Annotated in this window: 45 protein-coding genes (1 of these 45 only partly in view); 35 read left to right on the forward strand and 10 right to left on the reverse strand. The window is 34.8% G+C overall.

Going from position 1 to position 57671, the window contains the following annotated elements; all coding sequences use genetic code 11:
• Nucleotides 1–252: 252 nt before the first annotated feature.
• The gene (locus tag BQ7358_RS05255) at nucleotides 253–1236 is read right to left on the reverse strand and encodes a DDE-type integrase/transposase/recombinase (protein WP_072520188.1); all 984 of its coding nucleotides are present in this window, start codon (nucleotides 1234–1236) and stop codon (nucleotides 253–255) included.
• A gap of 207 nt (nucleotides 1237–1443) precedes the next feature.
• Here BQ7358_RS05255 and BQ7358_RS05260 point away from each other — a divergent pair, with 207 nt between their 5' ends.
• Together BQ7358_RS05260 and BQ7358_RS05265 are read left to right on the forward strand one after the other, a co-directional pair.
• On the forward strand, nucleotides 1444–2901 hold the full coding sequence (locus BQ7358_RS05260; RefSeq protein ID WP_072520290.1) for a DEAD/DEAH box helicase: 1458 nt from the start codon (nucleotides 1444–1446) through the stop codon (nucleotides 2899–2901).
• Nucleotides 2902–2999: 98 nt separating this feature from the next.
• Entirely contained in the window at nucleotides 3000–4262 is a 1263-nt protein-coding gene (locus BQ7358_RS05265) for a competence/damage-inducible protein A (protein WP_072520291.1), read from the forward strand.
• A 300-nt stretch (nucleotides 4263–4562) separates the two neighbouring features.
• On the opposite strand, the gene BQ7358_RS05270 is transcribed toward BQ7358_RS05265, so the two are convergent.
• Nucleotides 4563–5546, reverse strand: coding sequence for a DDE-type integrase/transposase/recombinase (locus tag BQ7358_RS05270; RefSeq protein ID WP_072520185.1), 984 nt, complete (start codon nucleotides 5544–5546; stop codon nucleotides 4563–4565).
• 422 nt (nucleotides 5547–5968) lie between these two features.
• Here BQ7358_RS05270 and thrS point away from each other — a divergent pair, with 422 nt between their 5' ends.
• The 23 genes from thrS to BQ7358_RS05380 all read left to right on the forward strand — a co-directional run bounded on the left by thrS (nucleotide 5969) and on the right by BQ7358_RS05380 (nucleotide 36412).
• Nucleotides 5969–7912: a threonine--tRNA ligase gene (thrS, locus tag BQ7358_RS05275; protein WP_072520292.1), complete on the forward strand. Its 1944-nt coding sequence runs from the start codon at nucleotides 5969–5971 to the stop codon at nucleotides 7910–7912.
• A gap of 73 nt (nucleotides 7913–7985) precedes the next feature.
• Entirely contained in the window at nucleotides 7986–8570 is a 585-nt protein-coding gene (locus BQ7358_RS05280) for a peptidylprolyl isomerase (RefSeq protein WP_062174039.1), read from the forward strand.
• Between the two features lie 450 nt (nucleotides 8571–9020).
• The gene (locus BQ7358_RS05285; RefSeq protein ID WP_034910996.1) at nucleotides 9021–9305 is read left to right on the forward strand and encodes a CD1845 family protein; all 285 of its coding nucleotides are present in this window, start codon (nucleotides 9021–9023) and stop codon (nucleotides 9303–9305) included.
• An 89-nt stretch (nucleotides 9306–9394) separates the two neighbouring features.
• Nucleotides 9395–10423, forward strand: a complete 1029-nt coding sequence (locus tag BQ7358_RS05290; protein ID WP_072520271.1) for a DUF6017 domain-containing protein — start codon at nucleotides 9395–9397, stop codon at nucleotides 10421–10423.
• A 2-nt stretch (nucleotides 10424–10425) separates the two neighbouring features.
• A complete protein-coding gene (locus BQ7358_RS05295; RefSeq protein WP_006268784.1) occupies nucleotides 10426–10911 on the forward strand; it encodes a PcfB family protein in 486 nt (161 codons plus the stop codon).
• On the forward strand, nucleotides 10908–11639 hold the full coding sequence (locus BQ7358_RS05300; RefSeq protein WP_072520293.1) for a phage antirepressor KilAC domain-containing protein: 732 nt from the start codon (nucleotides 10908–10910) through the stop codon (nucleotides 11637–11639). Before BQ7358_RS05295 ends, BQ7358_RS05300 begins: the two co-directional genes overlap by 4 nt.
• A 136-nt stretch (nucleotides 11640–11775) precedes the next feature.
• Complete coding sequence (locus BQ7358_RS05305; protein ID WP_456071313.1) at nucleotides 11776–13410, forward strand: VirD4-like conjugal transfer protein, CD1115 family; 1635 nt, start codon at nucleotides 11776–11778, stop codon at nucleotides 13408–13410.
• 63 nt (nucleotides 13411–13473) lie between these two features.
• Nucleotides 13474–13911 (forward strand): hypothetical protein, encoded by a 438-nt coding sequence (locus tag BQ7358_RS05310; RefSeq protein ID WP_006268878.1) that lies wholly within the window; start codon nucleotides 13474–13476, stop codon nucleotides 13909–13911.
• Nucleotides 13912–14082: 171 nt separating this feature from the next.
• Nucleotides 14083–14394 (forward strand): single-stranded DNA-binding protein, encoded by a 312-nt coding sequence (locus BQ7358_RS05315; RefSeq protein WP_072520295.1) that lies wholly within the window; start codon nucleotides 14083–14085, stop codon nucleotides 14392–14394.
• 1 nt (nucleotide 14395) lies between these two features.
• Complete coding sequence (locus tag BQ7358_RS05320) at nucleotides 14396–14611, forward strand: Maff2 family mobile element protein (protein WP_006268811.1); 216 nt, start codon at nucleotides 14396–14398, stop codon at nucleotides 14609–14611.
• Between the two features lie 10 nt (nucleotides 14612–14621).
• Nucleotides 14622–15485 carry a VirB6/TrbL-like conjugal transfer protein, CD1112 family gene (locus BQ7358_RS05325; RefSeq protein ID WP_004634419.1) on the forward strand — a complete coding sequence of 288 codons (864 nt, stop codon included), beginning with the start codon at nucleotides 14622–14624 and terminating at the stop codon, nucleotides 15483–15485.
• 10 nt (nucleotides 15486–15495) lie between these two features.
• Nucleotides 15496–15768: a hypothetical protein gene (locus BQ7358_RS05330; protein ID WP_021003069.1), complete on the forward strand. Its 273-nt coding sequence runs from the start codon at nucleotides 15496–15498 to the stop codon at nucleotides 15766–15768.
• Nucleotides 15769–15771: 3 nt separating this feature from the next.
• Nucleotides 15772–16161, forward strand: coding sequence for a PrgI family protein (locus BQ7358_RS05335; protein ID WP_072520296.1), 390 nt, complete (start codon nucleotides 15772–15774; stop codon nucleotides 16159–16161).
• Nucleotides 16073–18499: a VirB4-like conjugal transfer ATPase, CD1110 family gene (locus BQ7358_RS05340; protein ID WP_072520297.1), complete on the forward strand. Its 2427-nt coding sequence runs from the start codon at nucleotides 16073–16075 to the stop codon at nucleotides 18497–18499. Before BQ7358_RS05335 ends, BQ7358_RS05340 begins: the two co-directional genes overlap by 89 nt.
• Nucleotides 18500–18503: 4 nt before the next feature.
• Nucleotides 18504–20675, forward strand: a complete 2172-nt coding sequence (locus tag BQ7358_RS05345; protein WP_072520298.1) for a C40 family peptidase — start codon at nucleotides 18504–18506, stop codon at nucleotides 20673–20675.
• 17 nt (nucleotides 20676–20692) lie between these two features.
• On the forward strand, nucleotides 20693–20929 hold the full coding sequence (locus BQ7358_RS05350; RefSeq protein ID WP_072520299.1) for a conjugal transfer protein: 237 nt from the start codon (nucleotides 20693–20695) through the stop codon (nucleotides 20927–20929).
• Entirely contained in the window at nucleotides 20907–21752 is an 846-nt protein-coding gene (locus BQ7358_RS05355) for a CD1107 family mobile element protein (protein ID WP_072520300.1), read from the forward strand. Before BQ7358_RS05350 ends, BQ7358_RS05355 begins: the two co-directional genes overlap by 23 nt.
• A 96-nt stretch (nucleotides 21753–21848) precedes the next feature.
• Nucleotides 21849–23561, forward strand: coding sequence for a DNA topoisomerase 3 (locus BQ7358_RS05360; RefSeq protein WP_072520301.1), 1713 nt, complete (start codon nucleotides 21849–21851; stop codon nucleotides 23559–23561).
• Nucleotides 23562–24399: 838 nt separating this feature from the next.
• Nucleotides 24400–24810 (forward strand): hypothetical protein, encoded by a 411-nt coding sequence (locus BQ7358_RS09190; protein WP_268762350.1) that lies wholly within the window; start codon nucleotides 24400–24402, stop codon nucleotides 24808–24810.
• A complete protein-coding gene (locus tag BQ7358_RS09040; protein ID WP_456071314.1) occupies nucleotides 24720–30314 on the forward strand; it encodes an Eco57I restriction-modification methylase domain-containing protein in 5595 nt (1864 codons plus the stop codon). Before BQ7358_RS09190 ends, BQ7358_RS09040 begins: the two co-directional genes overlap by 91 nt.
• Before the next feature lie 732 nt (nucleotides 30315–31046).
• Entirely contained in the window at nucleotides 31047–32942 is a 1896-nt protein-coding gene (gene ltrA, locus BQ7358_RS05370) for a group II intron reverse transcriptase/maturase (RefSeq protein ID WP_072520302.1), read from the forward strand.
• 77 nt (nucleotides 32943–33019) lie between these two features.
• On the forward strand, nucleotides 33020–35551 hold the full coding sequence (locus BQ7358_RS09235; protein ID WP_234971579.1) for a helicase-related protein: 2532 nt from the start codon (nucleotides 33020–33022) through the stop codon (nucleotides 35549–35551).
• A 42-nt stretch (nucleotides 35552–35593) separates the two neighbouring features.
• Nucleotides 35594–36412 carry a single-stranded DNA-binding protein gene (locus BQ7358_RS05380; protein WP_072520303.1) on the forward strand — a complete coding sequence of 273 codons (819 nt, stop codon included), beginning with the start codon at nucleotides 35594–35596 and terminating at the stop codon, nucleotides 36410–36412.
• Between the two features lie 68 nt (nucleotides 36413–36480).
• On the opposite strand, the gene BQ7358_RS05385 is transcribed toward BQ7358_RS05380, so the two are convergent.
• From BQ7358_RS05385 to BQ7358_RS05420, 8 genes are all read right to left on the reverse strand, one after another.
• A complete protein-coding gene (locus BQ7358_RS05385) occupies nucleotides 36481–37812 on the reverse strand; it encodes a relaxase/mobilization nuclease domain-containing protein (RefSeq protein WP_072520304.1) in 1332 nt (443 codons plus the stop codon).
• Nucleotides 37813–37817: 5 nt separating this feature from the next.
• Nucleotides 37818–38168 carry a plasmid mobilization protein gene (locus tag BQ7358_RS05390; RefSeq protein WP_072520305.1) on the reverse strand — a complete coding sequence of 117 codons (351 nt, stop codon included), beginning with the start codon at nucleotides 38166–38168 and terminating at the stop codon, nucleotides 37818–37820.
• Nucleotides 38169–38348: 180 nt separating this feature from the next.
• Nucleotides 38349–39983, reverse strand: coding sequence for an ABC transporter substrate-binding protein (locus BQ7358_RS05395; RefSeq protein ID WP_072520306.1), 1635 nt, complete (start codon nucleotides 39981–39983; stop codon nucleotides 38349–38351).
• Nucleotides 39984–40052: 69 nt separating this feature from the next.
• The gene (locus tag BQ7358_RS05400) at nucleotides 40053–40832 is read right to left on the reverse strand and encodes an ABC transporter ATP-binding protein (protein WP_021676602.1); all 780 of its coding nucleotides are present in this window, start codon (nucleotides 40830–40832) and stop codon (nucleotides 40053–40055) included.
• 1 nt (nucleotide 40833) lies between these two features.
• A complete protein-coding gene (locus BQ7358_RS05405) occupies nucleotides 40834–41622 on the reverse strand; it encodes an ABC transporter ATP-binding protein (RefSeq protein ID WP_072520307.1) in 789 nt (262 codons plus the stop codon).
• Between the two features lie 2 nt (nucleotides 41623–41624).
• On the reverse strand, nucleotides 41625–42443 hold the full coding sequence (locus tag BQ7358_RS05410; RefSeq protein ID WP_072520308.1) for an ABC transporter permease: 819 nt from the start codon (nucleotides 42441–42443) through the stop codon (nucleotides 41625–41627).
• Nucleotides 42436–43365, reverse strand: a complete 930-nt coding sequence (locus BQ7358_RS05415; RefSeq protein ID WP_021676599.1) for an ABC transporter permease — start codon at nucleotides 43363–43365, stop codon at nucleotides 42436–42438. Before BQ7358_RS05415 ends, BQ7358_RS05410 begins: the two co-directional genes overlap by 8 nt.
• 224 nt (nucleotides 43366–43589) lie before the next feature.
• Nucleotides 43590–44564 carry a helix-turn-helix transcriptional regulator gene (locus BQ7358_RS05420; protein ID WP_021676598.1) on the reverse strand — a complete coding sequence of 325 codons (975 nt, stop codon included), beginning with the start codon at nucleotides 44562–44564 and terminating at the stop codon, nucleotides 43590–43592.
• A 235-nt stretch (nucleotides 44565–44799) separates the two neighbouring features.
• Between BQ7358_RS05420 and BQ7358_RS05425 the strand changes: the two genes are divergently transcribed.
• The 10 genes from BQ7358_RS05425 to BQ7358_RS05470 form a co-directional block, all read left to right on the forward strand.
• The gene (locus tag BQ7358_RS05425; RefSeq protein ID WP_021676597.1) at nucleotides 44800–46533 is read left to right on the forward strand and encodes an ABC transporter ATP-binding protein; all 1734 of its coding nucleotides are present in this window, start codon (nucleotides 44800–44802) and stop codon (nucleotides 46531–46533) included.
• A gap of 9 nt (nucleotides 46534–46542) precedes the next feature.
• Nucleotides 46543–48261, forward strand: a complete 1719-nt coding sequence (locus BQ7358_RS05430; RefSeq protein ID WP_072520309.1) for an ABC transporter ATP-binding protein — start codon at nucleotides 46543–46545, stop codon at nucleotides 48259–48261.
• Nucleotides 48262–48277: 16 nt separating this feature from the next.
• Nucleotides 48278–49627: an MATE family efflux transporter gene (locus BQ7358_RS05435; RefSeq protein ID WP_072520310.1), complete on the forward strand. Its 1350-nt coding sequence runs from the start codon at nucleotides 48278–48280 to the stop codon at nucleotides 49625–49627.
• A 239-nt stretch (nucleotides 49628–49866) separates the two neighbouring features.
• Nucleotides 49867–50277: a sigma-70 RNA polymerase sigma factor region 4 domain-containing protein gene (locus BQ7358_RS05440; RefSeq protein WP_072520311.1), complete on the forward strand. Its 411-nt coding sequence runs from the start codon at nucleotides 49867–49869 to the stop codon at nucleotides 50275–50277.
• 392 nt (nucleotides 50278–50669) lie between these two features.
• Nucleotides 50670–50972 (forward strand): DUF6870 family protein, encoded by a 303-nt coding sequence (locus BQ7358_RS05445; RefSeq protein ID WP_004633820.1) that lies wholly within the window; start codon nucleotides 50670–50672, stop codon nucleotides 50970–50972.
• Nucleotides 50973–51113: 141 nt separating this feature from the next.
• Complete coding sequence (locus BQ7358_RS05450; protein WP_072520312.1) at nucleotides 51114–52784, forward strand: recombinase family protein; 1671 nt, start codon at nucleotides 51114–51116, stop codon at nucleotides 52782–52784.
• Nucleotides 52785–54467, forward strand: coding sequence for a recombinase family protein (locus tag BQ7358_RS05455; protein WP_072520313.1), 1683 nt, complete (start codon nucleotides 52785–52787; stop codon nucleotides 54465–54467).
• 1 nt (nucleotide 54468) lies between these two features.
• On the forward strand, nucleotides 54469–56013 hold the full coding sequence (locus BQ7358_RS05460; protein WP_072520314.1) for a recombinase family protein: 1545 nt from the start codon (nucleotides 54469–54471) through the stop codon (nucleotides 56011–56013).
• 13 nt (nucleotides 56014–56026) lie between these two features.
• The gene (locus tag BQ7358_RS05465; RefSeq protein WP_456071315.1) at nucleotides 56027–56821 is read left to right on the forward strand and encodes an ORF6N domain-containing protein; all 795 of its coding nucleotides are present in this window, start codon (nucleotides 56027–56029) and stop codon (nucleotides 56819–56821) included.
• Nucleotides 56781–57671, forward strand: the 5' portion of a protein-coding gene (locus BQ7358_RS05470) for a recombinase family protein (protein ID WP_234971567.1). 30 nt of this gene lie beyond the right edge of the window; only the first 891 of its 921 coding nucleotides appear in the window; its start codon is at nucleotides 56781–56783; its stop codon lies beyond the right edge, outside the window. The genes BQ7358_RS05465 and BQ7358_RS05470 overlap by 41 nt, the downstream gene beginning before the upstream one ends.

Below are 57671 nucleotides of genomic sequence, written 5' to 3' on the forward strand. Positions count from 1 at the left end.
TGTACATTTGTAAATGATGTGAGACAAAAAAAGTAAAAAATAAATACCGGATATAATAGAATTACATAGAAGCTAGCTTCTATGTAAACCGTATGAAGCCCCCGACGTAAATTACATTATTTGATTAGATTTGCCAGCTTTAATTCCTTAGAGAACATTTCAGATTTCTAAAACTTATTTGTCAAGGATTTGAAAAAGGCGTAGCCCTTGTCCTTGACAAATAAGTTGTGAAATCTATTATCTAACAAGGAATTAAAGCCGGCATATTTTTATAGACTCTTTCCGTAGCTCTTTTCTTTTTTCAACAGGAGAAAGCCAATTTAAAGTCTGCATAGGAAGACGGTTAGAGCGATATAGATACTTTTTCATCTGAGATATAAGATCATCATACGAAAAGAAAGATAAATGCCTGTAAAAACGTTCATTATCATTTCTATGACTACGTTCAACCTTACCGTTATGTCTAGGAGTTCTAGGTCTAATAAGTTGATGTTTAATGCCAAGATTATTACACAATACATCAAAAGGGTGTATTCGTTTAGTATCTTTAAAATGCGTAAATTCAAAACCATTATCAGTTTGAATTATCTTGGGTTTATACCCAAAATAATCAATAGCCATTTTAACAAATTGAACAGTAGAATATGATGATTGTTCTTTAAAAGGGAAAATAAATCTTTCCCTAGTAGCTTCATCAATAATAGTATATTGATAAAATTTATCAGGAATTTCTCCTACATAACAACGTTTAGGAACATATTTCACATCAAGTTGCCATTTTTTACCAATTTCAGTAGGTGTGTCATAAGGTTTAGGTTTATAAGGAATTACTTTTTTCTTAGTATCTTTATAAAAGCCTAATTTTCTAAGCACTCTAAATAAAGAACAAGGATGTCTTTTATAACCTTTGTTGAATTTAAGTTTAGCATATAATTCAATCATAGAAATATTAGGATTACGTTTAATAAGATTTTTAATCCAAGACAATTCTTCAACTGTATGGGCGTTAGGGTGAATGGAATGAGGTCTATGAGACTTATCTATAAGAGACTCTTTAGTACCGTCATATTTTTTATTCCAACGCAAAAGAGAGGCTTTTGATATTTTATAGCGCCTACAAACAAAACGAATAGAGTTACCATTTCTATAAGTTTTAACTGCAGCTATTCTTGTTTGTAAAGTATGAGGTATATATCGTTGTGTTTTTTCTATATTTTCTGTTATAATAGTTTTCATAAGACTAAATTCCTTTTTTTGATTTGTAGGTAACTTCATTATACAGGATTTACTCTTCTTTTTTTTATTATATGTCTCACATCTATTGTAACACTACATTTTATTAAGTTTATAATACTTTAATAATGTACTTACAGTTTTAAATATGTTATAATAGCTAGGTTATATAAAAATAGGATTATGTAAAGAATGATAAAGGAGAATTAAATGACAACATTTGAAGAATTGGGAGTCAGTAAAGCAACAGTTAACTCATTAACAAATATGAATTTTACAACTCCTACAGGTATTCAAAAAGAAACCATTCCTTATGTTTTTTCAGGAATTGATGTACTTGCCCAAGCACAAACCGGTTCAGGTAAAACAGGAGCTTTCGGAATACCTATAGTGGATATTGTGAGAAAAACGGACGAATTGCAATCTTTAATATTGGCACCAACAAGAGAACTTGCTCAACAGGTGGGAGAGCAACTTAGATTTATGTCAAAAGACAAAGGGTTGAAAGTTAGTATAATTTTTGGTGGAACCAGTATTGAAAGACAAATACAAGAACTTAAACGACGACCGCAAATAGTTGTAGGAACGCCCGGTAGAATAATAGATCATATTAACAGAAGAACATTAAAATTAGAAAAGCTTAATCATTTAGTTTTAGATGAAGCAGATGAAATGCTTAATATGGGATTTATTGATGATGTGAGATATATTTTGTCAAAGATAACAACAAAACATCAAACGTTGTTATTTTCAGCAACAATGCCTAAAACAATAATGGAATTGTCCAAAGATTTTATGACAGAGTATAAGTTAATAAAAACTATGAGTGATGAAGACTTAAATCCTGATATTACAGAATTTGCAACAATTGCAAGAGAAAACGAAAAACTGGATGCATTGATAGGTTTTTTAGATGTTCAAAATCCAAACTTAGCAATTGTTTTTGGAAGAACAAAACGTCGCGTTGATGAATTATCAAGTGCTTTAATAACAAAAGGTTATTTAGCGGAAGGGTTACATGGTGATATTACTCAATCTAAACGTTTAGAAATATTACGTAAATTTAAAAATAATTCATTGCAGATTTTAGTAGCTACTGATGTTGCTGCACGTGGGATAGATATTAGTGATGTAACGCATGTGTATAATTTTGATATTCCACAAGATGTAGAAAGTTATACTCATAGAATTGGGAGAACCGGAAGAGCCGGAAAATCCGGAGTTGCCATAACGTTTTTAAATCCGATAGAAATGCCTTATTTGAGAGATATTGAAAACGATCGTGGGCAGCGAATGAAAATGCTACGTCCTTATACAAACGATGAAGTAAAACATGCCAGATATAATAAAATGTTTGCAGAAGTAGTTTCAGAAATTGATAAAAATCATGTTGAGTTTAACAGTCTTGCCAATAAATTATTAGCACAGAGTAATGCGGAAAAAATAATAACTATTTTATTAAGTAAAATAATCAACGATAAAAAAGAAGTGGATATTGAGTTATCATTTGAAAAACCGTTACCACGAAAACAGGATAAGAAGAAAAAATATTCTTCAAGAAATAATAATAGAAGATCACGTTCAGACAGAAATAGAAAACCAAAAACTGAAAAGAATTATGATAAAAAATTCTTTGATAAAAAAGGTAGAAGAATGCAAAATAAATAATAAAAATAAAGATTGTACATGGTGCAGTCTTTATTTTTATTAGTCTTTGGTGTAAAATAAAAATAATAGTAAAATAGCAAGATATGAAAGGAGAAATTATGAGAGTAGAATTAGTTTCTGTAGGGACTGAAATATTACTTGGAGATATAGTAAATACCAATACGGCATATTTATCGAAAGAATTGGCAACGCTCGGAATAGATGTTTATCGTCAAACAACAGTAGGGGATAATCGTGATCGTTTATTACAAACATTAAGCACAGCCTTTTGTGAAAATGATACTGTAATTATAACGGGTGGTTTAGGTCCTACCGATGATGACATTACAAAGGAATGTGCCGCCGAGTATTTTAATCGTGATTTTTATTTTCATGAATATTCGTGGGCAAAAATATTAGAGCGACTTACACGCTCCGGTCGAAATTTAATTACCGATAATAATAAGAAACAAGCTATGATACCAAACGGTGCAATAGTATTAGAAAATTTTTGCGGAACAGCCCCGGGAATTATTATAGAAGAAGGAAATAAACGAATTATTTTAATGCCGGGACCTCCACGTGAAATGAAAGATATGTTTAAAAAAAGCGTTCGACCATATTTAGAACGTTTCAGCTCTAAAAAATTTATTTCTAAATATATTAGATTTTACGGAATAGGTGAGTCGTTATTGGAAACGAAGATAAAACACTTAATGGATAATCAAACTAATCCAACACTAGCTTTATATGCAAAAACAGGAGAAGTTTTATTGCGTGTAACCGCAAGTGATGATACCGTTGAACTATGCGATAAATTAATCAATGATAAAATTTTAGAAATTGAAAAAATAGTTGGTGAATATATATATCTAATTGGTGATGATAATATTTCTGAGACACAAACAGAATTACATAATGTTGTTGCTAATTTATTAATAGAAAATAAATTGACTATCTCTGTAGCAGAATCATTAACAGGCGGTCAACTTTCATCTATGCTGGTAGAAAAAGGAGGAATTTCCGTTTCTTTACTGGAAGGAATAGTTTGCTACTCTAACAAATCTAAAATTCATGCTTTAGGAGTTAGGGAAGAAACATTAAATCAATTTGGGGCAGTTAGTGAACAAACCGCTAAAGAAATGGTAATAGGGGTTTCAAGAAGATTAAATAGTGATGTTGCTGTTGCTACTACGGGAATAGCGGGACCTAAGAGTGATGATACAAATAAACCTGTCGGATTGGTTTATATTGCTGTATATTATAAGGGTGAAGTAAAAGTCTTTGAAAAGATATTTACCGGTAGTAGAGAATTGATAAGAACAAGGTCAAGTATTGAGGCATTAAATGAAGTGAGAAAAATTATTTTGGAACATATTTAGTTTTAAGATAAAAATTATAGGAAAATTAACAAATTATTTTTAAAAGACTGTACATTTGTAAATGATGTGAGACAAAAAAAGTAAAAAATAAATACCGGATATAATAGAATTACATAGAAGCTAGCTTCTATGTAAACCGTATGAAGCCCCCGACGTAAATTACATTATTTGATTAGATTTGCCAGCTTTAATTCCTTAGAGAACATTTCAGATTTCTAAAACTTATTTGTCAAGGATTTGAAAAAGGCGTAGCCCTTGTCCTTGACAAATAAGTTGTGAAATCTATTATCTAACAAGGAATTAAAGCCGGCATATTTTTATAGACTCTTTCCGTAACTCTTTTCTTTTTTCAACAGGAGAAAGCCAATTTAAAGTCTGCATAGGAAGACGGTTAGAGCGATATAGATACTTTTTCATCTGAGATATAAGATCATCATACGAAAAGAAAGATAAACGCCTGTAAAAACGTTCATTATCATTTCTATGACTACGTTCAACCTTACCGTTATGTCTAGGAGTTCTAGGTCTAATAAGTTGATGTTTAATGCCAAGATTATTACACAATACATCAAAAGGGTGTATTCGTTTAGTATCTTTAAAATGTGTAAATTCAAAACCATTATCAGTTTGAATTATCTTGGGTTTATACCCAAAATAATCAATAGCCATTTTAACAAATTGAACAGTAGAGTATGATGATTGTTCTTTAAAAGGGAAAATAAATCTTTCCCTAGTAGCTTCATCAATGATAGTATATTGATAAAATTTATCAGGAATTTCTCCTACATAACAACGTTTAGGAACATATTTCACATCAAGTTGCCATTTTTTACCAATTTCAGTAGGTGTATTATAGGGTTTAGGTTTATAAGGAATTACTTTTTTCTTAGTATCTTTATAAAAACCTAATTTTCTAAGCACTCTAAATAAAGAACAAGGATGTCTTTTATAACCTTTGTTGAATTTAAGTTTAGCATATAATTCAATCATAGAAATATTAGGATTACGTTTAATAAGATTTTTAATCCAAGACAATTCTTCAACTGTATGGGCGTTAGGGTGAATGGAATGAGGTCTATGAGACTTATCTATAAGAGACTCTTTAGTACCGTCATATTTTTTATTCCAACGCAAAAGAGAGGCTTTTGATATTTTATAGCGCCTACAAACAAAACGAATAGAGTTACCATTTCTATAAGTTTTAACTGCAGCTATTCTTGTTTGTAAAGTATGAGGTATATATCGTTGTGTTTTTTCTATATTTTCTGTTATAATAGTTTTCATAAGAGTAAATTCCTTTTTTTGATTTGGTGTAACTTCATTATACAGGATTTACTCTTCTTTTTTTTATTATATGTCTCACATCTATTGTAACACTACAAAATTAACAAATTATTTTTAAAAGACCACTTGAAAATAAAATTTTGTTGTGTTAGAATAAACTTATTAAATAAAAATATGCTTAGGACACGATATATAGAGAGCTTATTTCAGAGAGAGTATGGAGCTGTAAATACTCATGAGTTCTATATGTTACTACCTAAAGTAATGGTATAAGTGCTGTGAGCTTTAATCACAATTAATGAGGAAGTATATTGCTTCAAAATTGGGTGGTACCACGAAATTAGTTCGTCCCTTCTTAGTCTTGGACTAGGAAGGGATTTTTATTTTATACTAAGCAAAGAAAGTTATAAGGAGATACAACAATGGTTAAGTTAATTTTTCCGGATGGAAGCGAAAGAGAGTATGATAATAAAACACCGTTAGAAATAGCGGAAAGTATTAGTATAAGTTTAAAGAAAAAAGTTATCTCAGCAAAATTAGATGATGAATATATAGAAGTAAATGAACCTATTACGCATAGTGGACATATTAAGTTAATCGTTGCAGATGACGAAGATAAAGATAGTTTGTATGTACTTCGCCATTCAAGTGCTCATGTCCTTGCGCAAGCGTTGAGAAGATTATATGGTAAGGATGTACACTTTGGTGTTGGACCGGCTATTGATGGAGGTTTCTATTATGACTTTGATATTGATTATAAAGTAACGGAGGAAGATTTTAAAAATATTGAAAAAGAAGCTAAGAAAATTATTAGTGAAAACTTAGCAATTGAGGGACGTAAAGTAAGTCGTGATGAAGCGTTGAAAATTTTCAAAGAAGATCCGTATAAAGTTGAATTAATTAACGATTTACCTGAAGATGAAGTAATTACTGTATATACTCAAGGTGATTTTATTGATCTTTGCCGTGGAGGACATGTTAGTTCAACAGCCAAAATAAAAGAATTTAAATTGTTATCAGTAGCAGGGGCATATTGGAGAGGTAACAGTGATAACAAAATGTTACAACGTATCTATGGAACTGCGTACTTTACAAAAAAATATTTAGAACAACATTTAGTAAGACTACAAGAAGCACGTGAACGTGATCACAGAAAATTAGGAAAAGAATTAGGAATTTTTACAACAAGTCAAAAAGTTGGAGCAGGGTTGCCGCTATGGTTGCCAAACGGAGCAACTATACGCCGTACAATCGAACGTTACATTGTAGATAAAGAAGTGGAACTTGGTTATGATCACGTATATACTCCGATTATGGGTTCAAAAGAGTTATACATTACCAGTGGACACTGGGAGCATTATCAAGAGGATATGTTTCCACCGATGGAAATGGATCATGAAACAATGGTACTTCGCCCGATGAATTGCCCGCATCACATGATGGTGTATAAAAATGAAAAACATTCATACCGTGAATTGCCGATTCGTATTGCTGAATTGGGAATGATGCACCGTTATGAAGCCAGCGGTGCGGTAAGCGGGTTACAACGAGTTCGTGGTATGACTTTAAATGATGCTCATATTTTTGTTCGTCCGGATCAACTTAAAGATGAGTTTAAATTAACAGTGGGATTAATCGAAGAAGCATATAAAGATTTAGGTATTAAAAACTTTAGCTACCGTCTATCATATAGAGATCCTGAAAATACGGAGAAATATTTCAATGATGATGAAATGTGGAATAATGCTCAACAAATGTTAAAAGAAACTGCTGACGAACTTGGTTTAGAATATGTTGAAGCAGAAGGAGAAGCTGCATTTTACGGGCCAAAATTAGACGTTCAAGTAGAAACTGCAATTGGGAAACAAGAAACATTATCTACCATTCAGTTAGATTTCTTGTTGCCGGAACGTTTCGAATTGGAATATATCGGAGAAGATGGAAAAGCACATCGCCCGGTAGTGATCCATCGTGGAATTGTGTCAACTATGGAACGTATGGTTGCGTTCTTATTAGAAGAATACAAGGGAGATTTACCAACATGGTTGGCACCTAATCAGGTACGTATTATACCGGTAAATAATGATTACCATTATGACTATGCAAAAGAAATCATGTTAGAGCTTAAAAAATCAGGTGTTAAAGTTGCTATTGATGATAGAAACGAAAAACTGGGTTATAAAATTCGTGAAGCGGCAAGTAAAAAAATTCCGTATACTTTAGTTATAGGAGATAAAGAAGTAGAAAGTAAAGCGGTTAATGTAAGGATTTTCGGCTCTCAAAATCAAAAAGAAGAAAGTCTTGCAGACTTTAAAGAGAATATCTTAAAAGAAATTACTGAAAGATTAATTGAAAAAAACGCATAATATCAGAATAGATAATATAAAAAAGATGGAGGGAGAATATATTTCTCCTTTCACACTTATAAGGAGGAAATATATGTTACCACAATTAACAAAAGAAATACTAAACGGAGAAATTCAAGTAACAATAAAAACAACGCATGGAGATATGACATTTAAACTTTTTGAAAAAGATATACCTAAAACAGTAGAAAACTTTATAACTCATGCTAAAAATGGTTATTATAACGGAATTATTTTTCATCGTATTATTAAAGATTTTATGATTCAAGGTGGAGATCCTACCGGAACAGGAATGGGAGGAGAATCTATTTGGGGAGATAGTTTTGAAGACGAATTTTCTATGGACTATTTCCATTTCTATGGGGCGTTAAGCATGGCAAATGCCGGACCAAATACGAACGGAAGTCAATTTTTTATTGTTCAAAATAATCATTTGGATGCTAGAACACTAGATGCACTAGAAAAAGGTGGTTGGCCGGAAGAAGCTGTTAAAGGTTATGCCGAACTAGGTGGTACGCCTCACCTAGATCATCGACATACAGTATTCGGACATCTAATTGCAGGAGCAAAAACATTAGAAAAGATTGCTGCTGTAAAAACTGGAGCACAAGATAAACCAGTTGAAGAAGTTGTAATTCTTGATATAGAAGTTAAATAATAAAATATAAAAATCTATATAAATAAGCGGCATTACAAAATATTGAATTTTTTATAAATAAATTTTGTAATGTCGCTTTAATTAATGGCTTTAGCCAGTTGAGGAGGCGAAGTCTCCGAAACAATAAAACACCCGCTATGCGGGTGCGAGAAAAGAGTTAAACAATTGAAAAATCATCCTTTCTTGATAAAATAAGAGTAGTTTAAGCACTAAAATAAAGAAAGGATGATTTTAATTATGGCAAATAAACATAATAGTTTATCGCATACAAAGTGGGCTTGAGATATAATAGGGATACAGAGGAAAAAGCTTGATAAATAGGAGCTTTCAGCACTGTATCCCTATTTTTAAAATCAAACAAAATATCGAAAAGGAGGCTTTTATGATATGTAAAAGAATATTTCAAGCCATTATGTCAGTTATTCCATTAGCAAAGGCGGTGGAGAATAAATGAGATGGATATTAAAAATAATTTTATTTCCGATCAGCCTGCTGTTAAGTATTCTTACTGCATTTTTAACATTCTTACTAAGCATAGGAACAGCGTTACTGTATCTGCTAATGCTGATGTGTGTATTTGCGGCAATAGGCTCGTTCTTTATGTTGCACAACACAAGAGCAGCAATAGAAGCACTCATACTCGGATTTCTGCTAAGTCCTTACGGAATACCGATGATTGGAGCTGTAATTATAGCTTTTATACAAGGAATCAATGAAGCCATAAAATCAATATAAAAAATTTTATAAAAATGGTTACCAAGGGCGATAGATAAAAACTATCGTCTTTTTTAGTGGAAAAATATCATGGAAAGGAGAGCTTTTAGATGAGTATGTATTTATTTGATGAACAACCTATCGTTGCAAATAAGACATTGGCAAGGGAAATAGGTTTAAACGAAGCTCTTATCTTACAACAAATAAACTATTGGATAGAAATAAATAAGAAATCCGGCAATAACTTCTATGACGGAAGATATTGGACATATAACTCAATAAGAGCATGGCAGGAAAAAGATTTTGACTATATGAGTTTCGATACTGTAAAAAGAACCTTTGCGAAGTTGGAAAAGGCAGGTTTTCTACTCGTAGGGAACTACAATAAAGATCCAAGAGATAAAACAAAATGGTACACCATAAATACCGAAAAGCTGGAGGAACTTTATGCTGAAATTGAGAACAAAAAGAAAAAAGAAGAATTACAAGCCTTAGAAAAAGCTGTGCCTAATGCATTAGGGCAAAATGCACCAATGGAAAAGTGCAAAATCCACCAATGCACAAGTGCAGATTGCACCGATGCAACAGAGCAAAATCTGCCAATGCAAAATGGCAATATGCCCCAACCATTACCAGAGATTACTACAAATAATTCATCAAAGATTACTACAGATATTTCATCATATAATTCCACCCATCATTCCATCATAGATGCCGAGTATTCAGAACCAAGAAAAAGGATGGATGGAGAGGCGGAAATAGAAAACAAAAATATATATCAGAAATATTTAGATGAGTTAAGAACACAGACAGGCTATTATGAACATCTTGAGTTGGGCAATAAATTTATAGTTAAAGACTTTGATGAGATATTAAAGATACTGGCAGATATTATGATACTTGATGATAGAGAGTTTGTTACAATCAATCAAACGAAGCTTCCGGCACATATAGTAAAAGAAAGATTTAGAAAACTTAGATCAGAGCATTTAGAGTATTTGTCAGATGTTATTAAGGAAAATGAATACAAGATTAGGAATATCAGAGCATTTGTCCTAACAGCAGCATATAATGCACCAAGCGGGATAGATGCACACTACTCTGCCCTTGTAAGTTATGATATGAGAGGAGGATATTGAATGTGGTTAACGAAGAAATTGCAAGAAAGACATTAAGCCTTGAAGTTAAGGCTGCTAAAGTAACAGGAAAACTTCTTTTAAATCTGTTGAAAAAACTGATAAAAGAAGCAGAGAAACTGGGAGGACTTGAAAAGCTCGTTAAAGTAAACGGAAATGAAGTCAAGCTCAAGGATATGGCGAAAAAAGGGCAACTGGAAGAAATACCGGTAGAAGAAGCGGAACTGAAAGAACTGAAAAAAGAGCTTAACAAATATGGTGTTAAGTTTTCGGTAATGAAAGATAAAGAAACAGGCAAATACTCCGTATTTTTCCAAGCCAAAGATATGAAAATGATGGAGAAAGCCTTTAAAAATGCCCTTGCAACATCAGAAAGAAAGGCTGAGAGGAAAGAGTCCATTCACAAAAATATTGAGAAGTTTAAGGAGATGGCAAAAAATACTGTTTCTAAGGATAAAGTTAAGAATAAACAAAAGGAGCAGAGCTTATGAGCAACTTAATAACATTTGAAAATATGGAATTCGGGAAACTCACTGTAATGGAAAAAGACGGTGAGTTTTTCTTTATCGGAAAAGAAGTAGCTGAAAAGCTTGGCTATTCAAACACGAGAGATGCTTTGGTAAGACATGTGGATATAGATGATAAAGCTGATGTCGTGTTTCACGACGGCAGGCAAAGAAGAAGTATGGTATCTATCAACGAGTCAGGATTATATTCTCTGATCCTATCTTCAAAGCTACCACAGGCAAAGGAATTTAAGAAGTGGATCACCACAGAGGTATTGCCGAGTATTCGTAAGAATGGAGGATATATCAAAAATCAAGAAAAAATGAGCAATGAAGAAATATTGGCAAATGCGGTACTCCTTGCCAATCACCTGATTGCTGAAAAAGAAAAAATCATAGAAGATTTAGAGCCGAAAGCCAAGTATTTTGATGAACTGGTGAATAACAATCTGCTAACCAACTTTAGAAACACAGCAAAAGAGCTTCATATCCCACAAAAGGTATTTATTCAATTCCTCTTAGAGAAGGAACTCATTTACAGAGATAAGAAAAACAGACTTCTACCCTATGCTAAGAACAATAAGGGATATTTTGAAGTAAAGGAATGGTGTAGAAACGATAATGATGCAGTGGGCATTCAAACCTTTATAACACCTAAAGGAAGACACTTTCTTTTACTCTTGATTGGAGGTGAAAAGACTCGTGATAAATAAGATATTAAAAGACATCAAAGGCTTATTCAAGGTGCAGGATAAGGCAAAGTTTCTAAAGCAGAACATTCCCTATCTTGCATTTTTCTATTTAGGCAATATCTTTTCTCATCATGTGAGAAGCTATACTGGCGGAGATGTGATTGACAGGATATTTCAAGGAATACTTGAGCTTAATACAATGAGTTTTATCCCAAGCATACATCTTATTGATATACTGGTAGGAGTTGGAGTAGCAGCCTTAATTAAATTTATTGTCTATACCAAAGGAAAGAATGCCAAGAAGTTTAGGCAAGGCAGAGAGTACGGCTCGGCAAGATGGGGAAATAAAAAAGATATCGAGCCATATATGGATGAAAAGTTTCAAAACAATATCTTGCTTACTCAAACCGAAAGACTGACAATGAACGGCAGACCTAAAAATCCAAAGTATGCAAGAAATAAGAATGTACTTGTGATAGGAGGATCAGGAAGTGGTAAGACTCGATTTTTTGTAAAACCCAACCTTATGCAAATGCACAGTAGCTATTGTGTAACTGATCCCAAAGGAACGATAGTCCTTGAGTGTGGCAAAATGCTTGAAGATAACGGATATGAGATAAAAATTTTAAATACCATCAACTTCAAAAAAAGCATGAAATACAATCCATTTGCCTATATCCGTTCTGAGAAAGACATTCTGAAATTGGTGCAGACAATCATAGCAAACACGAAAGGAGAGGGCGAAAAAGTAGGTGAGGATTTTTGGGTAAAAGCCGAGAAACTCTACTATACAGCACTTATCGGATATATCTTCTATGAAGCTCCAAAGGAAGAAAAGAACTTCGCTACTCTCCTTGATATGATAGACGCTTCAGAAGTCAGAGAAGATGATGAAACCTATATGAATCCGATAGACAGACTCTTTGAAGCATTAGAAAAGAAAGAGCCTACACATTTTGCGGTGAAACAATATAAGAAGTACAAATTGGCTGCGGGAAAAACTGCGAAATCTATCCTTATAAGCTGCGGTGCAAGGCTTGCTCCATTTGACATTCAGGAACTTAGGGACTTGATGCAAGAAGATGAATTGGAACTGGATACTCTTGGTGATAGAAAGACTGCCCTCTTTGTTATTATATCCGATACCGATGATACTTTTAACTTTGTAGTGTCCATTATGTACTCGCAGTTATTTAATCTTTTATGTGATAAAGCGGATGATGTATATGGTGGCAGGCTTCCTGTCCATGTGCGATGCCTGCTTGACGAATTTGCAAATATCGGCTTAATTCCAAAGTTTGAGAAGCTGATTGCAACCATCAGAAGTAGAGAGATTTCAGCAAGTATAATACTTCAAGCACAATCTCAGCTAAAGGCAATCTACAAGGATAACGCCGATACAATTGTAGGTAATTGTGATAGTACCCTATTTTTAGGCGGAAAAGAGAAAACAACTCTAAAAGAGCTATCAGAAACGCTTGGTAAGGAAACCATAGACCTATATAATACTTCTGAAACAAGGAGCAATCAAAAGAGTTTCGGATTAAATTATCAAAAGACGGGGAAAGAGCTGATGAGTCAGGACGAAATAACAGTAATGGACGGCAGTAAATGTATCTTTCAACTTCGTGGTGTTCGCCCTTTCCTATCGGATAAATTTGATATTACAAAGCACAAGAACTATAAGCTACTTGAGGATTATGATAAAAAGAACCTGTTTGATATAGAAAGCTATATGAAAAGAAGGGGCAAGGCTAAACTAAATAAGAATACGGTTATTATGAAGTTATAGCTGTTAGATATTATTTGCATTTGGTATAATAATCAAAGAGAAATACACAAGGAGGAAACATTATTGAACGATAAAGAACTGATAGGAAAAGTTCATTCATCTATGTATCACCAATTAAAAAGAAAAGGATATGCAACAGCAGTAGATGTGCTTATGGATTTGGAAATACTTTCAAAGACCGACTATGAACTTTGGAGAAATGGAAAAGTTTTGTATTTGGAAAAAGTATGCAAGGTCAATCTTAAAAAATTGTCTACAATACTGCATGAAATGAGGGTATATGCAAAGAAAGGAAATCTAAAACCGTCGTTTTGTGTATATAAGAAATGGGCGGTTAAGAAAAAGAACGGGCAAGGGAAAAAGCCGGTTATTAAACTACGGTTTAGCAAAAGTGGTTCTGAAGATATTGAAAAATGGTATGCTACTCACTTTGTAGACACGAAGAAGATAGAAAAGATAAAAGAAGAAAAACAAGTAAATAACAGTGATGATAAGCAGTAAGTCTAAAAATAGATTTGCTGCTTTTTTCATGTAAAAAGCAGGAGGAAAGATGATAAGGATAAGAAATCCCACTTAACAGGCAGGAAAAATTTAATATCGAGGTTGTGAAGCGATTGGAAAATAAAACTTTCAGTCGTTTTTTTATTGAAAAGAAAAAGGAGATAAAGACAAATGAAGCAGGAAATGATTAACATCAATGCCAACTTGGTTGCAGAGCCTACTTTTTCAAGTTTTGAAAAAGATGAGGAAACAGTAGAAGTTGCAAACTTTACTCTTGTAAAAAAATACGGGAAAGGCAAGGAGTACATCAACTGTGCAGCCTATGGCGAGAAGGCAGAAACAGCAAAAGACTTTGAAAAAGGCGATCTCATTCATATCTTTGGATATTTCAAAGAGCGTGAAAAAGACGGTAAGACTTACAAAAACTTTGTAGTAAAGTCATACAACAAAATTGAGAAGAAAGAAAATAGGGAGGAAGAATAAAATGGAATTTTTTACACAGGCGGTAGATGTATTAAAAATATTAGTTATGGCGGTAGGTGCAGGACTTGGTGCATGGGGAGTTATCAACCTGATGGAAGGGTACGGTAATGACAATCCCGGAGCAAAATCACAAGGTATAAAGCAGCTTATGGCTGGAGGAGGTATTGTTCTTATAGGCTTAAAGCTTATTCCGCTACTTGCAAATCTTTTGAAGTAAGGAGAAATCTATGTTTGGTATTTTCGATAAGATAGAAGAATTTTTCAGAGAACTTCTGCTCGGAGGTATCAAGGCAAACTTAGAGTCCATGTTTCTTGACATAAACAATCAGGTAAACAGCGTTGCAGCAGATGTAGGAAAGACACCTATGGGGTGGAACGGAGAAGTATTCAGCTTTATTAAAAATATTAATGACTCCGTTATTATTCCCATAGCAGGGCTAATAATAACGGCAGTCCTTTGTATCGAGCTTATCAATATGGTCATGCAAAAGAACAATATGCACGATACGGACACCTTTGAGTTTTTCAAATACATCATCAAGATGTGGATTGCTGTATGGTTAGTATCTCATGCCTTTGAGTTTTCAATGGCGGTTTTTGATGTTGCACAAAGTATGGTAAACAAGGCGGCAGGGGTAATCAACACCTCTGCCACCGTTTCCGGAGATCAGATTGTTCAGATGGTGGATGCCCTAAAGGATAAAGGACTGGGTGAGCTTTTAATGATTCTGTTTGAAATCTCACTTGTAAAAGTTGCAATACAGGCAATATCCATCGTGATTATGCTTGTAGTTTATGGAAGAATGTTTGAAATCTATGTGTACTCATCTGTTTCAGCCATTCCTTTTGCGACGATGGGAAACAAAGAATGGGGGCAGATAGGAACAAACTACATCAAAGGACTGTTTGCTTTAGGGCTTCAGGGATTGATTCTAATGGTTTGTCTTGGAATTTATGCAGTATTGGTTAAAACGATAAACTTTACGGACATACACACGAGCATATTTATGGTACTCGGATATGCCGTATTACTGGGACTGATGATGTTAAAGAGCGGAACACTTGCAAAAAGCGTGATGAACTCGCATTAAGGAGGATAAGATGAAAACAACAGAAAATAAAGAAAGACTCTTTTTATCTGTGGAAGTTTTCCTTGCAGGATTTGCAGTAGCTTTTACTGCACTAAACAGGAGAAAACTAAGCAGACTGGAGAAAAAGATTGATACTGTCAAAAGAGACAGCAATTCCATTTTGATGTTTCAAAGTGAGAAAAATAATGAGATGGAAAGAGAAATCGAAGAAGTAAGGGACGAAGTTTCAAGCGTATATGGACATATAGAGGAACTTTTGAGAATAAAGGAAGATGGGAGGTAGCTTATGGCGTATGTACCCATCCCAAAAGATTTAAATAAAGTTAAAACAAAAGTTGCTTTTAATCTTACCAAAAGACAGCTCATAGGATTCAGCGTTGCAGGACTGATAGGAATCCCCGTATATATCTTTACAAGGAAATTTGTACCAAATGATATAGCAGTCATACTTCTTATTGTATCAACGCTTCCTATATTTTTCGCAACTCTTTTTGAAAAAGACGGACTGCCCTTTGAAAAGTATTTTAAGCATATCTATTTACACAAGTTTTATCAGCCTATGAAGCGTGTGAGAAAGGAGGTTTACCTTGAACAGCAAAAGAAAAATTCAGCAGATAAAGTTAGAAAGAAACAAAAAGGCACTGAAAAGTCAAAAAAAGGACTTAAAGCAAAATAAGGGAAAGATTAAAAAAGATGGAAGCCTACTTGACCTTATTTTTAAGAAAGAGCAAAAACGCTATACCGTAGAAGATACCATTCCCTATCTTAGAATGTTAAAAAGCGGTATATGCCAAACAGATGAAAGGTACTTTAATAAAAGTATCGTCTTTGAGGACATTAACTACCAGCTTGCCTTAGATGAAGATAGGGACTTGATTTTTAACCAGTTTGCAAACTTTCTAAACTCCTTTGATCCGAGTGTAAGTATCGAGCTTTCATATATCAATCAGCTTGGAAGAAATGAAGAAATGCAGTCGGCAATACAAATACCGGATAAAAAGGACGGCTTTGACGATATACGATTAGAGTTTAGAGAAATGCTAAAAAGCCAGATAGTAAAGGGAAATAACGGACTGAAAAAATCAAAGTATGTAACATTTACAGTAGAGGCGGACAATATGGAGCAGGCAATCTCAAAACTTGAAAGACTGGAGATAGACATCTTATCCAATCTTAAAAATATGGGAGTAAGGGCGGAAAGCCTTACCGGCGAAGAAAGGTTAAAGATTCTTCACGATATATTAAATCCAAGTAGGACATTTTACTTTTCATATAAGGACTTGCAAAGAAAAGAAAGTACAAAGACATATATTACACCTGATGAATTCAACTTTACACCGAGTAGATACTTTAAGTTCGGTAAATTCATCGGAGCAACAAGCCATTTTCAAATCCTTGCAAGTGAGCTTTCAGACCGTATGCTTTCAGAGTTTTTAGATATTGATGATAACATCAATATCTCGTTTCATATCAGGGCGATAGAACAGAGCGAAGCCATTAAGATGGTAAAAAGGAAAAATACCGATATTGATAAGATGCGAATTGAGGAAAATAAGAAGGCGGTAAGATCGGGTTATGATATGGACATCTTACCGTCAGACTTAATCACCTATGGGGAAGATGTAAAAAGCCTGTTAAAAGACTTGCAGACAAGAGATGAGAGAATGTTTGTTGTAACCATTGTCTTTATGAATTTTGCAAGGACAATACAAAAACTTGAAAACTCTATTGCACAGATAAGCTCCATTGCCAATAAGCATAACTGTAAGATAAAAAGGCTTGACCACACACAGGAACAGGGACTTGTAAGTGTGCTTCCTCTTGGAGTAAATAAGCTTGAGATTAACAGAGGACTTACTTCCTCATCTACGGCAGTCTTTATGCCCTTTACAACGGAAGAACTTTTCATCAACTCAAGCAACAGTTTGTATTACGGATTAAATGCCCTCAGTCATAATCTGATTATGGCAGACAGGAAAAGGCTCAAAAATCCGAACGGTTTGATACTTGGTACACCGGGTAGCGGTAAGTCATTTTCAGCGAAAAGAGAAATGGCTAATGCTATTATTGTAACTGATGATGATGTCATTATCTGCGATCCCGAAGGAGAGTACGGAAATCTTGTAAGACAGTTTGACGGGGAAGTCATTAAAGTCAGCAGTAAGTCAAAGGACTACCTCAATCCTCTTGATATAAATATGAACTACGGAGATGGGGACGCACCGCTTAAAGACAAGGCAAACTTCATAATGAGTATGCTTGAACTTGTAGTTGGTGGAAGCGGACTGACTGCGGAAGAAAAGTCTGTAATAGACAGGTGCTTGCCTAAGATTTATGAGAAGTATTTTGACAACCCTATAAAAGAAAATATGCCAATACTTCAGGATTTATACGATATGCTTAAAAATCAGGAAGAAAAAGTCGGCAAGAAACTGGCAACAGAGATGGAGATTTATGTAACAGGCTCTCTTAATGTATTTAACCATCAGTCAAATGTGGATTTGAATAAGAAACTGCTTTGTTTTGACATCAAAGAGCTTGGAAGTCAGTTAAAGAAAATAGGCATGCTTGTGATACAGGATCAGGTGTGGAATAAGGTGTCTTTAAATAGAGGAAATAAGGCAACAAGATACTATATAGACGAGTTCCACCTGCTTTTAAAAGATGAGCAGACTGCATCATATTCCGTTGAAATATGGAAAAGATTTCGTAAATGGGGAGGTATCCCGACAGGTATCACGCAAAATGTCAAAGACTTACTCATGAGTAAGGAGATAGAAAACATCTTTGATAATACGGACTTTGTCTTAATGCTCAATCAGGCTTCGGGAGATAGAGAAATACTTGCAAGAAAACTGAAAATCTCCAAACCACAGCTTAAATATGTTACCAACTCCAATGAGGGTGAGGGACTGTTGTTCTTTGGAAATACCATAGTTCCATTTATCGACAAGTTCCCAAAAGACACCATTTTATATAAGAAGATGACAACGAAACCCGAAGAAGTGAGGTAGGCTTATGAATAAAAAACTGAAAAAAGACTTTGCCGAAAGACAAAAAATAAAGGAAGAAGCAAAACTTTTAGGGAAAGATAGTTTTGATATTGACGAAAGTAGTAAGCTAAAGCATGGGGATGATTACAGAGGAAAGATTATTCATGACAAAGACAGATTTCAGGATAAGATACACGAAAAGATAAGCAAGAGAATTTCTAAGAATGAGCTTACTCAGGGAAGTTCCAAGAAAAATGCAAGGCATAGAAAATCTGTTAAGATAAATAACAGTCAAGGAAATGACAACAAAGGAAATGCCGAAATAAAGTCAGACTATAATATCGATGTGAAAGACGGACGAATCTACGATCCTTTAGGCAAAGACCTTGATAATGACGGTATCATCGACAGGTATGACAATGATTTTAGGGACAGCGATTATTTTGAATCAGCTTATGATGTGGAAGATAATCTTCATATAAAAGAGGATATGACAGAAAAATTCTCAAAAAAGCATAAGGCTCAAAAGGAAAAGTATAAGAAGAAAAACTATTCAGATAAGCTCTATACAAGAAGTAAGGATAATACTTCAAAAGAAGAAAATGCTAAAGATAAGGCTGAAAGCAAAAATACCGGTAAAGAAACTGTCTATGACAAAGAAAAAAAGAACAGGCTTTCCAAAGAGCAAAAAAAGGCACTGAAAAATAAGGGCGCAAAGGTGTCTGCTCTATCAGGACTTGCAAAAGGAAGTGAAACGGTAAGGGATTATCTTTCCCATGGCAGTGATGAAAATCAGGGCGTGGAAACAGGAGAAAAGATTGCAGATGTAAACTCAAAATTACTTCATGGGATAAAAAATTATGCCAATAAGAAAAAGACTAAGAAAAGCTATGATCTCAGCAAAAAAGATTACAAGATACGAAAGCGTAAATCAAAGCTGGAGTTTCGGGAAGCCAAAGAGGAATTAAAGAAAACGGATGAGTACAAGAAAGCTGATACCTTTAAGAGATTTCAAAAGCGTAAGCAAATGAAAGATACTATAAGAAAGCAGAATAAATCAAGGCTTAGGGACAGGATTAAGGAAGGAGTTATTAACACCTTAAAGAGTTCAAAGGAAATGATTGTACGAAAAGCAAAGGGACTTATGATGATTGTCATAGGTCTTATTATTTTACTGACTTTCTTTACCAACTTTGCAGGCACATCTATGACCGGAATGATAAACTCTACAAGCGGAGTATTAACCACAACCTATCTTTCCGACCAAACTGTGCTAAATGAAATCAATCAGCAGTTTTCGGGATTGGAGGAAGGACTACAGGACGAGATAGATTCCGTAGAGGGAAATTATCCCGGCTATGATGAGTATATTGTAAATAAAGAGGGAGAAATCGGACATAACACCCATGAACTTTTATCCTATATCACTTCAAGATGTGGAGAAATTAAGGATTCAAAGGAAGTTCAAAGCATTATCAATGACCTTTTTACAAAGATGTATGATTTATCTTATCGGGAAGAAATTGAAATCAGATACAGGACAGTTACGGAAACATATACCGATGAAGATGGCAATGAGCATACCGAAAGCCATGAAGAAGCCTATGAGTATAAGAAGCTCATAGTAACGCTGAAGAAAAGAGAAATGGACAGTGTTGTAAGAGAAATCTTTGCAGAGTATCCCGATAATGTTCTTCACTATGAAGCCTTGCTTGCGTCTAAAGGAAATATGGAAACTGTCTTTGGAAGCGGAAACGGAAATTTATCGGAGATTGTAGACAATCCCGACTTTTCAAATCCGGGAATTGCCTTTGATGATGCGACAGTTAAGGCATTGTTTAACGAAGCGGAAAAGCATATCGGAAAGAGATATGTTTTTGGGGCGAACGGGCCGAATAACTTCGACTGTTCGTCCTTTGTGTGCTGGAGTTTTACTCATTCGGGTGTCAAGAATATGCCACGAACAACCGCTTGGGGGATTTACAAAACTTACTGCAATCCCGTATCTCCATCGGAAGCAAAGGCGGGAGATATTATCTTCTTTAAGAACACCTACGACAGCGGCTCCCCTATTTCTCATGTCGGCATTTACGCAGGGAACGGAATGATGATACACGCAGGAGATCCGATTCGATTTGTCAGTATCAACACACCTTACTGGAGGGAGCATTTCTACGGCTTCGGCAGAGTAAAATAAAGAAAGGACGGTAAAATGTGAAAAAAGAACTTACAGCAGTGAAAAACAAAATACAAAAGTTAAAGGACAAGAAGGCTCTGATTGATGAAGAATTGGAGCCTTTATTTATTCGTGAAGAAGAACTTGAAAATGAGGAGATTATTGCCATTTGCAGAAAAAACAATATCACGATTACAGATTTAATGGCAAAGGTTAAAAAAGAACAAACGGAAATGAAAAAGGAGAAAACAGATGAGAACAGTTATGAAAAATAAGGTATTTACAAGGTTAATGACAGCTTTATTTCTTGCGGTTATGGTCATGATAGCAGCTTACCCATCGGTAGCCTATGCACAAATTGATGAAAAAGAAGCGGCAAAGGAAACAGTAAAGGAAGAACCGAAAAAACCGGAAATTACAGTTATTAAAAAGGAAGAAGAAAAAGAAGTTCGCTATCCCAATAAGTTAAATGCCAAAGAACCTGAGAACTTAAAACAAAATAATGCGGCTTCAAACAGTGAAAAGGTAAATACAAATAAGGGAGTGGCTTCCGCTCCCTCAAAAGCAAGGGCTTCCGTTACGGAAAACAAGGATAATGCAAACAAAGATTATCCGATTCATCATAACAGTGATAAGGACAATAAAGAAACAGACAAATATTCTGCCGATGCCAGACAGTTTATTACCTTTAAGACGAAGAACGGTAAGACCTTTCACTTAATCATCAATCACGATGAACAGGGAGAAAATGTAATGCTCCTTACCGAAGTTTCCGAAGATGATTTACTAAATATGGTTGAAGCAAAGGAAAAACCGAAAGAAGTAGTTAAGGAAGAACCTGTAAAACAAGAGAAAACGGAAGAAGCAAAGTCTGAAAAAAAGGAAGAAAAAAGCAGCACCGGAACATATATCCTGCTTGCTCTTGTAACTTTGGGGGCGTTGGGAGCAGGATATTATTTTAAGGTAGCAAAGAAGAAAGAAGATAAGGAGCTGGAATCCTTAGAGGAAGATGATGATTTCTTTTCGGAAGGGGAAGGCAATGAAGAAATGGAAAATGAAACAGAAACAGATGACAGTGAAGATGAATTAGAAGAATAATTCTTCACGAAAAACATATAATATTCATAACATAACACAGGGCGAGAGAACTACAACTTTCGCCCCATTTTACTGAAAACAAGGAGGAAAAACGATATGGAACTTGTGATAGCAGAAAAACCGAGTGTTGCCCTATCCATTGCCAAAGTGATTGGAGCAAAGAATAAAAAAGACGGATACTATGGGGGTAACGGATACAGAGTAAGCTGGTGTGTCGGGCATTTAATTCAAATGGCAAATCCCGATGCTTACGATGAAAAGTATGCAAAATGGAAGATTGATGACTTGCCGATTATTCCAAGCGAGTATCAGTACGAAGTGGCAAAGGCGACAAAAAAGCAGTTTAACACCCTTAAAAAGCTGATGAATGATAAGGAGATTGATACAGTTATCAATGCTTGTGATGCAGGACGGGAGGGAGAAGCAATCTTCAGACTTGTATATCTTCAAGCAAACTGCAAAAAGAAGATGAAAAGGCTTTGGATTTCATCAATGGAAGATTCTGCAATTAAAGACGGCTTTGATAATCTAAAAGACGGAAAAGACTATGGCAATCTTTTTGAGTCGGCACAGGCAAGAGCAATTGCAGATTGGCTTGTCGGGATGAATATCAGCAGGCTTTATTCCTGCCTGTATAAGCAAAATTACAGTGTTGGGAGAGTTCAGACACCTACCCTTTCCATGATTGTTAAAAGAGATGACGAGATAGCAAATTTTAAGAAAGAAAAATACTATACGGTAGAACTTGAACTTGACGGCTTTACTCTTTCGACAGAACGAATTAACAGCTTGGAAGTGGCAGAACAGCTTAAAAACTTAATCGAAGGCAGGATAGAAATTGCGGATGTCATTCAGAAAGAGAAAATTATAAAGCCTGATCTGCCCTTTGACCTTACAACCTTGCAAAGAGAGTGCAATAAGTATTTCGGATACAGTGCAAAACAAACCCTTGATTACGCACAGAGTTTATACGAGAAGAAGCTGATTACTTATCCAAGAACGGACAGCAGATATTTAACCGAAGATATGATTACAAGCACAGTCAACAACATTTTAGGGAAAAATGACTTTGATACAGAGCGTATCAAGATAGTATTCAATTCTAAAAAAGTTACGGATCATCATGCGGTTATCCCGACCGTATCATCGCTCAGTGAAGATATATCCAAACTTCCTGAAAGTGAAGCAAAAGTATATCGACTGATTTCTAATAAGTTTCATGCAAGTGTAGGCTATTCACTCACCCAAAATACTACTAAAATTGTAGCTGAATTTGACGGTTTTGAATTTACAAGTACCGGCAATGTAATTAAAGAGGAGGGCTTTACAAAATACCTTAAAGAATACAAATCTAAGAAGAATGAAGGATCTGTTTTGCCGGAGGTAAATGTGGGAGATGTCCTTGAAATAAAGGAGAAAGAGATTAAAGAAAAGTACAGTCAACCTCCTAAACACTTTACAGAGGATACACTCCTAAAGGCTATGGAGCTTGCAGGTAGTGATGCACTGGAAAAAGGTGTTGAAGTGGAAAGAGAAGGACTTGGAACACCGGCAACAAGAGCAGGCATTATTGAAAATCTGATTTACAAAGAATTTATTGAACGAGATAAGAAGAATCTGATTGCAACACCGAAAGGAAAAAGCCTGATAGAGATTGTTGCAGATAACTTTAAATCGGCAGAAATGACGGCACAGTGGGAAATGGAATTGTCTGAAATAGCACAGGGCAAATCTTCCAAAAAAGAATTTTTAGAAAAGATTGAGGAACAGATAAAACATACGGTAGAGGAACACCAGAAGAATGAATAGGAAAAATGAATAGGAAATTAAATCCCCCGAAATCGGGGGAATTAGAAAAAGGAGGTAAAAATGCGAATCAATGATTTTCATAACATTTTGGAGCTTGTAAAACAGGACATTTTGCATAGTGAAGCAGAGTACCTGAAGCTCCTAAAGGTTGTCGGAAACAATCAACGATACGACTTTAGAAGTCAGATAAGTATCTATGATAAAAATCCGGAAGCAACAGCCTGTGCCAAGTTCGACTATTGGCGTGAACGCTTCCATCGAACTGTTGTACGAGGACAAAAAGGGATTCCGATCTTAGAAGATTCCGGCATAAAAAAAAGAGTGGACTACATTTTTGATGTAAGCCAGACCGTTTCAAGAAACAGAGATGTCAATGAGGTCAATCTTTGGCGATTTGATAAAGAATCTCATCAAGAGGTCTTAAAGGAGATGATAGCAAATGAAGGCTATGAAGAAAGTGAAAGTAACCTTGAAAATATCTTTTTTCTAAGCAGAATTTATGGTGATGAAAAGATAGACAGCTTGATGAATGAGCTTAGAATAGCTGATGAGGACAGAATATCCTTTGTCAAATTTGTAAGGGATTCCATCAGCTATGCGGTAGCTTCAAGGTTTAAGGTAGATTATCCGATGGATAAGGAGCTGTTAAGAGAAAATTTCAAAAGACTGGACAGCATATCCCTTATGAGCCTTGGTGAAACCGTATCGGATATTAGTGGAAATATCATAGATACAACCATTCAAAAGAGCAAAGAGATAGAGCTTCAAAAAGGAGTTTTAAGAAGCAGAGAAGCAGGATATAATAAGATTAAAGAAGAAATTGAGGAAGGAGAAAACTATGTACTTCGACGAGATGATAAGGAAAGAATTAGTGAAACCGAGCGAGTTTTCAGAAATGGGGAGTACGGAGGAGATAATAGAGAAAATCAGGGAGAAAACATTGGACAACTTGGAGAAGCAGACGGACTTCATCAAGGAATACCCGAATCCGACCTACGCAGTGATGAGGCTGGATTATCTTTCACAGAGCGAGGAGCAGAGCCGCTTCGAGATGTTAGTGGATCTATACAAGGAGAAGAAGCTGAAAGAACACCTGATGGACATTCAGAAACAGGCGATAGACTTTATGAGAACAGAGAAGCCGAAACTGATGAAGGCTTGGCAGATCGAGAGCGAGAGCAATCCGCAGTATGGGGCGATAATTTCAGCCTTGAAGGAAATGACCATCAAGGAAATCGTGGAAATCTAAAAGAAAATACTAAAGTAGAGATAAGAGAAGCGGACAAGGCTTCTTTTTCTTTGCCTGAAAATTCTTATGGACAGATAAGGCTTAGCATCCCTCTTGCTCAGAAAGATATAGACACTGTCCTTATTAACGGAGGAAATCACGATGGTGGCAGACTTCCTGTTATTGCCGAGTTTTCTAAAGGAAAAAGCAATGAAGAATTGGGAGAATACCTTAAAAATACTTTTCAAGGGGGAAACGGCTATATCATTGACGGAAGTGAAATCTCAGCTTGGTATTCGGGTAAGGGGATTCATTTTGCTTCCGGAACATCGGCAAGAGAAGATAACACACAAGTTTTAAGTTGGAGTGATGCTGCCAACAGAATTGCTGAACTTCTTAACAGCGGAGAGTTTGCTACCAATGTGGAGATTTCAGAAGCCTTGGATTATGAAAGGGACAGAATTTCAGAATCCCTATGGTATCTTATTCACGATTTGAGTGTGGAAGGAAAAGAACAAGGCTTTTTTGAATTTCTCGAAAAGGGAGGTGGCTTTCCGGATGAAACAAAACGATTATCCGAGGCACTGAAAAATCCTGAATACCTTGTAAATGTTATCAAAGAGTATGGACGATTTTTAGAAGCATATAGAGAAGATAGAGATGTATTAAGGTTTCACTATCATAAGGTGGACAGCCTTTATCAGAAGCTACAGGAGCTTGAACTGTCAAGAAAAGAATACAGTACCAATCTGACCGAACTTCCGAAAGTAAAAGCATTTATTACGGAAGATGAAGTCCTTGCTACTCTTTCAAGAGGAAGCGGAATCGATAGAGGAAAAGAGCGAATTACAAAGTTTTTCAAAGAAAACCACACTTTACAGGAAAAAGCCGACTTCTTAAAAGATGAATACGGAACAGGAGGAAGAAGCCATGCGGTATCAGGTTTGACAGGTAGTGGAGAATGGCACGATGCCAAAGGAATAAAACTGGAAAAGAATGATTGTAATGATGTGTTTCTTACTTGGTCAAGCGTAGCAAAGCATATTGATGAACTGCTTTCTAAAAATCTTTATGAAGAAAAGAAAATAGAAAGTAAGGCAGAGAGAGAAGAATCAAAAGAACCACAAAAATCACAATATTATTCCAAAGATGAACCTGAAAATCTGATGACAAAGGAAATGCTTGAAAGAGTACCGGAGATTTATACACAGGAAGATGTGGAGTTGGCGGATAAGGAAGTTCATGCAGCATATATTATTCCGTTTAGAAGTAACTGGACTTGGTATATGACAGAGTACGACAGAGAAAGCGGAGAAGCCTTTGGGCTTGTAGTCGGAATTGAGCCTGAATGGGGATATTTTAACCTTGAGGAGCTAAAGGAATTAAACGCACAAAGACTTATTTTAGAGGATTTTCCAAAGACTTTTCAAGAGATTAAAGATACAGAGCTTGTAAAACAGATGAGCGAGGAAGAAATTGACCGAGTATTTAACGGACAGCTTTCCTCAAAAGATAAGCAAAAGGAACAGGACATCTTTTATCTTAGTGATGAAATGGGAATTTCCTTAGAAGAAGCAGAGAGTATTATTAACGATAGGAACAAATTGTCAGGTGTTAGCATAGAGGATACAGACAACAAAGGGACTTTCCCTGATGAAAAAATTGCCATTAAGGTCGGTACAGAGTTTATTTTGGCAGATAAGTCTGATGTAGCTCATATCAATTTATCCGAAGCGAAAAATAGCGTGGCTCTTGGCGGTGTAAAGTACAAGCTGTTTTATGGAGAAAGCTATGAAGATAGCAAAAAGGTTGATGAACTGATAGACAGCTACGGCTATACAGCGTATGAACTAAAAGAACATTTAAGAATAGATACAGCCGAGTATAAAACTTATGAAAACTTTGAAGAAATGGAAGAAGCACTTGAGAAAAGTCCTGTTCAATCTACCCTATTTGACTATGTTCAGCAAAAGGAAGAAGTAGAGCTGAATGAAAAAGAGGAAAGTCTTGCGGATAAATTTGCAGTGAAACAAGGCGATACTGTATATTTTGACCATGAAGCATATATTGCAAGGGATATTGAAAAAAACAAGGTAAATGGAAAACCGGAGGTATGGCTGTATCCGGCAAGAGATGGAAATAGGCAAATCGCAATCGTACCGTTTATGGATAATGAGGAGCTGTTAAGAAAGATAAGCCTTGAAAGACCAAGTTTTATTGTTGGTGATGAAGTTAAATACAAGGATAAGGGCTGTACCATCACACGCTTTGACAATATGGGAAATAACCTAAAGACCGTAACGGTTAAGGATAATACCGAATATCTTGGCGGTATGATAACAGGCTCCGATGTCATTCCTTATCGTCTGGAAAGCGATCTTGAGAGGGTATTTGAAAATCTGACATACAAGAAAGCTAAAGATACGATTCAAGACATTGATGAAAAGGCAGAAAAACTAAAAATAGAAGCTCATAACTTTAAGATTACCGAAGAAATCATCCCTGAAAAATTAACGCCAAGTGAAAGGTTAAATAATAACTTGGAAGCAATTTCCATGCTTAACCGAGTGGAAAGAGGAGAACGAGAGCCTGACAGCACCGCTCAGGAAGTCTTGGCAAAATATGTCGGTTGGGGCGGACTATCCGAAGTCTTTGACGAGAGCAAGGAAGGTCAGTGGAAAGAAGCAAGAGCTTTTCTAAAGGAGAACTTATCGCAGGATGAATATGACTCTGCAAAAGAATCTACCTTAACGAGCTTTTACACACCGAAAACAGTTATTGACAGTATCTACTCTACCCTGTCAGGAATGGGCTTCAAGAGTGGTAATATCTTAGAGCCGTCAATGGGCATCGGAAACTTTATCGGCAATCTTCCTGATGAAATGAAAAAGTCCAAATTTTACGGTGTGGAGCTTGACTCCGTAAGCGGTCGAATTGGAAAACTTCTATATCCGGAAAGTGATATACAGATTAAAGGACTGGAAGAAACTTCCTTTTCCAATAATTTCTTTGATGCTGTTATCGGTAATGTACCCTTTGGAGAGTACAAGGTCAATGACAGGGAGTATAACAAAAATAACTTCCTGATCCACGACTATTTTTTTGCGAAATCCATCGATAAAGTAAGAAACGGAGGTATCATCGCCTTTATCACATCTTCAGGTACGATGGATAAAAAGGACGAAAGTGTCAGACGATACCTTGCAGCAAGAGCGGAGTTTTTAGGAGCAATCAGACTTCCAAACGATACCTTTAAGGGTGTTGCCGGAACAGAAGTAACATCAGACATTATCTTTTTAAAGAAAAGGGACAGTATCAGAGAGCGTGAGGAGGACTGGATACATCTATCTGAAGATGAAAAGGGAATGACCTACAATAAATATTTTGTGGAAAATCCTCAGATGGTGCTTGGTTCTATGGAAGAAGTGTCAGGCAGATTTGGAAATACTCTTGCTTGTTTGCCAAAAGAAAATGCCGACTTAAAAGAGCTGCTTGCAAAGGCAAGTGAAGAAATATCCAAAGGAGCAGCCTATGAAGAAATAGAGCTACTTGATGATGAAATCAGCACAATACCTGCAACGGACGATGTTAAGAACTTTTCCTACACCGTTATTGATGGTGAAGTGTATTACAGAGAAAATTCACTTTTCGTAAAGAAAGAAGTAACAGATAAAAACAAGGAAAAGATTAAGGATTATCTTTCGTTAAATGATGCTCTAAAAGATGTCATTTACAAACAGAAGGAAGATTTTTCAGATGATGAAGTAAAGAAAGCTCAGGAGAAGTTAAATGAAGTCTATGACAGTTTTTCTAAAAAGCATGGATATGTCAATAACCTAAGTAATACCAGAGCCTTAAAAGAGGATAGTAACTTCCCTCTTATTTCTTCCATAGAAATTCTTGACGAAGAAGAAAACTTCAAGGAAAAGGGGGATATATTCTCCAAGAGGACAATCACAAAGGCAAAGACCATTGACCATGTGGACACTTCCCTTGAAGCACTGGTATTATCCGTATCCGAAAAAGGATATGTGGATTTTGAGTATATGAAAAGCCTGACAGGAAAAGAGCGACCTACTTTGATTGAGGAGCTTAGAGGAGAGATTTATCTAAGTATCAGGGAAGAACAGAACTTTTACAGACCGCTATCCTTTAACTTGGAAGATGGAGATTTACCTTTCGCCTGTGCAAATGGAAGCAATTCATATAAATATGGCTATGTAACAAAAGATGAATATTTATCAGGAAATATCAGAGATAAGATTGCCATTGTTGACAGCTACCTTGCAAAGCTAAGACAGACCGAAAGAGAACTACCCCACCTTGGCTATGCGGAAGATGGCAAAGAAAAAGAGCTGATAAGCTATGAAATGAACCGATTGGAATACCAAAAAGCGGAACTTACCAAAGTATTACCGAAAGAACTTGAAGCAAGTGAGATCAGTGTTCGTCTTGGTGCAACTTGGATACCGATAAAAGATATAGAAAAGTTTATCTTTGAAACGCTGAAAACTCCGGGTTATGCCAAATGGGATATTAAGGTTAAATTCTCAAATCTTACAAGTGAATGGAATATTGAAGGAAAGAGCAGAGATAAGGGTAATGATCTTGCAGAAATGACCTACGGAACATCAAGGGTAAACGGATATAAGCTGATTGAAGATGCCTTAAATCTTAAAGAAACAAAGGTCTTTGACCAGATTGAAAATCCGGACGGCTCAAAAAGTTCTGTTCTAAATAAAAAGGAAACGCTTCTTGCAGGACAGAAACAAGAACTTCTAAAGGAAGAATTTAAGAACTGGATATTTAATGATCAGGAAAGAAGAAACAGACTCGTAAAACTGTATAATGAGCGTTTTAACTCTATCAGGAATCGTGAATATGACGGAAGTAACCTCTCTTTTGAGGGAATGAATACGGAAATAGAGCTTAGACCTCACCAAAGAAATGCCATTGCACGAAGTTTGTATGGAGGAAATACCTTGCTTGCTCATGTGGTGGGAAGCGGAAAGACCTTTGAGATGGTCGCTTCCGCAATGGAAAGTAAAAGGCTTGGAATGTGTAGTAAATCGCTCTTTGTCGTACCGAATCACTTGACAGGTCAAATAGGCAGAGAGTTTATGCAGTTATATCCGTCGGCTAACATTATGGTGGCTGATAAAAAAGACTTTGAGCCAAGAAACAGAAAGAGGTTTATTGGAAAGATTGCTACCGGAGAATATGATGCGGTTGTAATCGGTCATACGCAGTTTGAAAAAATCCCAATGAGCAAAGAGTATCAGGAGAAACATATTCAGGATCAGATTGATGAAATTTTGAACTATATTGAGGAATACAAGCACGACAGAAACCAGAATTTTACGGTTAAGCAACTTGAAAAGACCAAGAAAAAGCTGGAGGCAAGGCTTGAGAAATTAAACGATGATTTTAAGAAAGACGATGTCATTACATTCGAGGAACTTGGTGTAGATAAGCTCTTTGTCGATGAAGCACATGGATTTAAGAATTGTGCGAAACGTTGTTGAATAAGGAAGGAGTGATTAAACTACCGAAATCAACCGACAGAAATCACTTAGAAATAAGAATGAACTGTCAGAACTTAAATCTCAAAATCAAGGGAGAATTGCCCTTGCCACACTGAATTAACATTGATGATGGCATATCAAAGCCGGAAATGGTGTGCGAGATGATACTTCACTATGCAGAAATGTCTGTACAACATTTCATGTATAAAGCGTGATAAAGTCGTAACTTGAATACCTAAGTTCATGAAAATGAATATGGGATAAATAGTGCGGTCTTCCGAAAACTATGGTTACGTTAAAGAAATCCATGCAGCATCGTAAGAGTAGCGGCACCCGAAAGGGTGAAAGATTAGGGAAGAGTGTATTGCTGGTTTTTCGATACATTCCTGTATGAATGAAATATCATACAGAGCATATTTAACTGTAATTCAAGATATGCTTGTCCCTACGGTGTAAGGTGGAAACCTAAGGTTTTCAAGTAGTTAAATCTACACAAGGATAGAGATTTAGGAACGTTTGAGAGCCTGTATTTGGAGCTGTACAGAGTGATGAAAAATACAGGAAGTCAGCAGTCCCATAGTAGTCTGAGGTTGGGAAAGCCAACTACATGAGTTGAAATACTCAAGGCAAAGGGGACTAGTCAGAATAATTTACAGATTTCACGAAAAGAAAATAACTAAAATTAGTAAAACTCCCTGAAATAATGGGTGACGAACTGCGAGGTGATAGCCTGTGCATATAAACGTCAAATTTTCAAATGAAACAGATTTAAAGAAATTACTGGATTTACTTTACGAAAAATCAAAAACAGGAAATGTATTTACAGGGCTTTTAGAGGCAATAACAGATGAAGTTGTCATTGTAACGGCAATCCATAATATAAAATCCAACAAAGGTAGTAAAACTACTGGAGTAGATAAAATAAAAATGGATAAGTACCTGCAAATGCCAAAGGACGAAGTAATATATTTGGTCAAGAAATCAATATGCGATTACAAACCAAAACCTGCAAAACGAGTATATATCGACAAAGGGAATGGTAAAAAGCGACCTCTTGGGATACCGACAATCTTAGACAGGATTGTACAGGAGTGTATAAGGATAATTATTGAACCAATATGCGAAGCAAGATTTTATCCGCATAGTTATGGGTTCAGACCATATCGCTCACAAAAACACGCAATTAGGGGTATTGTCAATGTAATCAATGTAAGCTATAAGTCTAAAGACCAACCAGTCTGGGCATTAGAGGGCGATATAAAAGGCTGTTTTGACAACATAAATCATAGAATATTGTTAAGAAAGCTATGGGATATAGGAGCTCATGACAAACGTGTAATTCAAATCATCAAAGCTATGTTATCGGTCGGATACATTGAGTATGATATGTTAAAGAACGATAATAAAGGAACACCGCAAGGTGGAATACTATCACCGTTGCTGGCAAATGTATATCTTAATGATTTTGACTGGTATGTAGGAAGAAAATACTACGAACCACATAGAAAGTGTAAATACAAATGCAATGACTCAAGAAGATTAAAATGGTCAGGGATAACTCCAAAGTACAATTTCAGATATGCTGATGACTGGGTGATTTTGACATCATCTAAGAAAGAAGCGGAAAGACTGAAACGAGAATTAAGCAGGTATTTCAAGTACAAGCTAAAACTTGAATTGTCAGAGGAGAAAACCAAAGTAACCAATATGAGAACAGAAGGAATACATTTCTTAGGATTTGTAATAAAAGCCGAAAAACCAAGAAGAACACCTGCTGATAAAGAAACAAAAGAACATTTTGTTGGTAAGCCGTATCCTGATATGAAAAGGTTAAACAAGAAAATACAAAACCTTTGTAAAGAAATTAGAGATATACGGAATTACTCGGCGGTAAATAGCAGAATCGCACAGATACAATATATAAATTCGGTCATTATGGGAATTGCTGAATATATAAAAATTGGGATAAGCTCCCATGCGTTCCATGTGATAGACCGAAGAGTAAACAATAGTGCGTTATCTACTTGGAAAAGAATGTATCCCGACAAATATAATGAATGGCAAATTCCTCTAAAGGATTTAGCCAATCTACCACATAGGCACGAGGGCTATATCAGTAAGACTTTTGCCATACCTTACGAGGATATGTGGATAGGAATTACAATGGCATTCATTACTCATGTTCGATATGAAGCTAAACCATTTAATCAGAAGATGACACCTTACACTCCAGAGGGCAGAAAGATTTATGTAAATTACCGAAATAAAAATAAACCGCTTCCTAAGGACAGACCGTCTATCAATATGAGTGATGATTTACGTATGGCAGTCTATGCGGAAAATAAAATGAATTTTGAGTACTTCATGAATCGTGAGTATGCTTTCAATAGAGATAAAGGGAAATGCAGATGTTGTAAAATACCACTTTATGAGAATCCTACAGCTAATTGCCACCATGTAGATAATAAGTTGCCGATTGATAAGATAAACAAGGTAAATAACTTAGCATGGGTGTGCAGAAGTTGTCATTTGATGATACACGGAAGTGAAATACCTGAAAGTTTAGACACAAAAGTAGTAAAGAAAATCGAAAAATTTAGAGAAAAATTGAAACAAGCACAAAAATAAAGTGAAATTTGTAAGCAGTATATACTTGCGAGAGTATATGTCTGTTGAAATCCGATGGAGGAAAGTAAGTTATTTTGATGGAACGCCGTATGCGAGGAAACTTGCACGTACGGTGTGGAGCGGGGGAAAAGGTAGAGATAATATCAAAACCTTACCTATCGCTATTGTATCTTCATACAAAAATGCGTAATGTTGCAGGTATCGGACAAAGTGAAGCCTTTAAGTCCTCCGATATGTTTATGAAATGCAGATACATGGACGAAATGACAGGAGGCAAAGGCATTGTCTTTGCAACCGGAACGCCTGTAAGTAATTCTATGACGGAGCTTTACACCATGCAGCGTTATCTTCAGTATGAAAACCTAAAGAAAAATCACTTGGAGCATTTTGACGCTTGGGCTTCTACCTTCGGGGAAACACAGTCCGCCTTTGAACTTGCTCCTGAAGGAACAGGGTACAGAGTTAAGACAAGATTTTCAAAATTCTACAACCTGCCTGAACTTATGAGTATGTTTAAGGAAGTTGCGGATATTCAGACCGCAGATATGTTAAATCTTCCAACTCCTGAAGCACACTATGAGGTGATTAAAACCTTGCCAAGCGAGGAGCAAAAGGAAATCTTAAAGAGCTTATCAAAACGGGCAGATGATGTCAGAAGCAAGGCAGTTGAGCCTGATGAAGATAATATGCTTAAAATCACTAATGACGGTAAGAAACTTGCACTTGACCAAAGGTTAATCAATCCCCTGCTTCCCGATGATGAAAACTCAAAAGTCAATGTATGCGTGAAAAATGTCTTTGCTATTTGGGATAAGACAAAAGAGAACAGGTCAACGCAGCTTCTATTTTCCGATATGTCTACCCCAAAAGGTGATGGAGAGTTTAATATCTATGATGATATTAGAGGAAAACTCGTTGCAATGGGCATACCGAAAGAAGAAATTGCCTTTATCCATGAAGCAAATTCAGACAAGCAAAAGGACGAACTCTTTGCAAAGGTAAGAAAGGGTGATGTAAGGATATTGCTCGGCTCTACAGGAAAGATGGGAGCAGGCACTAATGTCCAAAACAAGCTGATTGCACTCCATGACCTTGATGTCCCTTGGCGACCTGCCGACCTTGAACAGCGTGCGGGAAGAATTGTAAGACAGGGCAATGAAAATAAAGAAGTGAATATCTACCGTTATGTTACGGAGAACACCTTTGATGCGTATTTGTGGCAAACAATGGAAAATAAGCAGAAATTCATTTCTCAGATTATGACAAGTAAGGCACCTGTCAGAGTTGCTGAAGATGTGGACGAAAGCTCCCTTAACTACGCTGAGATAAAGGCTCTTGCAACAGGGGATCCGAAAATCAAAGAAAAAATGGATTTGGACAATGAGGTTACAAAACTTAAAATGCTGGAAGCAAACTACAAGTCCAATCGTTACAGATTAGAGGATAAGGTCGCAAAAAATTATCCTGAAGAAATCACAAGAACGGAAAAACTCATTGAAGCTGTAAAGAAAGATATGGCTGATGTAGAACCACAAGGAGAAGGCGAAAATAAGTTCACTACGATAACCATAAAAGGTGAGAGAATATTTGATAAAAAGATTGCAGGAGAAAAGCTACTTGAAGATATCAAGACTATAAAAATCAACGAAAGTAAGATGATAGGAAAGTATAGAAATATGGATTTAGAGGTCAGCTATAACTTCTTTACCAATGAGCATAATTTCAGCTTAAACGGTGCTGCAAAGCATTCAGGAGAGCTTGGCACAAGTGCAGACGGTAATATCATAAGACTGGATAATGCTATTGAGAAAATGCCTGAGAAATTAAATAGACTTGAAGAAAAGCTCATAAGCACCAAAGAACAGCTGGAAAATGCCGAAGAAGAACTTAAAAAGCCGTTTGAAAAGGCAGATGAACTGAAAACTAAAGTATTAAGGCTTGCCGAACTGAATAAGCTGCTCGATATGGGAGAGGTAGAAGAAAAGAGAAATGACAATCCTCTTGTGGAAGATGTGAAAAGAGCTATCATAGACTTTTGCAACAGAGAATATGAAGAAAACCATAGCTATGATGAGTTTAGCACCTTGTATCCTGATATGAAGCATATCGGGATTGCCTACACCAATACTCCTGATGAAAGGCATGGGATTCAGTATGAACTGAATTTAGAAGCTAAAACATGGACGCAGTATATTGATGATATACCAATCAAAACTGAGAGCTTTGACTATGAAAACAAGGGAGAGAACGAAGCTCTAAGGAATATGAAAAATGAAATTGAGTTATCCTCTTTTGAAGATTTGGTCTATGTAGATTCAGAGGATTTAAAAGCTGCTCTTGGACTTGAGATTGATGATGAAGGAAACTTCTATGATCCGCTTGCAAAAGACCTCGATAATGACGGTATCATCGACAGATATGACAATGATTTCAGGGACAGTGATTACTTTGAATCAACCTATGATGTGGAAGATAATCTTCATACAAAAGAGGAAACTTCTCAAAGAACGGAAGATAAACCGTCTATTTTAGGACAGATCAGAGCTTATCAAAGTGAAAGCAAAACGGAAGAGAAACAAACTACAAAAGAACAGGAATATTCAATATAAGAGGGCTTACAAGCTCTCTTTTACTATGAAAGGAGTTAGAGCATGGCTTATAAAACAATGAGAGATAAAATTGAAGATATGGTAAAGGATAACTACAAAGATTTTATTAAAGCGGTTATCAGTATGGAAAAAGGGATTAACGATGAGAGTGCCTTAGATAAGCTCTATGATGCTTATATGGCAAATGATACCATCAATCTGCTTCATGAGGATTTTGACTATATGATTGATGATTTAAGAGAGCAGGGACAGATAAAAGACCTGCCCTATGTTCAGGAGGAAAAAGATGACCTTGTAAATATCGTTGGAAATATTGTAGGTAAGGTTGACATAATCGAAAGAGAAAACAAGAATGGAGAAGCCTTTAAAGTAGTCAATTTTTCAGTAATATCAAAAGATGATGAGGGAAACAATGTTTATCATAACTGCTCTGCATACGGAGAAAAAAGCGATATTCCAAAAGACTTTCAGGAGGGCGATTTTGTAAAACTCTTTGGACAAATCAGAACTTCAACTGATGATAACGGTAAGGAGCATAGCAATGTAAGGATACTATCCTCAAAGCTCTTAAAGGCGAAAGAACAGATGAAAGGACAGGATAAGAGTCAAGAGATTGCTAAACTGAAAAGTGAGATAGAAGAAAGAGAAAAAGACTTATTTTATGCAGATTCTTGGGAACAGGCAGGACAGATTAGAGTAGATATTGAAAAAATGAAAGCCAAGTTAAATGCCTTAACCGGCTCTGAAAAAGGGAAAGAAAACGATAAAAAATCCATAATTGGTGCTATCAAAGAATATCAGGCGGAAGATAAGCAAAAACCGAAAGAGAGTAAAGAAAAACCAAGAGAAACGGAGAGATAAATGTTTGTCGGTGTGGTCTTTAGGGCTGCACCGGCTCTTTTTTGTGGCTCAAAAAAAGGAGATAAAGATTATCTCTCCATCTCCTTACCCATATAAATTCCATAGTTCTTTCGTATCTGATAAAGCTCGTCCATAGTCGATTTTGTAGAAGAATACTCTTGCATTAGGGTATTCTTTTTTTCTTGTAATTTATCAAGTTTATCTAAAATATCCTTTGAATTTGGGAGTTTGGAATAAGTCTTTTTAAGTTCAGAAAGAGCATTTTCATAGAGGGTAATCTGAGCTTTATATTCCTCGAAAAATGCCCTATCAGACGGATTCGCCTTATATTCCTTGTAATATGCACGATATTTTTTGACAGTATGAACTTGCTCCATCGTAGTGGATAACTGTTCCATTTCCTTATCAATCGCCTTGATTTTATCCTGTAAATTTTGTCTTTCATCAGCACTTTTCTTGATAAATTCATCAAGTTGCTGAACAGATTTTATGCCATGTTCTCTGATAAAGATAACGGATTCTGCCATTGTATTCAGATTATGCTTCGTCGCCCAGTATTCATAGCCTTTGCTTTCCTTTACCTTCACATTGGTATTCATATCAATAACATTTCCAATGCGTTTTTTAACGGTAGGCGTCTTAATAAACTCTCTTTCAGCTATTCGTTCTTTTAATCGTTCCTCCGTATAATCTTCGCCAATCGTCTTAGCTCTTGTAAATCTGGGCTTATCTTTCGGCTTAAAAGCGATATGTTTGCCATACTTAATTTCATAGCCAAGTTCAGTCATTTTCTTTAGAAATTCGTCCCAATCCTTAGACTGTTTTATCATGCGATCAATGTCAAATTGAAGTCTACTTTTCCAAGAAGTACCTCTCTTTGCTTGTTCATTTTCATACCAAGACTTTCCGCTCGTCCTATATTTTTTCTTAAAGCTTTCGTAGTGTTCATCAATGACGGAAAGGTTGTTTTCTTTGCATAGCTTATCACTCTGGTAACGGATCTTATGATAGCTTTTCTTATTGGATTGATAGCACTTGCCAGTAACCATATTTACATTATTGAATATTATGTGATTATGGATATGTCCCTTATCTATGTGTGTAGATAAGACAAACTCATACTCATCTTTGAGTATCTTTTTACATAACTCAAGACCGATTTGATGTGCCATTTCAGGGCTTGTTTCTCCCGGTAAAAAAGATTGAATCAGATGTCTTGCAAGGACAGTTCCCTTAGTTCCCGCCTCTCCTCTTGTCTTTAAAAACTGAGTATGAGCAGTTGACTGATGGCATTTATTGGTACTGACTAAAAGCTGCTCATCTGTTTTTTCCCCATTAACGATGTAATCAATGGCAAGATGAAGGGTTGATTTTATAGGGTGTATTTTTGTAATAGCCATAAAAACTAATCACCTCCTGAAGTCTTGTTAAGAAGCAAGGAATGGATTTGCCACAACTCTTTTGAGAAATGTTCAATCTCTTTTTTCATATCATTGATGTCATCTTTGTAGATAATACCGGTAGAATTTACTCGCTTTGCAATCTGATTGATATTATTTGTAGCGTTGGAAAGCAAGCCCTGTAAATCTCGAAACGGCTCTAAATCTATCTGATAAATTTCCTTTTCCAAAACACATTTGCGGATAAAGTGGCTCATATTTCTGCACTTCGCAAGTTTTCTTTTTTCCTCAAAAAGAGCTTTTTCTGCCTTGGTCAACTTAATTTCAAGTCGTTCATTTCGTATCCTATTTGCCATAGATAGTTCCTCCTGTATATGAATTTCGGGGTCTTAGGGTCTCCCTAACAAGCTAAAAATTGATAAAAAAAGAAGCAGATCCCGAAGGGCTGCTTCATCAATTTTTCCGTAAGTGTCCGTACACTTACTGTGCTTGCTACAAAAGAATGATTTATAGCAAGTGTTAAGCAAGTATTCAATTTACTTTGTTCTGATGTTGGAAACATCTAAATAGTCAGGCTGGTAGTGGAACTTGTAGTCTGTGATTTTATCCGCATTATAGACGGTCATACCAACCGTTCTTGATATAGGGACTAATGCTGCATCGTCATGTAATCCATTTATAATTGTATTATACACATTCTGAATTTCTTTTTTATCGGTCATAGTATTTAAGCTTCTGATTAGCTCATCAGAGTTTTTCATACTGGTTAATGCTTTTGATGTCATATTATCCATTACCGGATTTTTTGAAAATGATGAAACCAGTTTATATGGATCCATTGGTATATTGTATGTTATTCCGATAGCCAGTTGATACTTGCCTTCAGAGATGTTTTTATAGTGATTCATTGTTTCGGAACTTGATGTTTTCACTTCAAATCCAACTTTTTTTAGGTCGCTGGCAACGGCTTCTGATATATCTTTGAGCATTGCCTGATCACTTGAGCAAGAAATATTTACAGAGAGTTTTGTGCCATCCTTTTCACGAATACCATCACCATCTTGGTCTTTCCAACCAGCTTTTTCAAGCAAATCTTTAGCTGTTTGTTCTGAATAAGAATAAGATTCAGTGTCCACATTGCAATATGGTAAATTTTTATCCAAGATTGAAGGAGCTTCTTTCTCAATATCTCCCAGAATATTTTTTCTTAGAGATTTTGTATCTATTGCGTAATTTATTGCTTTTCTGACAGAAACATCGTCAAAAGGAGATGTGTCAGTATTAATACCGATATATCTTGTTTGAATTACAGTATCTGATGTTTTGCCGGCAAAGGACTTGTCTTTTTGTAAAGAATTATAGGAATCATAACTTAGATTATTCGTACCTAAAATCAAGTCAACTTCTTTGTTGCGAAGTGCCAGTAATTTGGAATCATTATCAGGAATGATTTTGATTTTAAATGATTCTACATCAACATTTTTACGGTTGTAATTCGGATTTTTTACAAAGGTGTAGGTATCATTGTCCTTTTGACCATTATACATGTATGGACCGGTTCCCATTGTGGCGTTTTTTATTTTTTCTGATAATGTACCATCTGCATTAAAGGCGTTTGGCGACATAATTCCCATAGGCAGAGGGAGAGTAAAATCATTGAGAGCACCATAGTAAGGAGATGACAGTTTAACAGAGACAGTATATTTATCAACAACAGTGATTTTTTCTATTAATGTACTTGTTAGACCAAAAGCTCCGTTATATGTTTCTAAATTTTTTCCGACATTCTCGAAATTTTTTTTCACTACTTCAGCAGTTAATTCCTCGCCATCAGAGAACTTAATATCCTTTTTTAATTTAAAGGTATAAGTCATATTATCTTTGCCTACATCCCATTTTTCTGCAAGACCGGGAACAAAGTTTCCGTTTTCATAATTGATGAGAGTTTCATAGAAGTTTGGGATATAATAAAGCAACCCAAATGTTCCGTTTGCCATCAGAGGTTCTTGAAAAACAGAAAATCCACCATCAAAATTCCAACTTTCACAAAAAGTTAATTCTTTTACTTTTTTTGAATTTCCAACTGTGTTTTGTGAGCTGCACCCGGTTGTTATTGACAAGAGCATAATGAAAGAGAGTAATACTCCCAATAGTTTTTTTGTGGTTTTCATAAATACACGTCCTTTCTTTAGTTGTTTGTAATTACTTGTTTACTACTGAAACTGATGTTTTTTGTAAGTTCATCTGCCATAGGGAGTATCAGGGGGAAGTGAGGCAATTAATTCCCTTGAGTATTCTCCATGAAATGAATCATATGAAGTGGCATTGGATATTTCTTCTATTATTTTTCCTCCTTTCATAACAAATATGTGGCTTGCCATATATAGAGCAACATCTATATCATGAGTAATGAATAAGTAAGTAATTTTCCTTTGTTTTCGTATTTCTATCAGAAGATCTAATATTTTCTTTCTTACAGTTGCATCTAATCCGCTTACAGATTCATCAAATATAATATACTTGGGTTCAACACATATAGCTCTTGCTATACAGACTCGACTTTGCTGCCCACCTGATAATTCATGAGGATATTTTGATAAAACTGATTCGGGAAGCTCCATTTTAACAAGTGTGGATATAATCGTTGAATATATTTCGCTTTTTGTTAAATTACATAACTTATGTAACGGCTCATATAGGCTGTCAATAATAGTTTTTCTTGGATCTAAAGCTCCTGAGCTATCCTGAAGGACTAATTGAACATTTTTTCTCATTATAAGAATTTCTTCTTTAGTCATTGACCAGATATTTTTATTGTTAAAATGAATAGTTCCGTTACTGGGAGGAATTATGGCAGATAACATCATTGATAATGTACTTTTGCCACTGCCACTTTCACCCACCAAAGCATAAGAAGTATTAGGTAATAGTGAAAATGAAACATCATTTACTGATATGAAATCTTTCTTATTTGCTCCCAAACAAGGATATTTTCTACTCAAATGTTCTACAACAATCATTCTATATTCCTCCTCCCTTTAAAATACTGGCTTGTAGTAAATTTTTAGTGTAATCAGTCTTTGGAGAATTAAAAATTTCAAATACAGTTCCTTTTTCAATAATAATTCCATCTTTCATTACAATCACATTGTCAGCTAATTTTGCTATAACTCTAAAATCATGAGTAACTACAATGAGTGAAATTCCAGATTCTTTTATTTTGATAAATTGCTCTAAAACGATGGATTGTGTTTTAATGTCAAGTGCCGTTGTTGTTTCATCTGCTATGATTATCTCAGGTGATAGCATTAGAGCTAATATAACCATTAATCTTTGCAACATGCCGCCGCTTAGTTGTGATGGAAAACTATTAAGGATACGCTCTGGTTCTGATAGTCCAAATTTAGTTAAATTTTCCTCTATACTTGCCATAAGGTGTTTTTTTGAAGCATTTTGGTGTAATTTTAATGTTTCAAGTATTTGTTTACCTATTTTACTCATGGGATCAAAAGCACTCATAGGATTTTGCATTATTAATGCTATTTTTTTCCCTCTAACGGCATTTAATGATTTATCAGAAAGAGATAGCAGATTTTGGTTTTCAAACAGAATTTCGCCGCTTACATCAAATGCTTTTCTGTCTAATAAATTTAATACAGAGCGGCATGTTAAGGTTTTACCACTACCGCTTTCACCAATAATACCTAAGATCTCACTATCATTAAGTCCAAAATTTATATTATCAATGAGAGTTTTTTTATACTTTCGGTGAATGATTTTTAAATTTTTTATTTCCAATAATGGATTCATACCTAATACTCCTTTGGTGAAAGTACATCCCTTAATGCTTCTCCCAATATATTAAATCCTGCTGAAGTAAGCAAAATACACAGACCGGGATACATGATTAGCATTGGATTAGAATATAAATATTGCTTTGAATTTGACAGCATTACACCCCATTCAGGAGTGTTATCGGCAAGTCCGATACCCAAAAAAGAGTATCCGGAAATCATCAATATAATAGCTGCAATACCGGTGCTGAAATATACAATGATTAGTGGGGCAATATTAGGAAATATATGTTTAAATATAATTTCAAAAGAATTGCAGCCTGAAATCGTAGCTGCAATTATGTAATTTTTTCTCTTTTCTATTAATATATAGCTGCGTATTACTTTCACAAACCAAATCCACATAGAAAATACGATGGATATTATTAAGTTGACAGCTCCCTGCCCGATTATTCCTAATAGGGCAAGGACTATAACCATTGGTGGAAATGCCATAAAGATATCACATACTATTAAAATTATTTTATCTAAAACACCTTCAAACCAAGCACTGACAGTTCCTACAATGGTGCTTATAAAAGCAAGTATAAGTAAAGTCGGAAATGCAATGCTTAATGAATATCTTGCACCATAAACCAATCTTGAAAATACACAACGCCCCAGTTGATCCGTTCCAAGAGGATATGTACTCGAAGCAGGTAAAAACTTTTCGCTAATGTTGACAGTATAAGGGCTGTTAGGTGCTATAAAAGGTGCGAATAAAGCAACTGTAATAACCAATATTACCAATAATAAGCTGAAAACAGCTTGTCTATTATGAAATATTTTCTTAGCCATTGAATTCCTCTCCTTTAAAAATATGGGGACTCAATAAGTGATTTATGTTTTCTGCAATAGAATTAGATATGACAAATATTATTCCAAGCATCAACATACACCCTGTAATTGCCGGGGTATCTCTATTTATAATTGATGACATAAAATATGAGCCAAGTCCCGGCCATGAAAAAACACTTTCAACAATTACGCTTCCGGCGATCATCATACCGATGTTTTGGAAGAATAGAGTAATCATTGGAGGAAGTGAATTTTTTAAGATATGATTACATAAAATCCTCTTATTAGATAAACCTCTGGATTTTGCATATATCACATATTCCTGTTCCATGTTTTCAAGCAGTATAGTTCTTAATAGTTTGGTAGATGATGAAATTACAGGGATTGCAAGGGTTATAGATGGCAATATTAAGCTCCTGAAATTTCCATACTCTACTACTCTAAAAATAGGTATAGTAATTGCAAACAATGAAAGTAATAGATAACCAAGCCAAAAAGAAGGGATGGATATACCTAAAATCGTTATATTTTGTATAAGTTTATCAACAAATTCCCCTTTTTTATAAGCAGAAACTAAACTTAAAGGAATAGTGAAAAGCACAATAAAAAATAGTGCAGCAATAACAAGGGTAATGGTTGCCCAAAATTTTTCTTTAATGTCAGTTACCACAGGATTAGATGTTTGATACGAAGTACCCAAATTACCCGTTACAGCCATTTTTAACCAATTTGTATATTGAACAAATATAGGTTTATCCAAGCCTTTTTCGATTCTAACTTTCTCAATTTGTTCCGAACTTGGGTTGCCATATAAATGGTGAGCAATAGTTTCGGCTGAATCAATGGAAGATATATTTGAAAGGAAAAAGGATAACAGGCTTATCATGAATAATATAAGTATTAACCTAAAAAATTTACTCATTAATCTCAAAATAAAACCTCCCTTAACCAAAAAATGTGAGTTAGACAAATATAACTAACTCACATTTTACACATTATTTAGTTTATAAACAAGGTTACAAATTTCAATTTTAAAACATCCTTAAACGCTTATTAAATCACAAGAAATAGAGATTTTGCATAATATTATTTTGAAATAAGTTAAAATATCGTGATAGATATAAAAAATATTACGATATAAAACTTTTAGATATGATGAATATTACGATATTCCATAGGACTCATTTTAAAAGTTGATTTGAAAATCTTTGCAAAGTGTCCCGCATTTTTATATCCAACCTTTAGAGCAATATGATAAATTTTATCGTCTGTATCTTGCAATAGCAAAAGAGCATAATTCATTCGCATTACTTTTAAGTATTCATAAACGGTTGTTCCATAAACCTGACGAAATGCCATCTGAAAACGGGAGCAACTCATGTTTGCCATTTTTGACAATTCTTTTATGGAAGGATAAGCGGATAAATTGTTTTTCATAAATGTAATGACCTTGTTTAGAGAACGCTTATCTTTTCTATCCAACTTTACAGAGATATATGGACGATTTTCTTCTTTTTGGGCAGTATTAATTATTAGAGATAAAATTTCGATAACCTTACTTTCCATATATAATTTTCTGGTATTTCCTATAGCCGGACAGTCTTTGATTTGTTGAAAAACAAAGTTTAATTCCGGTGAATTAGGCTTTTCAATTAAAAAATCCAAAGCACTTTTATATGATTCATAAGTATTTCCAAAATATCCCTCTAAAAATGAATCGAAATATTTTTTTGTTATGATAACTTTAGTGAAACAGGTAGGCTTATTAGCTTCGCAGAAAGCATAAGCACTTTTTCGGGTATTTGCGTAACAGCAGATTCCTTTGTCAACCTGCTTTACCTTTCTGCCGCCAACTTTAAATGAACTTGAATCAGTTTCAAACTGACTAATCTCAAAATATTCCTCCTTAATTTCAGCCACTTTTTCAAAATTACTTTTAGGGATAAAGCTTGCAATTATAATTAAAAACTGACCATGAAAATTCATTATCTGCAAAGTTCCATTCCCATATTCTGAACTCATACGATAAAAATCATTTTCTGAATCAGATTCTTCCTCAATTTTATAGAAATGTAAACTTTCAGGTAAATTTTTATAATATTCAATAACCGTACGGTTCAAAGTATCACCTCCTCGTATTAAACATCATTTTAGCACAAGTTTATATCATAATCAACTAAATTTATATCACAATATTTTAATTTTTGTCTGATAAAATCTCTTATAACCGCTTAAATAAAAGGATTTTAAGGATAACTATATTAGTATGTTCCAAAATAGTCAATTATTGACTTAATTCTTATTTTGACATAGCCTATAAATAATAAATAATATAATTTAAAGAAGGTGATTTTACATGGAAAATTTTAGTAATAAGAAGTTGAATGTATTTTCGCTGCTTAGCTATGAAAAATTCAAAATAGCGATTGGAATATTTTTAGGTTCGATTTGCGGCTTGTTATCATTTGTGCCGTATGTTGTTTTATATAAAATGATTGCAGCTTTAATCAACAACCAAATTGATTTTAAGTCTGTGTTGCCATGGGCTTTAGTTATGATATTTTCAACAATCCTGCAAAATATATTGATGTCGATTACTATGATATTCACCCATGTTGCCGCATACAATATTATACACCGTTTGAAGATGGAAGCCCTTGAATATTTATCAAAAGTGAGTTTGGGATTCTTTAATAACAAAACATCCGGAGAATTAAAAGCGGCATTATTTGATGATATTGAAAAATTAGAAGGGTTTATAGCACACAATTTAATAGAAATTACGCAGGCAGTAGTTATCCCTATAATATCAATGTTAATAATGTTTTATATCAATGTATTTATGGCATTAACAATGCTTCTGCCTGTCGTTGTTGGCGTGCTTCTACCAACAATGATGATGAAAAAGTATCCTAATCTGACTAAAAAATATACAGATACTTTTTCTGAGCTGTTAAGTTCTATAAATGAGTATATTAACTGTATGCCGATTATAAAGATGTTTGGATTAACCGTAGAAAAATTTGCAAAGTTAAGTGCTGCATCAAAAAATTATACGGAATGTTTAGTTGAAATGGCAAAGTGTTCTTGTTATCCACTTGCCATAACGATAGTAATTTTGGATTCAGGCATATTATTCACATTGCCAATAGGCGGTTTTTTGTATGTAAATGGGTTGATTTCTACAGAACATTTATTGATATTTATGTTACTAACGATGTGTTTTTACAGGACATTTTTTAACCTATTTAATATTGCGATGGGAAGAATTGAGTTAAACAGTGGATTGGTCAATATAAAAAAACTTTTTGGAATACCGGTTGAAGTGGTAGGAAAAGAACAACTGAAGTCTAAAAATTTGGATATTCAATTTAATGATGTCAGTTTCGGATATGATGATGAGAATGTTGTGTTAAAAAACATCTCTATGAAGATTGAACCTAAGTCATTTACTGCATTTGTTGGAGCTTCCGGAGCAGGAAAAACAACAGCAGCGTCCTTAATAGGGAGATATTGGAATGTTGATAAAGGTGAAATTTGTATCGGAGGAATTCCTATAAACAAACTAAGTGAGGAAACTCTTACTTCTGCGGTTTCGTTTGTATTTCAGGACACATTTTTAATGGAAGATACCTTGTTTGAAAATATTAGAATGGGCAGTGAGGCGGATGAAGAAAGTGTAAAAGAAGCAGCAAAATATGCACAAATTCATGATTTTATTACTACACTTCCCAAAGGATATGATACCAAAATCGGAGAGGAAGGATTTAAACTTTCAGGTGGACAAAAACAAAGACTCAGTATAGCGAGAGCAATTCTGAAAAACGCTCCGATTGTTATTTTTGATGAAGCGACATCATATTCGGATATTGAAAATGAACACAAGATTCAGACGGCATTGAAAAATTTATTAAAAGATAAAACAGTAATTATGATTGCTCACAGGCTTCATACAATATGTGATGCCAATAAAATCATAGTGTTTGAAAAAGGGGAAATAGTTGAACAAGGTACACATAAAAGACTTTTAGAAATAAATGGATACTATTCTAAAATGTGGGCAAGTTATATGAAAAATTATGTGGAGTAGGAGGGAAAAATGTTAAAGGGCATAAATAACCTGATAGGTAAGAATAAAAATAGACTGTATTATCCTATTTTCCTTATGTGCTTGGATTCATTAGGGAGTATGGTTACATATTTCGTTTTATACCTGACCATAATAGATATTTTTCATGGAACATTAGATATCACTTATATTTCCAAGTACACATTGATATGCTTTATAGGCGTTATGTTAAGGATTTTAATATATAGGAAAAGCTATCTTTTGTCTTTTGAGCAATCTTTTTTAACAACCGGGGTTTTACGTACTGACTTAGCAAATCATTTTAGAAAATTAAGTTTAGGTCATTTTAGCAAAAACAGTAAAGGATATTTAATAAACACATTAACAAATGATTTAAGTAGTTTTGAAGGATTACTTTCACACGCATTGCCATTTTTTATAAAAACAATAACTACCTGTTTGATGCTTATAGTCGGAACCTTTTTTATTGACTTTAGACTTGCTTTCGCTGAGTGCATAGTAATCATCATATCAATACCGATATTGCATTGGGGTGAGAGATTATCTAAAAAACTTGAAAATCAGAAACGAAAACTAAATGAAACTATGGTTTCTAATGTTTTGGAATATATAAATGGCATAAAGGTTTTTAGAGCCTATGGTATGCAGGTATCAAATTTTACCAGATTAAAAAGCAATATGGAAGCAGTCAGAAAAAATGGTATTCAAACAGAAGTGAAAATGGCTATTCCAACGGCATTATATGGAAGTTTGATAAATTTTATTGTGCCAATATCACTATTAAGCGGAAGCTATTTGCTCATGGGTGGAGATTTAAAAGCTGAGTCTTTGATTGCGTTTTTTATTATGGGAATTGCCGTTTCCGGAATTTTAATTTCATTTGAGAGATATTATATCATGCTTAAAAACTTAAAAATAGCTTCTGACAATTTAAATAGAGCTATGGACTGCGAAGAATATGATTTTGACAATAAGAAAAATGCTTTAAAAAACTATACAGTCAGATTTGAGAATGTTTCATTTTCCTATGAAAAGAATAAAGAAGTTCTGCACGACATTAGTTTTGTAGCAGAAGAAAGAAGTATAAACGCACTGATAGGAGAATCTGGTTCCGGGAAAAGTACCATAATGAATTTAATCACAAGGTTTTGGGATATAACAGATGGGGAAATTACCATTGGAGGAGAAAATATTAAAAATTTAAATCCGGATTTTTTATTAAATTCGGTAAGCGTAGTATTTCAGGATAATATTTTGTTATCAGATACTATTTTAAATAATATCTCCATAGGCAATCCAAATGCAACTTTTGAGGAAGTTGTTGAAGCTTCAAAAATTGCCTGTTGCCATGAGTTCATTATTTCTTTACCTGATGGATATAATACAAAAGTTTCAGAAGGTGGCACATCACTTTCAGGTGGAGAAAAGCAGAGAATTTGTATTGCCAGAGCAATTTTAAAAAATGCTCCAATATTGTTATTGGATGAATTTACAGCATCTTTAGATGCAGATAATGAAATTAAGATTAATAAAGCATTTGACCATTTGATAAAAGGAAAGACGGTTTTCACTATTGCTCACAGGCTTCATACAATAAAAAATGCAGACCAGATTATTTTAATGAATAACGGAAAAATAGAAGAAATAGGAAAACATGATGAATTGATAAAGAAAAAAGGTCATTATTACCAAATGATTAAAGAGCAAGAACAGGCAAAAAACAAATAATGTAAGGAGCAGGAAAATGAATAGCAGCAAAATAAAGATTATGAGTGAGGAAAATGTTGCGAAAGCTTTGTTTAAACTTGGAATGCCAATGGTTGTAAGTATGCTGATAATGGCATTATATAATGTTGTGGATACTTACTTTGTATCAGGACTGGGGAAACATTCAGTAGCAGCCGTATCGGTAGCTTTTCCGATTTCTCTTATTTTTTCAGGGATTGGATTAACTTTTGGTGCAGGGGCAGGTTCTTATATATCACGATTATTAGGTGGAGAAAAGAAGAAGGAAGCAGATATAGTTGCTACTGTAGCAATGTTTACAAGTGTTATCATCGGAGCGATTACCGGCATGACACTGCTGTTTCTGCTGACTGATGTTTTGAAATTTATGGGAGCAATCCCTTCTATAATAGAAATTGCTAAAAAATATGCCATCATATTCATTATAAGTACAATGGTCAGCACTGCTAATGTAACGGCAGGCAATCTGGCGGTAGCACAAGGGGCAGCTAAAGTTTCTTTAAAAGCAATGATTATTGGTTCGGCTTTGAATATGGTTTTAGATCCTATATTTATATATGGATTAAATTTGGGAGTAAATGGAGCAGCCATTGCAACTCTTATATCTCAAGTCGTAACCCTGTTTATTTATATCATTTATTTTAAAAGCGAGAAAAGTTATATAAAACTTAAAATTTCTAATTTTAAGCCAACCATTAATGCTTATAAAGAAATATTGAAAGTTGGTATTTCAATGTTTTTGCTCCAGATTTTTTCAAGTATATCTATGAGTAAAATATCATCTTCGGCATCTTTATATGGGGAAGATGCGATTGCTGCAATGGGGATCGTACTTAGAATTGTAACTTTGGGAACGAATGTTGTTTTTGGATATATGAAAGGATTACAGCCATTAGCCGGCTTTAATTACGGTGCGAAGAACTACAAAAGATTAAATGAAGCAATAAGGTGCTGTATAAAATATATAAATCTATTTTGTTTAGTATGGACAATTTTACTTTATATATTTGCACCAAATATATTATCTATCTTTGGAACTGGTGAAAGTGTTTTGAAAATAGCAGTTCCTGCTTTAAGAGCAGGAGTCATTATGTTTATTACATTTGGATTTCAATTCACATATTCCACATTATATTTATCAATGGGAAAAGCCTTAGCTGGAGGATTTTTAAGCATTTGCAGACAAGGAATTATATTTTTACCGATCATTCTGCTTTTGCCTAAAATTTTTGGATTAAATGGTGTGATATATTCTCAAGCTGTCGCTGATTTAATAACCACAATTATAACAATACCTTTTGCAATAGATGTAAGAAAAAAATTAAGATTAAATTCAAATGAAATATAAAAATTGAGGGAAAGAGCAGATGAAATGAGAAAAGTAAATGTATCAGGAGGATAATAATGTTCAATGAAATAATAATGAGAGCTTTAATGATGGAATCACCTTTTTTCGTATTGTCTAAGAATTTATTTAAATAATTCGGCAATACTTACCCATTTTAGAGGACTTCTTATGCTTAAGTGCAGGAGTCCTCCTTTTTTTGCCTGAAAACAAGCAGACAGAAAAAGAATGGAGGACTTGAAATGAAAAAAGAATATTACCTTTATGTCAATGGGCAAAAGGTGAAAGTCAGTGAGGAGATATATAAGGTCTACTGGCGTGAGAAAGAGCATGAAAAATATTTGGAGCAGGTGGACAGGAAAAACCACTTGCTCTTTTTTTCATCATTAGACCATGATGGACATTTCTATGAAAACATTGTTGATGAAGGCGTTGATGTAGAAAAGATTGTGGAAACACAGATGATGATTGAAGCAGTCAGAAACGCTATATCAAGGCTTAACGCAGAAGAAAAGGACATCATAGAGCGTTTGTATTTTCATGATGAACCAGTCCGTTTGGTAGCAAAGTTAAAGAGTATCACACACCCGGCTTTGATTAAGAAAAGAAACAAAATCTTAGAGAAGCTGAAAAAATTTATCGAAGAAATTTAGAAATTCGGTAACCAAAGGGGTCAAATTTTCCTTATATAAAGTGAAGGGGAGTTTGACCTCTTTTACTTTCTTTTATAAGAGATAGGTTGCTATGGCAAATTGGAAAATAGAAAGAAAAATCCCTTTCAAATATTTTGTTCTTTGACAACTGAATAGACCAAGGTAGGACTTTATCTGCTTGTGGAGAATTATGACTTACGCCAAGACCTTTCTGCTAAAAAATATTTTGGTTCAATGAATACTGAGAAAATCAAGGAAACAAGGAAGCGAGCGACAAATAAGATTACATAAAAAACAGATGTGGCAGTCTGTTCGTTGATACAGGCAGTGATAATGATACTTCAACAGTTTATGCCGGCTCGTCTTGAATAAGGGGCGGAGGTGAGATTCCTATGTTGTCAGCCAAGACACCTACCAATGTCAAAAAACTTAAAAAAGAAAACAACAGGGAAAGGAGTTTTCTAATGAATGCAGAAGAATTAGCAATATATAAAAACATGTCAGCGGAAGAGATAGACAGGAAAATTGTCCCTGATATTGAAGATATAAAAGATAAGAAAAATGCAGAGCCGCTTTCCATGTACTTTATGAAAGTCGGAAATGTCATTGTTAAATGTAGCTATGCAGAGAATGGAAGAAGTTTGGAGGATTGCTTTTTGTCTTACCTAAAAAAGAAAGCAATGCTTCTTGATTAAAATATGATAAAAGGGGCAGACTTTTTTACAAATCTATGGTATAATACGAATCAAATAGGGATACAACTTCATAAGAGCTGAAAGACTCCAAGTTATCATATTTCTCCTTAAAAAAGAATATGAAAGTTTGGAGGTTTTGTTATGTCTAAAAACAATTTAGATACAGATGTTCTCAAAGTTGCCATGTATCTCAGATTATCACAAGATGATGAAAAATATGATAAAGGCTTTAAGGTGGAAAGCAACAGCATTTCCAACCAAAGACTTCAGATTAATGACTTCATTGATAAAAATGAGGATATGGAGCTGATAGAAGAATATGTCGATGACGGATATTCAGGGATAAACTTTGAAAGACCGGCATTTAAGAAAATGATGGAAGATGTCATCACAGGGAGAATTAACTGCATTGTTGTAAAAGACTTATCCAGATTTGGCAGAGATTATATTGATAGCGGAAGATACCTGCAAAGAGTGTTTCCCTCTCTTGATATAAGATTTATTGCCCTAAATGATAATTATGACAGCTATACAGCCAGTGAAACGGAAAAGAACTTGGTCATTCCGTTTAAAAGCTTCATCAATGACAATTATTGTAGGGATACTTCCGCAAAGGTCAGAAGTGTCTGCAAGGTAAAGAGAAAACAGGGACAGTTTATATCAAACTATGCTCCTTACGGCTATGAAAAAGATAAGGAAGATAAGCACAAAATAGTAATTGATAAAGAAGCAGAATATGTGGTGCGGGAAATCTTCTCAATGAAGCTTGAGGGGTACAGCTCCTACTCTATTGCCAAACATTTAAATGATAACGGAATATTATCCCCGATGGAGCATAAAAAAGCAAAGGGTATCCGATATAAGACAGGCTTTAGCACAAAGGCTGTTACCAAATGGGATACGCCGGCAGTTAATCGTATTTTAACCAACGAGGTCTATATCGGAACACTGCAACAGGGAAAGCGGGAAAAGATAAACTATAAGCTGGATAAGGTAGTTTCCAAGGATAGAAGCGATTGGATTGAAATCGAGGACAATCATGAAGCTATTATTGATATTTATGACTTTGAAATTGTCCAAAAGCTTTTGAAATGTGATATAAAGGCAAAAAATGTCGGAGAGAAAGCGGATTTGTTTTCAGGGCTTTTATTTTGCAAGGACTGTAATGCTCAGATGACAAAGAAAGTCGATAAGAGAGGGAAAACTCCCACTATTTACTATATCTGCTCCCAGTACAACAAAGGAAAAGAGTGTAGCAGGCATTCAATCAAACAGGAAGAATTAAAGCTAAGCGTACTTGAGATGATTCGCCATTATATCAACTCTCTTGGGAAGTATGAAAGCATTTCAGAAGAGATAAGAGAAATGGAAGTATCTTATGAGCTTTTTCAGAAAATAGATAAAAGACAGGAATATACCAAGAAAAGCAAGGCAAAGTTTGAACTTTTAAAATCGGCTCTGTATCAGGACTTAAAAGAAGGAATCATTTCTGAAGAAGAATTTTACGATATGAGAGAGTTTTATACAAACCGTATCGTAGAAAGCGAACTGATTTTAGAAAAGCAGAATAAAGAAATCTCAAGACTCTATCAAAAGAGTTTGGGAAACAAAAACTTCCTGTCAGATATTAAAAAGTACAGGAATATAAGCACCTTAGAACGAGGACTTCTTGTAAGACTTGTAGATAAAATCTATGTTTTGGAAGAAAAAAGGGTAGAAATCCATTTTAACTATGATGAAACCACAGACATACTGGATAAGTTAAGCGACTACACAAAGCAATCCTCCGAGCTGATGAAGGAGGTGGTGTAGATGGCAAGGACAGCGAACAGACGGGAAAGGGCAGAAGAAGCTTCATTAAGCAAAGAAAGCGGAAACAGTTTTCAAACAGCGATTTACACAAGAATATCAAGAGATAAAAAAGAAAAGCCGAGTGATTCCATTGAAAATCAAATTGCTCTTTGTGAAAGTTATATAAAGAAAAATGATGGGCATAATTTGGTTGGAATATATAAAGACATCGCAAAGACAGGGACAGAATTTGAAAGACCTGACTTTGAAAAACTTATGGGAGAAGTAAGGACGGGAAAAGTCAACTGCATTATTGTAAAAGACCTATCCCGCTTCGGAAGAAATTATACGGAGCTTGGAAACTTCATTGAAAAGATATTTCCGTTTCTTGGAGTAAGATTTATTGCGGTTAATGACAATTTGGATACCTTTCACATGGAAGATCCCAATAAATCTCTTGAGGTAATCTTGAAGAATATTGTAAATGAAACTTATGCAAAAGACATTTCAAAGAAAATATCAACTTCCCATCAGATTAGAATTAAGCAAGGTGGATTTATTTGTGGTGCAGCTCCTTATGGCTATACAGCAAGAAAAGATGAAGATGGAGTAAGACGGTTATATATTGATGAAAATACAGCTTCCATCGTAAAAGAAATCTTTGATGCGTATTTGAAGGGATTTAGTACACTTGATATTTCAAAGTTACTGCTTGAAAAGAAAGTATATATAGCAACTGATTATAGGAAGTTTGGAAAAGCTAAAGCTGATGAAAATGAACTTATAAGAGCTTGGATTCCAACAACAATATTACAAGTACTTAAAAATCGTGTATATACAGGAACACTCATTCAAGGCAGAAATCAAAAGCATTTATTTGAAGGCAAAAAGAGAGAAAGGCTTGACGAAGAACATTGGACAATAACAGAAGATGCCCATGAAGCAATTATCTCGCTTGATACATTTGAAAAGGTACAGGAGAAAATTTCCTCAAAATCTAATTCCATTAAAAATAGCAGAAAAGAAAATAAGAATGCTAAGGATGATACAGTATTTAGAGGAAAACTCTATTGTGGGATTTGTAAGAGAAAAATGAGCGTACACAGGCAAAAAAGCGGTAATAAAACTGTATTTTATTTTAGCTGTAATCGGTTCAGAGAATTTACAACAGAAAAATGCGGAACATCTATTACAGAGGCTACTCTTGAAAAAACTGTTAAAGCAGCCTTTGATGCTATTCTTTTTAATAACAGTAAAAGTTATAAGGCTTATCTGAATGCTTATGACAATCTTAAAATAGAGATGGATAAGAAAAAGGAAAAAGAAATAACTGAAATTGAAAGAAAAATTTTAGGCTTTAGCAGACTTCAAAGTGAGTATTATGAAAAATATGTTTTGGGCAAGTGGAGTAAAGAAGATTTTGAAAGGGAAAAAGGACTTCTGAGTAAAAAGAAAGCAGAACTCGAAAGCCTAAAAGAAAGACAAGTTGCTATCTTTGAAAAAGAAGTATTTGAACTTGAAGAAAGGCATAAGTACCTTACAGCACTTTTTAAAGGTAAAACAAAGAAATGGGATAAAGACTTTGTAGATAGCATCATTGATAAGATCTTTATAGGGAAAGATAACACAATAGAAATCAAATTTAATTTTGAAGAAACTCCTGTGATTACTGAAAAACTCGGTAGAAAGACAAGGAGGAGCTGATATGAATACAGTAGATTTTTATTTAAGACTTTCCTTAGAAGATGACGACTTAAAAGACGAAAGTAACAGCATTACTTCCCAAAGAGAAATCTTAAAAGACTATATCAGTTCAAGAGAAGAATTTACTGGAGTGAAGATAAGAGAACATATTGATGATGGCTATACCGGAACAAATTTTAATCGTCCTGCATTTCAAAAGATGATAGGTCTTGTGAAGAAAAATGAGATAAGAACTATTCTTGTAAAGGATTTATCACGATTTGCAAGAGATTATATTGAATCCGGAGCATATATTGAGCAGATATTCCCTTTTATGCAGGTTCGTTTCATCTCTGTGAATGACAATTATGACAGTAATAACAATGAGAATGGAATCAGCAGTTTAGAAATTCCTTTTAAGAATCTTGTCTATGACTACTATTCCAAGGACATTTCACAAAAAATCAGTTCATCAGTAAGAGTAAGACAGGATAGAGGGTATTATTTCGGTTCAAAAGCACCGTATGGATATGTAAAAGATGAAAAAGACCATCATCAGCTACTTGTCGATGATAGAGTGAGAAACATCATTGAAGAAGTCTTTGAAAGATACCTTAGTGGTGAAAGTATGCTTTCCATTTCTAAAGATTTTAATCATAGAGGTGTTCTGACGCCGGCAAAACATATAGGGCTTAAAAGAGGAAGTGGAGTATGGACAGGACAGATTATTAGATATGTTTTAACACAAAGAGTTTATACAGGAGCTGTTGTTGGTGGAAAGACAAGAGTGCAGGAAGTTGGTTCTGATAATAGGAAATGGGTTGATAGCAAAGACTGGATAATTAGAGAAGATATGCACGAAGCTATTATATCCAAAGAGGATTTTGACAAAGTGCAGGATATGCTAAACAGCAATACAAAACATATCAGCAGGGAGCGGAAGCATTTTCATATTCTTCAAGACAAAGTCTATTGTGGTAAGTGCTATCATAAAATGACCTATACGGTTAATTATGGAAAAACAGATGGATATTGCTGTCTCTATCGGTACAAAGCAAAAGACTGTGGCTGCATGAAAGGGAAGATAAAAGCAGAAACACTGGAAGATATTGTTTCAGAAGAGATTAAACTTTATACAGAGAGTTTTCTTGAAAAAGAACAGACAAGAAAGATTGAGCATAAAGTTATGGAAAGCATTTGTGAAAGCCTGCTTGACAGGAAGAAAAGACTGGAAGCGGAAAAGCAAAAGATTCAGGTTTCCAAAATGCAGCTTTATGAAAAGCATAAACAGGACGAAATAGATAAGGAAGCATATTTATCAAAGAAAGAAGATTTAAGCAGAAAACTTAAAAATACAGAACAGGAAATAACCATCATTACGGACAAGATAAAAGAAAATACATCTTCAGGACATAACCTTAATGTTGATAAGCTAAGAGAAGCGGTTGCGAAAGGAGAGCTTGTTTTAGACTGGATCAACGAAGTCATAGACAGGATTTATGTTTATGATAAAGACAAGGTGGAGATTATTTGGAAATTTGAGAAAGGGAATGGAAAAGATGGATAAAAAAGACGAAATTATGCTTGTAAATCATGAATCCCTTGCAGAAAAAATTTATATTATCAGGGGGCAGAAAGTCATGCTTGACTTTGAACTGGCAGAGATTTATGGGTATGAAACTAAAAATTTCAACAGGCAAGTCAAGAACAATATCGAGAAGTTTGAAGGCGAAGATTTTATGTTTAGGCTGACAACTCAAGAAGTTGAAGAACTTTCAAGGTGCAAAAATTTCACCTTGAACAGAGGCACAGGACGAGGTAGTAATATTAAGTACAATCCTTATGTCTTTACAGAGCAGGGAATCTATATGCTGATGACAGTTCTTAAAGGCGATCTTGCAGTAAGACAAAGTAGAGCCTTAATACGCACTTTCAAGCAGATGAAAGACTATATCGTAGAAAACCAAGGCTTGATTGGACAAAGAGAATTTTTACAGCTTTCCATGCAGATAACAAGTAATGTCGTAGAAATGCAGGATTTAAGACGGGATTTAATGAATGTGGAAGATAAGGTGGCAGGATTGGTGGACAATTTAGGTAGTGTTGTGCATAAATCCGAACTTTCAGAGTTAATTCTTGACCTTAGCAATCCTCAGCTAAAATATGGATTTTTGCTTTTAAATGGAGAGCCGATTGAAGCGAACCTTGCTTATAAGGACATTTACAGCATAGCAAAAAAGAGCATTTATATTGTAGATAACTATATCGGAGTTAAGACACTGGTACTGCTGAAAGATATACCCTCATCGGTAGAAATCACTATATTTAGCGACAATGTTNACTTGGATTCCAACAACAATATTACAAGTACTTAAAAATCGTGTATATACAGGAACACTCATTCAAGGCAGAAATCAAAAGCATTTATTTGAAGGCAAAAAGAGAGAAAGGCTTGACGAAGAACATTGGACAATAACAGAAGATGCCCATGAAGCAATTATCTCGCTTGATACATTTGAAAAGGTACAGGAGAAAATTTCCTCAAAATCTAATTCCATTAAAAATAGCAGAAAAGAAAATAAGAATGCTAAGGATGATACAGTATTTAGAGGAAAACTCTATTGTGGGATTTGTAAGAGAAAAATGAGCGTACACAGGCAAAAAAGCGGTAATAAAACTGTATTTTATTTTAGCTGTAATCGGTTCAGAGAATTTACAACAGAAAAATGCGGAACATCTATTACAGAGGCTACTCTTGAAAAAACTGTTAAAGCAGCCTTTGATGCTATTCTTTTTAATAACAGTAAAAGTTATAAGGCTTATCTGAATGCTTATGACAATCTTAAAATAGAGATGGATAAGAAAAAGGAAAAAGAAATAACTGAAATTGAAAGAAAAATTTTAGGCTTTAGCAGACTTCAAAGTGAGTATTATGAAAAATATGTTTTGGGCAAGTGGAGTAAAGAAGATTTTGAAAGGGAAAAAGGACTTCTGAGTAAAAAGAAAGCAGAACTCGAAAGCCTAAAAGAAAGACAAGTTGCTATCTTTGAAAAAGAAGTATTTGAACTTGAAGAAAGGCATAAGTACCTTACAGCACTTTTTAAAGGTAAAACAAAGAAATGGGATAAAGACTTTGTAGATAGCATCATTGATAAGATCTTTATAGGGAAAGATAACACAATAGAAATCAAATTTAATTTTGAAGAAACTCCTGTGATTACTGAA

The sequence above is a fragment of the Gemella massiliensis genome, from assembly GCF_900120125.1.
Taxonomy (GTDB): Bacteria; Bacillota; Bacilli; order Staphylococcales; family Gemellaceae; genus Gemella; species Gemella massiliensis.

Coding starts and splice junctions, on each gene's coding strand:
- BQ7358_RS05400 (WP_021676602.1), bottom strand. CDS start 40,832: ATGATTGTTGTAGAACATTTGAGTAGAAAATATCCTTGTTTGGGAGCA.
- BQ7358_RS05435 (WP_072520310.1), top strand. CDS start 48,278: ATGAATAGCAGCAAAATAAAGATTATGAGTGAGGAAAATGTTGCGAAA.
- thrS (WP_072520292.1), top strand. CDS start 5,969: ATGGTTAAGTTAATTTTTCCGGATGGAAGCGAAAGAGAGTATGATAAT.
- BQ7358_RS05460 (WP_072520314.1), top strand. CDS start 54,469: ATGAATACAGTAGATTTTTATTTAAGACTTTCCTTAGAAGATGACGAC.
- BQ7358_RS05440 (WP_072520311.1), top strand. CDS start 49,867: ATGAAAAAAGAATATTACCTTTATGTCAATGGGCAAAAGGTGAAAGTC.
- BQ7358_RS05280 (WP_062174039.1), top strand. CDS start 7,986: ATGTTACCACAATTAACAAAAGAAATACTAAACGGAGAAATTCAAGTA.
- BQ7358_RS05325 (WP_004634419.1), top strand. CDS start 14,622: ATGTTTGGTATTTTCGATAAGATAGAAGAATTTTTCAGAGAACTTCTG.
- BQ7358_RS05315 (WP_072520295.1), top strand. CDS start 14,083: ATGAAGCAGGAAATGATTAACATCAATGCCAACTTGGTTGCAGAGCCT.
- BQ7358_RS09235 (WP_234971579.1), top strand. CDS start 33,020: ATGGAACGCCGTATGCGAGGAAACTTGCACGTACGGTGTGGAGCGGGG.
- BQ7358_RS05335 (WP_072520296.1), top strand. CDS start 15,772: ATGGCGTATGTACCCATCCCAAAAGATTTAAATAAAGTTAAAACAAAA.
- BQ7358_RS05300 (WP_072520293.1), top strand. CDS start 10,908: ATGAGCAACTTAATAACATTTGAAAATATGGAATTCGGGAAACTCACT.
- BQ7358_RS05345 (WP_072520298.1), top strand. CDS start 18,504: ATGAATAAAAAACTGAAAAAAGACTTTGCCGAAAGACAAAAAATAAAG.
- BQ7358_RS05390 (WP_072520305.1), bottom strand. CDS start 38,168: ATGGCAAATAGGATACGAAATGAACGACTTGAAATTAAGTTGACCAAG.
- BQ7358_RS05385 (WP_072520304.1), bottom strand. CDS start 37,812: ATGGCTATTACAAAAATACACCCTATAAAATCAACCCTTCATCTTGCC.
- BQ7358_RS05355 (WP_072520300.1), top strand. CDS start 20,907: ATGAGAACAGTTATGAAAAATAAGGTATTTACAAGGTTAATGACAGCT.
- BQ7358_RS05255 (WP_072520188.1), bottom strand. CDS start 1,236: ATGAAAACTATTATAACAGAAAATATAGAAAAAACACAACGATATATA.
- BQ7358_RS05320 (WP_006268811.1), top strand. CDS start 14,396: ATGGAATTTTTTACACAGGCGGTAGATGTATTAAAAATATTAGTTATG.
- BQ7358_RS05380 (WP_072520303.1), top strand. CDS start 35,594: ATGGCTTATAAAACAATGAGAGATAAAATTGAAGATATGGTAAAGGAT.
- BQ7358_RS05445 (WP_004633820.1), top strand. CDS start 50,670: ATGTTGTCAGCCAAGACACCTACCAATGTCAAAAAACTTAAAAAAGAA.
- BQ7358_RS05285 (WP_034910996.1), top strand. CDS start 9,021: ATGAGATGGATATTAAAAATAATTTTATTTCCGATCAGCCTGCTGTTA.
- BQ7358_RS05260 (WP_072520290.1), top strand. CDS start 1,444: ATGACAACATTTGAAGAATTGGGAGTCAGTAAAGCAACAGTTAACTCA.
- BQ7358_RS05425 (WP_021676597.1), top strand. CDS start 44,800: ATGGAAAATTTTAGTAATAAGAAGTTGAATGTATTTTCGCTGCTTAGC.
- BQ7358_RS05330 (WP_021003069.1), top strand. CDS start 15,496: ATGAAAACAACAGAAAATAAAGAAAGACTCTTTTTATCTGTGGAAGTT.
- BQ7358_RS05415 (WP_021676599.1), bottom strand. CDS start 43,365: ATGAGTAAATTTTTTAGGTTAATACTTATATTATTCATGATAAGCCTG.
- BQ7358_RS05290 (WP_072520271.1), top strand. CDS start 9,395: ATGAGTATGTATTTATTTGATGAACAACCTATCGTTGCAAATAAGACA.
- BQ7358_RS09190 (WP_268762350.1), top strand. CDS start 24,400: ATGTACTTCGACGAGATGATAAGGAAAGAATTAGTGAAACCGAGCGAG.
- BQ7358_RS05395 (WP_072520306.1), bottom strand. CDS start 39,983: ATGAAAACCACAAAAAAACTATTGGGAGTATTACTCTCTTTCATTATG.
- BQ7358_RS05265 (WP_072520291.1), top strand. CDS start 3,000: ATGAGAGTAGAATTAGTTTCTGTAGGGACTGAAATATTACTTGGAGAT.
- BQ7358_RS05405 (WP_072520307.1), bottom strand. CDS start 41,622: ATGAATCCATTATTGGAAATAAAAAATTTAAAAATCATTCACCGAAAG.
- BQ7358_RS05430 (WP_072520309.1), top strand. CDS start 46,543: ATGTTAAAGGGCATAAATAACCTGATAGGTAAGAATAAAAATAGACTG.
- BQ7358_RS05450 (WP_072520312.1), top strand. CDS start 51,114: ATGTCTAAAAACAATTTAGATACAGATGTTCTCAAAGTTGCCATGTAT.
- BQ7358_RS05270 (WP_072520185.1), bottom strand. CDS start 5,546: ATGAAAACTATTATAACAGAAAATATAGAAAAAACACAACGATATATA.
- BQ7358_RS05410 (WP_072520308.1), bottom strand. CDS start 42,443: ATGGCTAAGAAAATATTTCATAATAGACAAGCTGTTTTCAGCTTATTA.
- BQ7358_RS05360 (WP_072520301.1), top strand. CDS start 21,849: ATGGAACTTGTGATAGCAGAAAAACCGAGTGTTGCCCTATCCATTGCC.
- BQ7358_RS05455 (WP_072520313.1), top strand. CDS start 52,785: ATGGCAAGGACAGCGAACAGACGGGAAAGGGCAGAAGAAGCTTCATTA.